The sequence below is a fragment of the Polaribacter sargassicola genome, assembly GCF_021991835.1.
Classification (GTDB): Bacteria; Bacteroidota; Bacteroidia; order Flavobacteriales; family Flavobacteriaceae; genus Polaribacter; species Polaribacter sargassicola.
The window spans coordinates 692,056-749,726 of the sequence record NZ_JAHDAU010000001.1 but is presented as its reverse complement, the minus strand read 5'-3'; the positions used below and the strand labels follow the sequence as shown (position 1 = coordinate 749,726).

The following is a 57,671-nucleotide window of genomic DNA, read 5'->3' as shown; positions in this document are numbered from 1 at the left end:
AATATTTTTAAACGCCCCTAATTGATCATCACTTAAATCTCCATAAGTAATACCATCTCTATTACTATTATTGGCTGGAGTATTATGCCATAAATAAAATCTTTCATCATCTAAGCAAACCGAAGCTTCTTCTAAAAGATCTGCAGATAAAGAACTTCTAAAAGCTACCATTGCTTGTCGCATAGCTTCTATTTCTGAATTTTCAGATTGAGCTTCTTCTCCTGTTGTATTACATGCTTCTGCACTACCACTACCGTCATCTGTATCATCAATATCGTTACTATTAGACACATAACCTTCTGGTTGGTCACAAGCAGAAATGCTTACCTCTATATTACCCAACCCATCTTCATCTGCATCTTGATACCAAGTACTCTCTACGCAATCACTATCTGAATTACCATCTCCACTACAAGAGATAAATATTAGTGAAAAGGTTAAAAATAAAATTTTAAATGTTTTAGTTATCATAAGTATTTTTTTAATTATAAATCTTTAGATACATTTTTATAATTTTACTTGCGTTTATAGTGCATTTTTTTTTAAAACACTGAAAAGTCAATAACTTAAAGAACCTCTATGACAAAGAACATAATTTAGATTAGAATAGCTATGTGAGTTAACACAAAACTTTAAAAGTATATTCCAATTTGGAAGTTTTAATAAGAACCTTTAAGATGGACAAAGGCAAGTGTTTTTTTTAACAATCATAAAAACAGGTTAATCCTACATAGTCATTTACATATAAAGTAACTTAACCTAAATCTACATTTAAAATAGTTAAATCAAGAAAAACGAGATCTTTTACATGCAATTTAACTGCCTAACCGCTGAAGAAAAATTTTAAACAAAAAAAGCACTCTAAAAGAGTGCTTTTAAGTGGTCCCACTTGGGCTCGAACCAAGGACCACCTGATTATGAGTCAGGTGCTCTAACCAACTGAGCTATGGGACCAAAATAATTGGCTGCAAATGTAATACTTTTTTTAGATTTACAAACAAAAAAATGATTTTTTTTAAACTGTTCTATTCATTAACCAGAGTCCAAAATTCTTTAAACCGGTTTTGTTTTCTTCTGAAATATCCATAGAAGCAAGAGTACTAAAGGATTTCTCTGTATATTCTTCTATTTGTTTTTTTATCAATTCTGGTATATCATTAATCTCAAAAATTCTTGTTACCTCTTCTATTTTTATAGAATTATCCTTAAGCTTTTGTTTATAGAAAAATTGTAATTTATTTTTATCGTGTTCATTAGCAACTTCTAAAGCTTTTAGGTATAAGAAAGTCTTTTTGTTTTCTATGATATCACCGCCTATTTGTTTACCAAATGTATCTGGATTACCAAACGTATCTAAATAATCGTCTTGTAACTGAAAAGCCAATCCTAAATTTAATCCAAAATCATAAATTAAATCTGCATTTTCTTCTTCTGTTTCTGCTACAATCGCTCCCATTTTTAAAGCTGCGGCAACTAAAACAGATGTTTTTAAACGAATCATATTAATATATTCATCAATAGAAACATCATTTCTAGTTTCAAAATCTACGTCCAACTGCTGACCATCACAAACTTCTAAAGCAGTTTTTCCAAATAATTTGGCTAGTTTTTGAAAAACAACAGGCTTGTAATTTTCAAAATACTGGTAAGCTAAAATAAGCATTGCATCACCAGAAAGAATACCCGTATTAATATCCCATTTTTCATGTACTGTTGCTTTACCCCTTCTAAGTGGCGCATCATCCATAATATCATCATGTACTAATGTAAAGTTATGAAAAACCTCAACAGCCAAAGCAGCTGGCATTGCTTTTTTATAATCTTTTGCAAAAATATCTGCCGCCATTAACGTTAGCACTGGACGAATTCTTTTACCGCCTAATTGCAAAATATAATCTATAGGTTCGTATAAATTTTTAGGCTCTTTAACCCATTGTTTAGACTCTAGATATGCTAAAAACTCTTGTTGATAATGTAAAATATTCAAATCTGTAATTTTTTGTAAAAATAATGTAAACAAATACTTCTTTTAAATCTTATTGTTAAAAAATCTTTAAAACTTTGGAAACTTTTTTTGTTTCTAAAGTTTCCCTTTGTACATTTGCACCCGAATTATGAGAGAAAAAATTTTAGAAAAAGCGAATGAACTCTTCTTAAACATTGGTTTTAAGAGTGTAACTATGGATGAAATTGCTAGTGCCTCTGGTATTTCTAAGAAAACAATTTATAAATATTATAAAAATAAAACAGAACTTGTTGCTGAAGTAACAGAATTTATGTTTTCTAGAATATGTAATGGAATTAATATGATTTGCGAACTTAAAAAAGATCCTATTGAAGAAATTTTTGATATAAAAAGGCTAATAATGTCTAATTTAAAGGATGAAAAATCTTCGCCTCAATATCAATTACAGAAATATTACCCCAAAATTTACACATCACTTAATAAAAAACAATTTGGAGTGATGAAAGAGTGCGTTATAGAAAACTTAAATGAAGGTATAAAACAAGATTTTTATAGAAAAGATATAGATGTAGAGTTTATAGCACGCATCTATTTCTCTGGAATGCTGTCTATTAAAGACAAAGACCTTTTTCCTTTAAATGATTATTCTATGAACACACTAATGGACAAATATTTACAATATCATTTAAGAGGGATTTGTACCGAAAAAGGATTACAACAATTAGAAAATCAACTAAAACAGAAATAAAAACAATATGAAAAAAACAATTCTAGTCTGCTTAAGTACTTGTTTTTTCTTACTAGCAAATGCGCAAGAAAAAACTATGAACTTATCTCTTAACGAAGCTATTAGCTTTGGTTTAGAGAATAGTTACAACACTAAAGCCTCTAAAAACGACATATTAAGTGCAAAGAAAAAGGTTTGGGAAACCACATCAACAGGTTTACCTCAAATTAGTGGTAGTGTTAGTTTTCAAAATTGGTTAAAACAACAAGTTACACTTGTTGATATTGATGGAGACGGCACAAATGAAGAGTTTATTTTTACTCAAAAACAAAGTTTAGACGCAAGTGTAACTTTATCTCAATTATTATTTGATGGTTCTTACTTGGTGGGTTTACAAGCTTCTAAAACTTATTTAAAAATCTCTGAACAAGCCAATGAAAAAACTAAATTAGCTACTAGAGAAGCTATTATAAATGCTTATGGTAATGTTTTAATTACAGAAAAAAGTATCGTAATTGTAGAAAGCAACATTAAAATTCTTCAAAAAAATCTAAATGATGCTAAAAAAATATATGAAAACGGGTTTAATGAAGAAGAAGATATTGAACAACTAGAAATTACATTAGGTAATTTACAAAGTCAATTAAACAGTGTTAAAAGAATGAAAGTTATTGCTTACAAAATGCTAAACCTTGCTCTTGGTAATTCTATTAGCACAAAACTTGTACTAACAGATACTTTAGATTCTTTAACAAATTTAAATATAGATTTAAACATTATTGCAGAAGAATTTGATGTTGAAGAACATATTGATTTTAAAATTGCAGAAAACGATAGAGAATCTAAACGTTTATTAATGCGATTAGAACAAAGTAAAGCTTTACCAACATTATCTGCTTTTATTAATTATGGTAGTGCCGTTTATACAGAAGACATTACTAGCAGTAATAATAATTGGTACGATTACTCTTTATTAGGTGTTAGCTTAAACATTCCTATTTTTAGTAGTTTTGGTAGAAGTGCTAAAACTGCTCAAGCAAAGATAGCTTTAGAAACTGCAGATATTAGATTAGATGAAATAAAACAAAAACTTAACTTACAGGCAGAAACTGCAAAAAGCGATTATCAACTAAGTATAGAAAATTATAATACTGCAAAGAAAAATGTTAGTTTGGCAGAAAGAATAGAAAAAAAGCAACGTATCAAATTTTTTGAAGGTATTTCTTCTAGTTTCGATTTATTACAAGCACAAAACCAATTATACAGTCAACAACAAACTTACATCCAATCTATGTTAGATGTAATTGCTAAAAAAGCAGCATTAGAAAACGCATTAAATCTACCAATAAAACAATAACCAGACATGAAAAAAATATATTTACTTTTTATAATTACAACCGTATTAATCTCTTGCGGAGGAAAAGAAAATGTTTCTGTAGAAGATTTAGTTACAAACGGAACTTTAAAAGAGTTAACTGAAAAGAAAAAAGAAATTACAGCTAACTTAGAAGAAATAAACCAAAATTTAGAGCAAATTAATGCTGCTATTGCAAAAAAAGATACAGTTAAAAAACTTCCTTTAATTACTACAATTGCAGCAAAAGAAGAAGTTTTTAAACATTATTTAGAATTACAAGGTAATGTAAAAACAAAACAAAATATTTTAATTTACCCAGAAATGGCAGGTATTTTAAAAAGTGTTTATGTTAAAAAAGGACAACATGTTTCTAAAGGACAAGTGTTAGCTACTATAGATGATGGAGGTTTAAGCAACCAAGTAGCACAATTAGAAGCTACTACACAATTAGCAAAAACTACTTTTGAGCGTCAAAAACGTTTATGGGAACAAAAAATTGGTTCAGAAATTCAGTTTTTACAAGCAAAAACAAACTACGAGGCTCAAAACAATTCTTTAAAACAACTTAAAACTCAACAAGGAAAATCTTCTATTAGAGCACCTTTTTCTGGAGTTATAGATGATGTAATTAAAGAACCAGGTACTGTAGTTGCTCCTGGAGTAGGATCTGAAATCTTTAGAATAGTAAATCTTAACAATATGTATATTGAAGCAGAAGTGCCAGAAAGACATATTACTAGTATTCAAAAAGATAAAGAAGTAAAAGTAGAGTTTCCTGTATTAGGTACAACAATTAATAGTTCTGTAAGACAAGTTGGTAGTTTTATCAACCCTAACAACAGATCTTTTAAAATAGAAGTTCCTGTAGAAAACAAAGATGGTAATGTAAAACCAAACTTAACAGCAAAACTTCAAATTAATGATTATACAGATGAAAAAGCAATTTTAATTCCACAAAGTATTATTTCTGAAAATGCTAATGGAGAGCAATTTGTATACATTATTAAAGATAAAAACAGTAGCAATGAAGCTATTGCAGAAAGACACATTATTAAAACAGGAAAAACACAAGGTAACCTTATAGAAATTGTAAGTGATTTTGCTGTAGGTACAGAAATTATTAAAGAAGGTGCACGTAGTGTAAACAATGGCCAAATGGTAAAAGTTATCAATAAATAAAAATAACAGAGATGGCAAAACAAAAAAAACAAGTAGATAAAGAATTTAAACTATCTGCTTGGGCAATACATAATAAAACAACCATTTACGCCTTAATGGCTGTCTTATTTTTCTATGGTATTTCTGCCTATTTAAGCATGGCAAGAGAAGATTTTCCAGAGGTAAAAGAAACTAAAATATATATTAGTACTGCTTACCCTGGTAATACCGCAGAAGATATAGAAAAACTGATTACAGATCCTATAGAAGATCAAGTAAAAACAGTTAGTAATGTTGTAGAAGTTACTTCTACATCTCAAGAAGATTATTCAATTGTTATTGTAGAGTTTGATGAAAATATTTCTGTAGAACTAGCAAAACAAAAGATTAAAGACGAATTATCTACAGAAACTGCCAGTGAAGATTGGCCAACTTTTAACGGAGCAAAAATAGAACCTAATGTGTTCGATTTAAGTTTATCAGAAGAAATAGCAATCTTAAACATTAATATTTCTGGTGATTATCCTGTACATAAACTAAAAGAGTTTGCAGAATATTTACAAGATGATATTGAAGATTTAGCGGAAATTAAAAAGGCAGACATACGTGGTGCTCAAGAAAAAGAAGTAGAAGTTGCTGTAGATATCTATAAAATGATGGCTGCAAAAGTTAGCTTTAATGATATAACTTCTGCAATTAGTAACGGTAATGTAACTATGTCTGCAGGTAATTTTATTACAAGCGGACAAAGAAGAACGGTAAGGATTATCGGCGAAATAGACACGCCTTCAGATTTAGAAAATTTTGTTATAAAATCTGATTACAACGACCCTATTTATTTAAAAGACGTTGCAACAATTTCTTTTAAAGACAAAGACAAAACAACTTTTGCAAGAGAAAGAGGGCAAGAAGTTGTAATGTTAGACGTTAAAAAAAGAGCCGGAAAAAACATGGTTGCTGCATCAGAACAAATACAAGTAATTGTTAATGATGCAATAGAAAACTATTTTCCTAAAGACTTAAAAGTTACTATAACAAATGATCAATCTGACAAAACTATTGGCCAAGTAGATGATTTAGTAAACAACATTATTTTTGGGGTTATCTTAGTTGTAACAGTTTTAATGTTTTTCTTAGGATTTAAAAATGCTGTTTTTGTTGGTTTTGCAATACCAATGTCTATGTTTATGTCTTTAATGATTTTAAACTTATTAGGCTACACCATGAATACCATGATTCTTTTTGGATTAATTATGGGACTGGGAATGTTAGTAGATAACGGAATTGTAGTTGTTGAAAACGTATACCGTTTAATGGATGAAGAAGGCATGAATAGAGTTGATGCTGCAAAAAAAGGAATTAGCGAAATTGCATATCCTATTATTATTTCTACAGCAACAACAGTTGCAGCCTTTATCCCTTTAGGTCTTTGGCCAGGTATTATGGGAGATTTTATGGTATTATTACCAATTACATTATCTACCGTTTTGGGTTCTTCTTTATTAGTTGCCATTTTCTTTAACTCTGTATTAGTTTCTCAATTTATGAGTGTAGAAGATGTAGATATGCCAATTAAAAAAATTGCCATTCTTACAGGAATTATGGCTGTTATAGGAATCATTATTTTATTTGTTGGTGGTTCTTATAGTGCACTTGGTGCATTAATGATTTTTGTAGCTATAATGCTTTGGGTTTACAGATTGTTTTTAAGAGGATGGGCAAATACTTTTCAAAATAAAATTTTACCAATCTTAGAAGGATGGTATGAAAATAGTTTGCGTTTTTCTTTATCAGGTAAAATGCCTTACATAATTGTTTTAGGTACAACTTTACTTTTAATAGCTTCTTTTATGGCTTTTGGCTGGTCTTTAAGTACACAAAGAACAAGTGTTGAGTTTTTTCCTGATAATAAACCAAATCAAATTATTGTTTATATAGAATACCCTGAAGGTACAGACATTCAAAAAACAAACGACATTACAAAGTTGATTGAAAAGAAAGTAGAAGACGTTTTGTATAGTGATGAATATATGGATGGCGACTTTAACTTTATGGTAGAAAGTTTAGTTTCTCAAGTTGGTGAAGGAGCAGGAAACCCTCAAACAGATGGTGGTTCTGCTGCAGAAATGCCACATAAAGGAAAAGTTACCGCTTCTATGAGAGAATATAAATACAGAAGAGGCTTAGATAGCGAGTTAATGCGCCAAAAAGTACAAGCTGCATTAGTTGGTATTTATCCTGGAGTTTTAATTTCTGTAGAAAAAGATGCAAACGGACCTCCTGTTGGATCGCCAATTAATATTGAAATTGAAGGTGATGATTATGCAGAATTGATTCATACAGCACAAAGAATGAGAGATTTTATCAACTCTAAAAACATTTCTGGTATTGATGAATTAAAAATTGATGTTAACAGAGACAAACCAGGAATGGAAGTTTTAGTTGATAGAAAAAAAGCTGGAGAATTAGGCGTTTCTACAGGACAAGTAGGTTCGCAATTAAGATCATCAATCTTTGGTAGTAAAGCTGGAATTTACAAAGAAGATGGAGAAGATTATGATATTTATGTTCGTTTTAACAAAGAAGATAGATATAATACTAGTGCTATTTTTAATCAGAATATAATTTTTAGGGATATATCTTCTGGTCAAATTAAAGAAATTCCGGTTTCTACTGTAGCAACACAAAGCAACAACTCTAGCTTTAGTGCTATTAAGCACAAAGATATTAAGAGAGTTGTAACTGTATATTCTGCTTTAGCACCAGGAGAAACAGATGCAGCTGCCGTTGTTGGTAAAATTCAGAATGAGATGAAAAACTTTAAAGATTTACCAGAAGGAATTAAAATTGATTATACTGGGCAAATAGAAGAACAAAACAAACAAATGTTATTCTTAGTTGGTGCATTCTTTACAGGTTTAGCTCTAATTTTCTTTATTTTAATTTTCCAATTTAACTCTATTTCTAAACCAGGAATTATAATGTTAGCCATTTTCTTAAGTTTTATTGGAGTTTTTGGAGGAATTGTTATTTCTGGAAGTTCTTTTGTTATTATGATGACAATGATGGGTATTATATCTCTTGCTGGTATTGTGGTAAATAATGGTGTTGTATTATTAGATTATGCACAATTACTAATTGATAGAAAAAAGGATGAATTAGATATAGACCACGAAGAACACTTAAATAAAACAGATTTATTTGAAGCTATTGTAAAAGCAGGTGGAGCGCGTTTAAGACCTGTATTATTAACTGCAATTACTACCATTTTAGGTTTAATTCCGTTAGCAATTGGTTTAAACATTAACTTCTTTACATTATTTACTGAATACAATCCTCATATTTATTTTGGTGGAGATAATGTAGTTTTCTGGGGTCCTTTAGCTTGGACTGTAATTTATGGATTATTAATAGCTACTTTTTTAACTTTAATTGTAGTACCTATTTTATTCTATTTAGTAACACTATTTAAAATGTGGTTAAAAAACAAAACCGCTAATAAAGAGTTAGCTTCTTAAAAGAATAGAAAAAATATTTTTATAAAAAAGGGATGAAATTTATATAGTTTCATCCCTTTTTGTATTTTCGAAAATAATGATACAAAAAAAATCTTTTACTGTTGATGAAATTAAACGAAAACTAGAACAGTATTGCGTTTACCAAGATAGGTGCCATAAAGAAGTAGAGCAAAAAATGAGAGAATTCAATTTGATACAAGAGGCTAAAGAATTGATTTTATTAAGTTTGATGCAAGACAATTTTTTAAATGAAGAACGTTTTGCTAAAAGTTTTGCAAGAGGAAAATTTAGAATTAAAAGTTGGGGGAAACAAAGAATTATAAGAGAATTAAAATTTAGAGAAATATCTACCTACAATATAAAAACAGCTCTTAAAGAAATTGATGAACAAGAATACTTAGCGACTATTTACAAAATTACAGAAAACAGAAACGAAGTTCTTAACGAATCAAATATTTTTAAAAGGAAGAAAAAACTGATTGATTTTTTAATGCGTAAAGGTTTTGAAAATGATTTAATTTTTAAAACAGTTAATGATATTGTTACCGAAGAAAAATAAAATTACTTTTATAAATAAGTAAGAAACCTTTATTAAAAACAAAAAGTTAGTAAAAGGCTTAGCCCTGATTGAACGGTTTGTCTGAGCTCTTTTTTTATGCCAAACTTAATATTCTATATTATTACGATAAAAAGTACCTTTTTTTAATAGAAAAGATCTTAAAAAAAAGAAGCATAAAAAAAAGCGAGTAGTGAAAGCAGGAAACGGCTTCTAAAATTAATTTTTAAATTTTTCTAAAAAAGCAGCATCGTTTTTTTTCTTTGCCTCAATTACCTTACTTATATCTGCATTTGGTATAGCTATAGACAAAACATAATGTTTAATTTTCCAGGTATTATCTTTTTTTACTAAAACTCCAGAGCCTCTACAAGTTCCCATTTGAGTGTCTAAAAGCTCATCAAACCACACAAAATTTAAATCTGTATTTGTGTAAATGTTTCTTTCTAGAGCTTTAAAACTCCAAGCTTTTCCTTTATCAAAATATGGCTTGCTGTATGCTTTAAATTCTTTTTTATTCCAGTTTTCTGATGCATCTGTGCCGATAAACACAGAAACTGAATCCATTAAATTAAAATAATTTTCAAAATTTGCTTCTGCTGCAGCTTTGTGCCAATTATCTAATATAATGTTTACTTGTTTTTTTATTGAGTGTTGTGTTTCTGCTTTTTCTTTATGTTGACTAAACCCTAAAAAAAGAATTAGGAACAATAAAACGAATACATAATTTTTCATATCTATTTATTTTTTTTATCGATCTGAAGTAGTTCTTTTTTCTTTCTAAGATCTATAGTTTTTTTAGAAACACTATCAATTTTTGTAGAATCTAAACCTATAAAAACAACATCTATATCTATTGCTTCTTCAAATTCTTTTTTAGATAAAACTGTATTTATTTTAGAATTTACAGAAGAAAAAGCATCTATAGTTTTGTCTACTTGTAAATTAACATCTTTAGCTGTAATTGCAGGTATTAATGTTAAATCTGCTAATCTTAACGTTTCATTGTACAAAACATTTACTCTGGCATCAAAAGAAGGAGTGTTAAAAATAGGTGGTTTTATACTATCTCTTAAATTTAAAACCAATCCTTTTAATTCTAAAGCGTTGCTTAATGCTTCATTTGGTGACACGTACTCAAATTTTTCTATAAACTCTAAGGCTGGTCTAAAATCTTTCCAATCTCCAATTTCTTTTTCAAAAACAGGTTTTACTTTTACTAAACTTTTGTGTTGTTTAGCAATACTCAACTTTGGTTTTTCTTTAGATGTATCTTCGTCGCTTTTATTCTTGCTTGTACAAGAAAACACAGATACAAACAGTACTAAATATATTATTTGTTTCACAAACTATCAATTATAAATGTAAAAGTACACATTTTAACAGCTTTATTAAATCATTTTAAAAAATTGTAATTAACAAAGAGCTTCGTTTTATTTAAATATTAAAACACAAAACACCTTGTATGTAAGTTTATTCTTTTTTTAGCGTCTATTTAGTTGATTAAAAAGTAACAAATGTTACCATACATTTTAATCAATAAAAATATCTTTGTTTAAAATAATTAGAAGATGAAAGAAATAATTGAAAAAAGCCTACAGAATACATATACTTACCAAGAATATAGAAATTTGGTTAGTAAATTATTATCAGAAAATAAATCTACCGGAAATACACAATCAGACTCTTTAACAAACTATAGTTTGTTAAATGATAAAAGAATGAAACGTTTAGATAAAACTATTAAAATTTCTGAAGAAACAATTGCTGAATTTAAATCTATTAACAAACCTCAAACTTGGTTAGTTATAACAGAAAGTTGGTGTGGAGATGCTGCACAAAACTTGCCTGTTATTAATAAAATTGCAGAAATAAATGATGCCATTGATTTAAAGGTTGTAATTAGAGATGAAAATGAAGATTTAATGGGCTTATTTTTAACTAACGGAAGTAAATCTATTCCTAAATTAATTGCCATAGACCAAGATAATGATGTAATTAATACATGGGGGCCAAGACCATCTACAGCTACACAAATGGTTGCAGATTATAAAGCAGAACACGGATCTGTAGATGCCCAATTTAAACAAGACCTACAAGTTTGGTACAATAAAAACAAAGGTAAAAACGTACAAGAAGATTTTATTAAACTCTTAAAAGTAGAAGCTTAATTAAATTAGTTATAATTTTTTAAAACCGTAAATAGAGATTTCTATTTACGGTTTTTCTTTTCTGTATATTTGCATCTAATAATACAACAATAACTATGCTTGTAGATTACACTTCTATACCCGACGATGCAAAAGTTTGGATTTATCCTTCTAGTAGAAAATTTTATGCGAATGAAATTGAAGAATTAGAAAATAAAATAAAAGAATTTATAGAGAATTGGAAATTAGAAGATCAAAATTTTAAAGCATCATATCTATTTTTATATAATAGATTTATAGTTTTTGTTGCCGATGATGCTGAAACTACTTTATCTATGGCAGATATAGATATATCTGTATCTTTTATTTTAAAATTGCAAGAAGAATACAATGTACAACTCTTAGATAAAATGAATGTTTGTTTTAAACAAGGAGAATTTGTACAATATAAAGATCTAAAAGATTTTAAAAAACTATTAAAAAATAAAGCTATTACTGCTAAAACAATTATTTTTGATAACTTAATTACAACTAAATTAGACTTCGAAAATTTCTGGGAAACCCCAATAGAAGATAGTTGGTACAATCGTTTTTTGTAAAATTAACACACTTTGCTCCTGTTTATTTTTTTTAAATTAAAACAACAGAAATCTATAGTAATCTCCATTACTGTAAATCAATCTTTTAAAGATTAAAAAATAATTATAACACACTATTTGTCAATCAAATAAAAAAAACTACATTTGCACTCCTTTTTTAAGGAAAAAAATTAATAGTAATAAACAAAAACTAATAGTGTAATTATGAACACATTAAGTTACAAAACAGTATCAGCAAACAGCGCTACCGTTAATAAGGAGTGGGTTTTAGTTGATGCAGACGGGCAAACGTTGGGTCGTCTAGCTTCTAAAGTAGCAAAACTAATTAGAGGTAAATATAAACCAAACTTTACTCCTCACGTAGATTGTGGAGACAACGTGGTTATTATCAACGCAGAAAAAATTAATTTAACTGGTAACAAATGGAGAGATAAATCTTACATTCGTCACACAGGTTATCCAGGTGGTCAAAGATCGTTAACTGCAACAGAAATGTTTGAGAAAGATCCTACAAGATTAATCGAAAAAGCAGTAAAAGGTATGTTACCAAAAAACACTTTAGGTAGCGCTTTATACAGAAACTTGTATGTATATGCAGGTACAGAGCACAAACAAGCAGGTCAAGAACCTAAAGCTATTAACCTTAACGATTTAAAATAATGGATACAGTTCATAAAATTGGTAGAAGAAAAACTGCTGTTGCTCGTATTTATCTTTCAGAAGGTACAGGTAACATTACAGTAAACGGTAAAGAGTATAAAAACTACTTTTCAACAGGTACTTTACAATATAAAGTACAACAACCTTTAATGTTAACAGATAACTTAGAATCTTACGATATTAAAGTTAATGTTTACGGAGGTGGTGTAACAGGACAAGCAGAAGCTATCCGTTTAGCAATTACTAGAGCTTTAGTTTCTATTAACGAAGAGCACAAACAAGTATTAAAACCAGAAGGTTTATTAACTCGTGACCCTAGAATGGTTGAACGTAAGAAATTCGGTCAGAAGAAAGCACGTAAAAAATTCCAATTCTCGAAACGTTAATATTACACAGAATTTATTCTGTACTTTATTATATCGAGAACTGTTATTATATAATTTAATATTAAACAGTTTAGTATCTAAATATATAAGACTCGTAAGACTACTTATATATTGATTTCAAAAACAGAAAGTAAACACATTTAAAAAAATGGCAAACGTAAACATTCAAGAATTATTAGAAAGTGGAGTACACTTTGGTCACTTAACAAGAAAGTGGAACCCAAATATGGCTCCTTATATTTATACAGAACGTAATGGTGTACACATCATCGATTTGTATAAAACAGCTGCTAAAATAGAAGAAACTTCTGAAGCTTTAAAAAAGATTGCAAACTCTGGACGTAAGATTTTATTTGTAGCTACAAAAAAACAAGCTAAAGATATAGTTGCAGAAAAATCTAAAGCAGTAAACATGCCTTACATTACAGAAAGATGGCCAGGTGGTATGTTAACTAACTTTGTAACTATTAGAAAAGCCGTTAAAAAAATGGCTCAAATTGATAGAATGAAGCAAGATGGTTCTTTTGATGCTTTATCTAAAAGAGAAAAATTACAAATTAACCGTCAAAGAGAAAAATTAGAAAAGAACTTAGGTTCTATTTCTGATATGACTCGTTTACCAGGTGCATTATTTGTAGTTGACATCAAAAAAGAACACATTGCTGTAGCAGAAGCTCAAAAATTAAACATTCCAATTTTTGCAATGGTAGATACTAACTCAGATCCAAGATTAGTAGACTTTGTAATACCAGCAAATGATGATGCTTCTAAATCTATTGATAAAGTTTTATCTTATGTAACTGATGCAATTGCAGAAGGTTTATCAGATAGAAAAGCAGATAAAGAAAAAGTAAAAGACGCTAAAGAAGCTCCTAAAAAAGAGGCTCCTAAAGCAGAGGTTACTGAAGAAACAAAATAATTCTAATCAATAAAAAACAAGTAACATGGAAACAGTAAAGATAAGTGCTGCTGATGTTAAAAAATTAAGAGAAGCTACTGGAGCTGGAATGATGGACTGTAAAAAGGCCTTAGTTGAAGCAGGTGCGGATTTTGATAAAGCAATTGATATTTTACGTAAAAAAGGTCAAAAAATTGCTGCAAAAAGAGCTGATAGAGAATCTACAGAAGGTGTTGCAGTAACAAGAATTAATGACGATAAAACTGCTGGTGTAGCAATCGTTTTAGCTTGTGAAACTGACTTTGTTGGTAAAAACGAATCTTTCGTAGCTTTAGGTGGTCAGTTTGCTGATATCGCTTTAAACTATGAAGACAAAGAATCTTTTTTAGCTGCTGATTTTGGTGGTATGACAGTTGCTGATAAATTAGTTGAACAAACTGGTGTTATTGGTGAAAAGTTAGAAATAACTGCTTTCGAAAAGGTAGAAGCTGCTTATGTTGGTGCTTATACTCACATTGGTAAAATTGCTGCTATCGTTGGTTTATCTGCTGTTGTAGATAATGCAGAATCTTTAGCTAAAGATGTAGCAATGCAAGTAGCATCTATGGGTGCAACTACTTTATCTTACAAAGATTTTGATCCTGCATATGTTGCTGCTGAAACAGAAGCAAGAATTGCTGTTATCGAAAAAGATAATATTGAGTTAGGTAGATTAGGAAAAACATTAAAAAATGTACCTCAGTTTATCTCTATGTCTCAATTAACTGATGAAGTTTTAGCTAAAGCAAATGAAGATGCAAAAGCTGAGTTAGCTGCAGAAGGAAAACCAGAAAAAATCTGGGATAGAATTTTACCAGGAAAAATGGAAAGATTTATTTCTGACAATACAACTTTAGATAGAGAGCAATGTCTTTTAGACCAAGCCTTTATTAAAGATGAAAAGAAAAGCGTTGCCGAATATGTTAAAACTTTTGGTGATGTTGAAGTTTCTACTTTTAAAAGAGTTACTTTAGGATAAACTTTTATTCTTCTTATAATATTTTAAAGCCACCTAATATATAGGTGGCTTTTATTTTTTGTAAATCTTTTTCCTTATTTTTGTTGATATGCCTAAAAATATGAAAAACAAAAATTCTGATTTATATGTTGTTGCTATTGGTGCTTCTGCTGGTGGTTTAGATGCAATACAACAAGTATTTGACAACATACCAGAAGATACAGGAATGGCTTTTGTTGTTATACAACACTTATCTCCAGACTTTAAAAGTCTTATGCCAGAGCTTTTAGCTAAGCATACAAAAATGAAAATTTTTACTGCTGAAGATAAACTAACCATTAAACCAAACTGTATATATTTAAATCAGCGTAATAAAAATCTTCATATTAAAGGGAGAGAATTATACCTTCTAGATAAAGGCCCTAAACATAATTTAAATTTACCAATAGACATATTTTTTCACACATTAGGCGAAGAATACAAAGAAAGGTCTATTGGAGTAATTCTATCTGGTACAGGTTCTGATGGTTCTAGAGGTATTAAAACAATAAAAGAAGGTGGTGGTGTAATTTTTGTACAAGATCCTATTACTGCTCAATTTGATGGAATGCCAAATTCTTCAATTGCAACAGGATTAGTAGATTTTATTTTAAATCCAAAAGAAATTGCAAAAAAATTTAACGGTCTTATTAATCCTCCGCTAATCGTAGATAGAGAATTTAATATTCCTGAATCAAATGAAATTTTAATCACTAAGATTTTACAAGAAGTTCATAAATATTCTGACATAGATTTTAGAGAGTACAAGAAAAATACTCTTTTGCGTAGATTAGAAAAAAGAATGAACATCAATAGCATTGATGAGCTATATAATTACCTCACTTTTTTAAAAAATAACGAAAAAGAAAAAGAAGCTTTAAAGCAAGATTTTTTAATTGGTGTAACTAGGTTTTTTAGAGATACAGAAGCTTTTCAAACATTACAAGACAAAGTAATCCCTGCAATTTGTGCTCGTAAAAAAAGTACAGAAACTATTCGTGTTTGGGTACCTGGATGCTCTTCTGGAGAAGAAGTATATTCTATTGCAATGCTTTTAGATAGCCATATACGTACTTTAAAATTAAACCTCAATTTTAAAATATTTGCTTCAGATATAGATCCAAGAGCAATTACTGCTGCTAGTGCAGGTACTTTTCATGTTAATGTAATAAATGAGTTAGATAGCATCTATTTAGATAAGTACTTTACAAAAATTGGAGATAGATTACAAATTATAAAAAGGATACGAGAAAAAATTGTTTTCTCTAGTCATAACTTAATAAAATCTCCACCTTTTATTAGGATGGATTTAATTTCTTGTAGAAATTTACTTATTTACTTAGACAATAAAGTACAAAAGAAAGTAATGTATAACTTTCAGTTTGCATTAAATAAATTTGGTTTTTTATTTTTAGGAAATAGTGAATCTTTAGGTGAAGCATCAAGGTTTTTTAAAACTATAGATACAAAGTGGAAAATTTTTCAAAATATAGAGGATACAAAACACATTCCTTTACAAGAAAATTCAGCGGGCAGAATTCCATCAATATTATACAATAATCCGCCACAAAAACTAACAAATCCGCCAGTTTATAAGTTTAAAGAGAATCCAGAAAATATCTTCCACAAGTATTTAAGTAAAAAATACAGTCCTTCTTCAATATTTTTTGATAAAAATTATAACATCATTTACATTAAAGGAGATGCTGGTAAAAAATTAGTACATACAGAAGGTATTTTTGAAAACAATCTTTTAAAAATTGTTGGTCAAGACCTTTCTTCTATAATAAGAAATGCTGTAAACAGATTAGAAGAAGAAAAAAAAGACATTATTGTTAAGGATATTCTTAGTCAGACAAAAAACGGTAATTTTTCTTTTGATTTACACCTGCATAAACCTGCAGAAGATGAAGCTTTAAGTGATATCTATTTATTACAATTTGGTGATGAAGAAAAAACTGATGACCAAGTAATTATAGAAAACGTACCAATTGATAAAATTTCTAAACAAAGAATAGAAGAAATTGAAGACGAGCTAAAAGCTACAAAAACAGAATTACAAAATGTAGTTGAAGAATTAGAAACTAGTAATGAAGAACTACAATCTTCTAACGAAGAATTAATGGCTTCTAATGAAGAATTACAAAGTACTAATGAAGAATTACAATCTGTAAATGAAGAATTATACACCGTAAATGCAGAGTTACAAGAAAAAAATAAGCAATTAATAAACCTAAATAATGATGTAACCAACTTATTAGACAATACAGATATTGGTACATTATTCTTAGATAGAGAATTATATATTAGAAAATACACCCCAGCAATACAGAAACATTTTAATTTAAAATATACAGATATAGGCAGACCTATAGAAAGTTTTGCTTCTAATTTTAATGAAGAAATTAGATTATCTATAATAAACAACTCTAAAGATGTACTTTTAAAATTAACACCTATAGAAAAAGAAATTATAGATAACGATGGTAAGTTCTACTTGTCTAGAATTAGTCCTTTTATAACTATTGATAAAAAGATAGATGGAGTAATTATCACTTTTGTAGAAATATCAAAATTAAAAAACACAGAAATACAATTAAAAAACACAGAATTAAGATATCATAATTTATTTGAAAACTTAAACGAAGGTTTTGCGCATGCTAAAATGATTATAGATGATTCTGGCAAACCAATTGATTGGGAATATATAGCAATAAACCCATCTTTTGAAGAGCAAATAAAAATAAAAGAAAAAGATTTAGTAGGTAAACCTTTCTTAGAAAATTATCCTAACACAATTAACGATTCTATAAATTGGATTGAAGTTTATGGAGAAACGGCCTTAACAGGTAAAGAGCAACTTATAGAAACTTACTCTAGTTTATTAGATAAATACTACATTGTTAGAATTTTCTCTCCTAAAAAAGGAGAGTTTGGAGCAACATTTGCAGACATTACAGATATAAAGAAAAAAGAAGAAGCCTTAGCTATAAGCGAAAAAGAACTAAAAAGAATACAAAGTTTAACCCATGTAGGTAGTTGGTATTTTGATTTAATTACAGGAGAAATAACATGGACAGAAGAACTATATAGAACTTTTGGTTTAGCTCCTAATACAACACCTCCAAGTTTTGAAGCACAACAAGCACTTTTTTCTAAAAAAAGCTGGGAAGCATTAAATCAAAAAATTGACAAAACTAGAGAAGAAGGTAGTTCTTATGAAATAGAATTAGAAATAGTTAAAAATAATGAAATTACCAATTGGCTATGGGCAAAAGGTGAAGCTGTAAAAAATGATGAAGGCAAAACAATTGCACTCAGAGGAGCATCTCAAGACATTACAGAATATAAAATTATAGAATCAGAATTAGTAGTAGCTAAACAAAAAGCAGAATATGCAAATATTCATAAAAATTACTTTTTAGCGAATATGAGTCATGAAATTAGAACACCAATAAACGGTATTATCGGTTTTTCTGAACTACTAAGAGATGATAATATTTCTTATGAAGAAAGAGGAAATTATATAGACATTATTGATGGAAACTCTAAGCAACTTTTAAATCTGATTGATGATATTATAGATATTGCTAAAATTGAAGCAAACGAATTAAAAATTTCACCTAAAAACTGTAATATATCAGAATTGATTAAACATATAGAAATTAATTTTAATCAATTAAAAATTACAAAAGACAAACCAGATATAACTATAAAATCTTTTATACCAGAAGAAGCAAAAGACCTTATTATTTTTACAGACACCTACAGGCTTAGACAAGTTATTACTAACCTTTTAAATAACTCTTTAAAATTTTCAGAAAAAGGAGAAATTTCTTTTGGTTTTGATATTAGAGATAATCAATTACATTTCTTCGTAAAAGATCAAGGAATCGGGATTCCTAAAAATAAATTAGAAGAGATTTTTGATCGTTTTAAACAAGTAAACTATAATGACAATGCTAAATACGGAGGAACTGGTTTAGGATTATCTATATGTAAAGGAATAATACATAATCTTGGAGGAGACATTTCTGTTGAATCTACTCTTAACAAAGGAGCAACTTTTAAATTTAACATTCCTCTAAAAACAGTAATTAATAAAAAGAAGAAAGAAGAAAAAAGAAGTATAAAAAATAATGAAAATTCATTCTTAAAAAATAAAACTATTCTAATTGCAGAAGATGATAAAATTGTAAGACTCTTATATTCTTTGTTCTTTAAAGACTCTGGTGCAAATATAATTTTTGCAGTAAATGGTAAATTAGCTTTAGAAGAATATCAAGAAAAGAAAGATTTAATTAATATTGTATTAATGGATATTAGAATGCCAGAAATGAATGGCTTTGATGCTACAAAGAAAATTATTGAAATCAATCCAGATGTAAAAATAATTATGCAAAGTGCATATGCTATGCATGATGAAAAAGAAAAATGTTTTGAACTTGGTTGTAAAGATTATATTACTAAACCTATTTCTAAAAATAATCTATTTAAAGTTTTACAAAAGTGGATTTAATTACCATTAAAAAATAAAAACCTCGCAAAATTGTGAGGTTTTTTTATATATCAAAAAATAGAAACTAAAAAAAAATACGTAATTTTGCACAACTTTTAAAGAAACTATGAAATACAAAAGAATACTTTTAAAATTAAGCGGAGAAGCATTAATGGGGGAAAGACAATACGGAATTGACCCTAAACGTTTATCTGAATACGCAAAAGAAATTAAGCAAGTAGTAGAAAAAGGAATAGAAGTAGCTATTGTAATTGGTGGTGGAAATATTTTTAGAGGTGTTGCTGGAGCTGCAAACGGAATGGATCGTGTACAAGGAGACCATATGGGAATGTTAGCAACTTGTATTAATGGCCTAGCTTTACAAAGTGCCTTAGAAGACGAAGATGTACACACACGTTTACAAACAGCTTTAGAAATTAAAGAAGTAGCAGAACCTTATATTAAAAGAAAAGCAATACGCCATTTAGAAAAAGGTAGAGTTGTAATTTTTGGTGCTGGTACAGGAAACCCTTATTTTACAACAGATACAGCAGCTGTTTTAAGAGCTATAGAAATTGATGCAGATGCAATTTTAAAAGGAACTCGTGTAGATGGTATCTATAATACAGATCCAGAAAAAGATAAAAATGCAATTAAGTTTGAAACAATTACTTTTAAAGACGTTATTAACAAAGGCTTAAAAGTAATGGACATGACTGCATTTACATTAAGTGAAGAAAACAAATTACCAATAATTGTTTTTGATATGAATACAAACGGAAACTTAATAAAATTAGTTTCAGGAGAAAATATTGGTACTGTTGTTGATAATCAATAATCAAAATCTTTTAAAATTTATTAAAGATGAACGAAGAAGTTGAATTTATTTTAGACTCTGCTAAAGAAGCAATGAGTAATGCAATAGCGCATTTAGAAAAAGAATTACGCTCTATTAGAGCTGGTAAAGCTACCCCAGCTATGCTTGCTAACGTAATGGTAGATTATTATGGTTCTCAAACACCATTAAGCCAAGTAGCAAACGTAAGCACACCAGATGCTAGAACTATTAGTATTCAACCTTGGGAAAAAAACATGCTTCAAGAAATTGAAAAAGCAATTCAATTAGCAAACTTAGGTTTTAATCCTATGAACAATGGAGATGTGATTATGATTAATGTACCACCTTTAACAGAAGAAAGAAGAATCGGTTTGGCTAAACAAGCCAAAGCAGAAGCAGAACATGCAAAAGTTGGTGTTAGAAATGCTCGTAAAGACGCAAATAACGACATTAAAAAAACAGATATTTCTGATGATATGAAAAAAATTGCAGAAGCAGACGTTCAAAAACTAACGGATACTTATGTAAAAGAAATAGACGAAAAATTATCTGTAAAAGAAGTAGAGATAATGAAAGTTTAAACAAAATCTAAACAATAAAAAAGAGAGTGTTTATAAACACTCTCTTTTTTATTTATAACAAAATCTAAACTTTACTAATTATTTAAATTTTTATAAATGAATTTCTGGACAAAAGTTGCAGGCTTAATATTAAGAAACAGATATTTAGTTTTATTAAGTATTGCTATTATTACTGGTTTATTAGCTACACAAATGAAATATATGAAGTTTTCATATACAGAAGCTAATTTATTGCCAGAAGACCATGAAGCTAATTTACAATACAATCAATTTTTAGAAATCTTCGGAGAAGAAGGAAATCTAGTTATTTTAGGTGTAAAAGACTCAACTATTTTTACTCCAAAAAAATTTAATGCTTGGAATAACTTAGTTCAAAAATTTGATAGTTTAAAAGAAATAGATTTTACAATATCTATTGCTGATGTTCAAGAATTAAAAGCCGATAGAAAAAACAAAAAATTTATTTTAGAACCTTTATACAGCAAAGAGCCTACAACTAGTAGCGAAGTAAAAGATATAAAAAAACAGCTTTTTGAAAAACTTCCTTTTTACGATAATTTACTTTACAATAAAGAAACAGAAACACTACAAACTGCAATTTATATAAAAAAGGAAATTATAAATACTCCACAACGTAGAGATTTTATATATGAAAAACTAATACCTACAATAACTAAGTTCGAAAAAGATAATAACCTAGATGTTAGAATCTCTGGTATGCCATACATTAGAACTCTAAATGCTCAAAACATTCAAGATGAAATTTTATTATTTGTTTTTGGCGCATTAGGTATAACAGCTTTAATATTTTTCTTCTTTTTCCGTTCTTATAGAGCTACTTTTATAACTCTTTTAGTAGTTACAATTGGTGTTATTTGGGCTTTTGGCTTTATAGGTTTATTTAGATATGAAATTACCGTTTTATCTGCATTAATACCGCCGTTAATTATTGTAATCGGAGTACCGAATGCTGTTTTTTTAATCAACAAATATCAACAAGAAATAAAAAAACATGGTCAACAAGCCAAAGCATTACAAAGAGTAATTTCTAAAATAGGAAATGCTACTTTAATGACTAACATTACAACAGCTTCTGGTTTTGCAACCTTTGTTTTTGTAAAGAGTAGTTTACTGCGTGAGTTCGGTATTTTAGCTTCTGTAAATATTATCAGTATTTTTATTTTAGCTCTTTTAATTATTCCTGTTATTTACAGTTTTATGCCACTTCCAAAAGAAAAGCATTTAAACCATCTTGAAACAAAATGGATTGAAAATGTTGTAAACTGGATGGAAAGCACAGTTAAAAACAACAGAATTTCTATTTATTTTGCTACTGTAATTGTAATTATTGCCGGAATTATAGGTGTTTATCAAATTAAAGTTTCTGGAAGCTTAATTGAAGATATGCCTAAAAGTCTAGATTTTTATAAAGACATTAAGTTTTTTGAGCAAGAGTTTGGTGGTATTATGCCTTTAGAAATATTGGTTGATACAAAAAAAGAAAAAGGAGTCATGAAATTGGCTACTTTAAAGAAGATGGAAAAAATAAATGAAGCTATAGAAACTTTTCCAGAATTATCTAAACCAGTATCTGTAACAAATTTAGTTAAATACTCTAAACAAGCTTATTACAAAGGGAATCCTAAATATTATCAATTACCAACAACACAAGAACAAAGTTACATTTTTGCATATACTAAAAACTCTAATAGCGAAGCTGGTATGCTAAAAAGCTTTGTAGATTCTACGGGTCGTTATGCAAGAATAACCACCTTTATGAAAGATATTGGTACAGATAAAATGGATGTTATTCAGAATAGATTAAAAGCTGTAATTGCTAAAGAGTTTCCGTCAGATAAATACGAAGTTTCTTTAACTGGTAAAGCCTTAGTTTTTATTAAAGGAACTAATTATTTAATTAAAAACTTAGTAATTTCTCTATCACTAGCTATTTTTTTAATCGCAATTTTTATGGCTTGGATGTTTAGATCTCCACAAATGATATTTATATCATTAATTCCAAACATGCTACCTTTATTAATTACTGCAGGTTTAATGGGCTTTTTAGGCATACCAATTAAACCTTCAACAATTTTAGTATTTAGTATTGCATTTGGTATTTCGGTGGATGATACAATTCACTTTTTAGCAAAATACAGACAAGAATTAATTGCTAATAAATGGAAAGTAAAACCATCTGTTTACGCAGCACTTAAAGAAACAGGTGTAAGTATGTTTTACACTTCTATTGTTTTATTTTTTGGCTTTTTAGTTTTTACTTTATCAAGTTTTGGAGGCACAATAGCTTTAGGTGGGTTAGTTTCCGTTACACTTTTATTAGCAATGGTATCTAATCTATTATTATTACCATCTCTATTATTAACTTTCGAGAAAAAAATAGCGAACAAAAAAGTATTTAAAGAACCTAAAATGAAAATTTTTCCTCCAAAAGAGGATTAAATTAAATTATATATTATCAACATATTTTATAAAATCGGATGCTTTAAAACATTCGATTTTTAGTTTAATTAATTTACCTACAATAAATAAAAAAATTAACAATTTAATATTTTTGCAAAGGCTTTTTAAATGATAATGTAAACAAACAACGTAAAATAACGTTGTTTATATTATATCAAAAAAGTATCTTTACTATTTAATTACAACATATATTTATATCAATATTATAAGAATATGATAAACATGAACATTGCAGATCTTTTAAAATCTGAAGGATTATTATTACAAGAAATAGCACTAAAAGGATGGGTAAGAACCTTTAGAAGTAATAGATTTATTGCTTTAAATGACGGTTCTACCATTAATAATATTCAATGTGTTATAGATTTTGAAAACACACCTGAAGAAACATTAAAAAGAATTAATACAGGTGCCGCAATTTCTTTAAAAGGAACTCTAGCCGAAAGCCAAGGACGAGGACAATCTTTAGAAATTCAAGTATCTGAAATAGAAATATTAGGAGACTCTAATCCAGACGAATATCCTATACAACCAAAAAAACACAGTTTTGAGTTTTTACGTGAAAATGCTCATTTAAGGATGAGAACAAACACTTTTAGTGCCGTTATGCGTGTGCGCTCTAAACTTTCTTTTGCAGTTCATCAATATTTTCAAGAAAGAGATTTTAACTACGTAAATACGCCTATAATAACAGGTTCTGATGCAGAAGGAGCAGGAGAAATGTTTAAGGTTACAACTTTTAAAAACAATAATGCTCCATTAACAGAAGATGGTAAAATAGACTATTCTAAAGATTTTTTTGGTAAAGAAACAAACTTAACAGTTTCTGGTCAATTAGAAGCAGAAACTTTTGCAATGTCTTTGGGTAAAGCTTATACATTTGGCCCAACTTTTAGAGCAGAAAACTCTAATACTACACGTCATTTAGCAGAATTTTGGATGATAGAACCAGAAGTTGCTTTTATGGATTTAGACGGTAATATGGATTTAGCCGAAGACTTTATTAAATATGTAATAAATTATGTTTTAGATAAATGTAAAGACGATTTAGCTTTCTTAGACCAACGTTTAACACAAGAAGAAAAAAGTAAACCACAAGCAGAAAGAAGCGAAATGAGTTTACTAAACAAATTAAAATTTGTTGTTGATAATAATTTTAAAAGAGTTTCTTACACAGAAGCTATTGATATCCTTAGAAATTCTAAACCTAATAAAAAGAAAAAATTTCAATTTCCTATTAATGAATGGGGAGCTGATTTACAATCTGAACACGAACGTTATTTAGTTGAAAAACACTTTAAATGTCCGGTAATTTTATTTGACTATCCTGCTAATATTAAAGCATTTTACATGCGTTTAAATGATGATGGAAAAACAGTAAGAGCAATGGATGTATTATTTCCTGGAATTGGAGAAATTGTAGGTGGAAGCCAAAGAGAAGAAAGATACAACGTTTTAGTAGAAAAAATGAAATCGCTAGATATTGAAGAAGAAGAACTTTGGTGGTATTTAGATTTAAGAAAATTTGGTACAGCTGTACATTCTGGATTTGGATTAGGTTTTGAAAGATTAGTTCAGTTTACAACAGGTATGGGTAACATTAGAGATGTAATTCCTTTTCCTAGAACACCACAAAATGCAGAATTTTAATTAGATTATTGTATATTTAGATGTATGTTAAAACAAAGTTTACAATATAAACTCTTACAAAAATTATCTCCACAACAAATTCAGTTGATGAAGTTAATTCAATTGCCTACACAAGCATTTGAAGAACGTCTAAAACAAGAAATTGAAGAAAACCCTGCGTTAGATACCGGTAAAGAAGAATCAGATTCATTTGATGAGGATTTATCAAATGAATTTGATGACACTGGTAACGAAAAAATTGAAGCAGAAGATATAAATATTGATGAGTATTTAAGTGATGATGAAATTCCAAACTATAAAACTCAAGCCAATAATTATTCTGCAGATGACGAAGAAAAAAACGTACCATATGCTGCAGGCACAAGTTTTCATCAATCATTAAAAAACCAATTAAATACTTACTCTTTTAATGATGAAGAAAAAGCTATTGCAGAATTTTTAGTTGGTAGCATAGATGATAGTGGTTATATAAGAAGAGATATTTTAGACCTTGTTGATGATTTAGCTTTTACTGCAAATATTTTTACTACAGAAGAAAAAGTAATTTCTATATTAAAAAGAGTAATACACACTTTAGAACCTATAGGTGTTGGTGCAAGAGATTTAAAAGAGTGTTTAATTATTCAATTAAAAACAAAGAGTAAAACTAAAATTAGAAGTTTAGCTATTCAAATTTTAGATGAAGCTTTTGATCATTTTGTAAAAAAACATTACAAAAAAATACAAGAAAAGTTTCATATTTCAGAAGAGGAATTAAAAGAAGTTAATACAGAAATTTCAAAATTAAACCCTAAACCAGGTAGTTCCTATGCTGGTAACAATAAAATAGCAGAACAAATAGTACCAGATTTTAGCATAAAGTTAATTGATGGGGAATTAGATTTAACTTTAAATTCTAGAAATGCACCAGAACTTCATATTTCTAGAGAGTATAACAATATGCTTAAAGGTTATCAAGAATCTAGTACAAAAAGTAAATCTCAAAAAGATGCAGTATTTTTTATAAAACAAAAGTTAGATGCCGCTAAATGGTTTATAGACGCCATTAAACAACGTCAGCAAACACTTTTAATAACAATGAATACTATAATGCATTACCAGTATGAATATTTTTTAACTGGTGATGAAAGAAAGTTAAAACCAATGATTTTAAAGGATATTGCCGATAAAATTAACATGGATGTTTCTACGGTATCTAGAGTAGCTAATAGTAAATATGTGTCTACACCTTACGGAACTAAACTGATAAAAGAATTCTTTTCAGAATCAATGAAAAATGATCAAGGAGAAGATGTTTCCACCAGAGAAATAAAGAAAATATTAGAAACTGTTATTACAGAAGAAAATAAGAAAAAACCTTTAACAGATGAAAAATTAGCAAATATTTTAAAAGAAAAAGGATATCCTATTGCTAGAAGAACAATTGCTAAATACAGAGAACAGTTAGATTTACCTGTAGCAAGATTAAGAAAAGAAATTTAATGAATTTCTATAAGTTTATATCTATAATACTGCATCCAATTTTAGTACCTACAATTGGCGTATTTTTATACTTTTTATTGATAAAAAACAATTTTAAAAGTGATCAAAAAATAACAGTTATTGCATTAATATTTGGTACAACTTATTTTATACCATTAATAATTTTAATATTATTTAAAAGGATAAAACTTATTAAAAGCTTTAAAGCAGAAACCATTAAAGAAAGAAAAATTCCTATTTTTTTAATGATTTTATTATTCTATTTATTAGGGAACACTCTAATTAACATAGTAAATCTATCTGATTTAGGACTGTTATTTTTCTCAACTACATTAGGTTTAGTAATCGTTTACCTCCTATTTATTTTTAATCTTAAAACTAGTTTACACTTATTATCATTAGGTATATCTACAGGCTTCTTTTTTGTATTAAACTTAATTTACAATCAAAACTTTACTATTATTATCATTGTTTCAATAATACTCTCTGGCCTTTTAGCAAGCTCTAGACTCTATTTAAAAGCACATACACCTACAGAAGTATATACGGGGTACATAATAGGATTTTTATGCCCTATTGCCACATTTTATTTGTTACAATAAATAAAATATTAAACCAAATTTTAAAATTTTGGTATTAATTTTTTCTCCTTCAATATAACTATTATCAAAAACAGGAGTTAATCCGTAGTAAACATTAATATTAAATTCATCATATCCTGCAGAGATTGTTAACCCGTATTGTAATTTATTATAGCTATTAATATTTGAATATTCAAAAGACACATCATCTTCATCTACGAACTCAAATTTATTAGAAAAATTATATAAGAATTTAATGCCTGCATAAATTCTCCAAAAATCATACTTATTAATTGAAGATGTTCTCCACCTTAACTCAATAGGAAACTCTAAATTAGATGATTTAAAGAAGTTTTTACTAATAGAGCTATCATCACTAAAAATGTCAATATCATTTATTCTTTCCACCTTTAATTGATGATTAAAAAAGTTATAACCATAACCAAAACCGGCAGCAACAGAAACATTACCCTGCTTATTTAAAATTACATCTTTAATAAACCCAAAAGAAAGACCATAAGAAAAATTACTTTTAGATATAGCAGAAGGCTGATCTATAAGTTGAGAATAGGAAATAGATAAATAAACTTGATCATCTGCATACCTGCTCCCTATTTCTAATGAATCCTTTTGTGCAAAGCATAATTTTACGACAAAAAGAAATATAAAAAAAACAAAAAATCTTCTCATATTTTTTTAATTTTTAATGAATATAAAAACACCTATTTTTAAATAAAAAAGGGCAACTCTGTGAGTTACCCTTTTTTTATAAAAAAATGATTTAAAGATATTTTTTATTCTACTCCTTTAGATGCAGAATAACTTACCTTAAGAGCATTTACATCTCTTAACTTTAATCTTATATCAGTAATAGTACCAACACTAGATTCTCTATCAGCTTTAATAGAAGTAGTCATAAATGGTATTTCTGCTTCAGATACTTTAGTTCTAGCATTTATAATAAATGCTGGCACATCATCTGCAGTTGAAATTTTGTCATTTAATTGAATTCTATTATAACTAGTACCATACTTAGCTTCTTTTGCTTTACCAACATAAATAGTAGTAACTAAACTTTTATGTTCTAATTTTTTCACTTCTGATGCAGAAGGTAGTCTTGGTGCATCAATCAGTAAAGAAGTTTCTCTCATAGTAGTAGTTACCATGAAGAAAAACAACAACATAAACACAATGTCTGGTAAGGCAGCAGTATTAACTGCCGGCATTCCTTTTTTCTTCTTTCTAAATTTAGACATATTGTTATTTTTTAAAATTAATTTGTTGGTTCTGCATCCGAAATAATCTGAGGATAACTAGTCTTAATAAAGTCTACTTTTTTCTTCAAACTTTCGTTATTAGAATTATCTTTATAAGCCTCTTCTAACTCCGCAAAAGGGATTTGGAATTTCTCTAAAGATAATCTATTTCTTAACTCTGCATAGGCTCTTAACAATTCGTTTTGCACTGTTAAGTATGTACCATACTCCGTTAATCTGTCACTCTGTACTGAGATAATTGCTTTATTTGGGTGATCTGAAGAAGCTTCACTTCTTTCACCACGACAATAATCACAAGGACCACTAGCAACTCCATTTTCAACTTTACCTACACCTCCACCATTATCGATAAATGCGATAGCAGCTTCTTTAAGGTCTTTAATTTCCATTCTTTCGCCTTCAACTAAAAGCTCATTATTTCTATTAATGTTAACTTCAAAAATGTTTTTTTCTTTAATAACAGGCGGTACATAATCTGCTGGTGGTTTTTCAGACAGTTTTTTTGAAACTCCTGAGTCCACATTCATGGTTGTTGTTACTAAGAAAAAGATTAACAGCAAGAAGGCAATATCTGCCATAGAACCTGCATTAATTTCGGGATTCTCTCTTCTTGCCATATTGTTATGATTTTATTAATCCTTTTACTAAATCTAATACAAAGAACGCTCCTGCTACCAATAACAATACAATGCTATAGTAAATTCCTGTTCCTACCCATTGGTTAGAAGATGCTCCTTCTTCTCCTCCTTCTAATATCTTACCAGCAGAATCTATTACAGCATTACTATCTGCTAAGAAATAAGCAAAAACTAATACCACACCTAAAACGGCTACACCTAATAATGTTTTCTTTAAGTTATCTGGGTTTGTAAACAAACCAATTAAAGAAAGAATTAAAGTAGATCCTACAGCAAAGTAAAACAATATAGTAGAAAAAGTAACTATACTACCTACAGAGCTATTTAATGCTTCTGTATCATCTACATCAGTCATAAAAATTCTGATGAAGAGAAGGGCTCCAATTATAGCTATAACAGCTATAACTATACTTAAAATTTTTGATAAATTACTCTTCATAATATATCTTATTTTTTATATTTCACTAATAAATCTATCAATTGGATAGATGCATCTTCCATATTGTTTACAATACTATCAATTTTAGAAACGATGTAATTATAAAAGATTTGTAAAATAATTGCAACAATTAAACCAAATACTGTTGTTAATAAGGCTACTTTAATACCTACGGCAACTACACCTGGAGAAATATCATTTGCAACAGCAATCATATCAAAGGCTTGAATCATACCAATTACAGTACCCATAAACCCAAGCATTGGTGCTAAAGCAATAAATAAAGATAACCAAGAAGTATTTTTCTCTAATAATCCCATTTGAACTCCACCATAAGAAACTACTGCTTTTTCAGCTGCTTCTACTCCTTCATCTACTCTATCTAAACCTTGGTAAAAAATTGATGCAACTGGTCCTTTAGAGTTTCTACAAACTTCTTTAGCTGCTTCTATACCACCAGAACTTAAAGCCTCATCTACATTAGCTACTAATTTCTTAGTATTAGTTGTTGCCATGTTTAAATAAATAATTCTTTCAATTGCTATTGCTAAACCTAAAATTAAGGCTACCAATACAATTCCCATAAATTCTGGACCACCCTCGATAAAACGTTGTTTTAATTCTTGGTGGAAAGTTTTTGATTCAGCTGCTTCTTGTGCGAAAGTTGATTGAATAGCTCCAAAAAACATTAATCCTGTTACGGATAGGACATTTACTACTTTTTTCATCTTTGTTATAATTAATTTTTAATAGTTAACGGGTTAAAGGTATTAATTTTCATCTCAAAAAAATAATATCAACTAAAATTTAACTAAATCTTTTTTGTAAGATTAACTCTCTATTATAGTTTTGAGAGTGCCAAGTAACAAAAAAATATTGAGCATTTAAAAAAAAAATCAATCTATTTAGCAGATAATAGTTTAATTTATTCATTTACATATTTAAAAATGATATTTATCAGTTAATTCACCTCTTAAAGATGTTTCAAAAAGTTGCTTAAACTCTTTAGCTGATAATTTTTTATTTAAAAGATACATCAATTTAGCTAAAGCAGATTCCGTTGTGATATCAACACCGTTTAAAACGCCTATTTCTTTAAGTAATAAACTAGTGTCATAATGTCCCATTATTACCCTTCCGCTTTTGCATTGTGTAACGTTTACTATTTTAATACCTTTTTTAATTGCAGTCTTTAACAGCTCTATAAAACCATCTGAATTTGGCGCATTACCAGATCCATAAGTTTCTAAAACAACTCCTTTTAAATTTGGTGTATTTAAAATATGCTCAATAACTTTTATAGATATTCCTGGAAAAAGCTTTAAAACCACTACGTTGTCATCTAATTGTTTTCTAACAATTAATTTATCTTTCTTGTTTTTTATTTTTAACAGTAAATGCTCTTTAAATTTTAAATGAACACCACTTTCTGCCAGTGAAGGAAAATTAAAAGAAGTAAAAGCTTCAAATTGCTCGGCACTTATTTTTGTTGTTCTATTTGCTCTGTATAATTTATATTCAAAATACAAACAAACTTCTGTAATTATTGGACTTCCATTTTTATTTGCACTTGCAATTTCTATAGACGTAATTAAATTCTCTTTTGCATCTGTTCTTAAATCTCCTATTGGCAATTGAGATCCTGTAAAAATAATTGGTTTTTGTAAATTTTCTAACATAAAACTAATGGCAGAAGACGTGTAAGACATCGTATCAGAACCTGTTAAAACCACAAAACCATCATAATTATTATAGTTATTTTCTATAATATCTACTATATCAACATAATAATCTGTATTCATGTTAGATGAATCTATCGGTTCATTAAAACAGATACTTTCTATTGTACAATTCAACTGTTTTAATTCTGGTATTTTATCTATTATCTGACTAAAATCAAAAGCTATTAAAGCATTTGTTTCATAGTCTTTTATCATACCAATTGTACCACCTGTGTAAATTAATAATATGTTGGGTTTATTTGCCATTTTGTCATTTTTATACTCCAAACAATAAATTGGAATACTTTATGTTGTAAATTTATCAAACAAAAAACGATACACAATTTTAAACACTATAAATTATGATGGGATTTTATATTTTAATTGGTGCAATTTCTGTAGTAAGTTGGCTAATTAGTAATAAGTTAAAAAGTAAATTTAAAGAATATTCTAAATTATCTTTAAGAAACGGAATGAGTGGTGCAGAGATTGCACAAAAAATGTTAGCAGATAATGGTATTTTTGATGTAAAAGTAATTTCTACACCAGGTAGATTAACTGACCATTACAATCCTACTGATAAAACTGTAAACTTAAGTGAATCTGTTTACAGCCAAAGAAATGCTGCTGCGGCAGCTGTAGCTGCACATGAAGTTGGGCACGCTGTGCAACATGCAAAAGCTTATAGTTATCTTACAATGCGCTCTAAATTAGTACCGGTTGTAAGTGTTACTTCTAAATTCTCACAATGGTTAGTTATTGGTGGAATTATTTTAGGGGCTGCTTCTGGTTCTACAGGAATTGGATTATACATTGCTATAGCTGGTTTAATTTTTATGGGTTTTGCTACACTTTTTAGTTTTATAACATTACCTGTAGAATATGATGCAAGTAATAGGGCTTTAGCATGGTTACAAAACAAAAATATGGTCTCTCAACAAGAATTAGCAGGTGCAAAAGACGCTTTAAAATGGGCTGCAAGAACTTATTTAGTTGCTGCTCTAGGTTCTTTAGCTTCTCTATTATATTGGGGTTTCCAAATTTTAGGAGGAAGAGATTAATTACATTAAAATATATTTTATAAAGCTTCGATTTATTTCGAAGCTTTTTTTGTGCAGGAAACTTTTTGATGGTTTTATGCGTCTTGTTTAAATAGTAAATAGAATTTGTTTATCGGGTTTTTAACCCAATTCATCAGAATTGCATTTTAAATCTGTAACAAAACAGACACTTTTACAGTGTAAATAAAAAAATCAACCAAGACAATAAAAAACCAACCTTATGAAAGTTTTAAAAATTACTATCCTTTTTTTCTTCGGAATTTTATCTACTTTTTCTCAACACAAAATATCAGGTAAAATTGTTGATGAGCAAAACCAACCATTACCTTTTGCAAATATTATTTTATTAAAAACCGGAGAAAAAGAAAATCCAAAAGGTGTTGTTTCTGATGATGAAGGTATTTATACTTTAGAAAATATTTCTACGGGGAAATACAAATTAGAAATATCAATGTTAGGTTTCGAAACTCAAATAATAAAAGAATTTGATTTAAATTCTAATAAAGTATTTAATATTACACTTAAAGAAGAAAGTCAGCTTTTAAACGAAGTTGTAGTAAAAAGCAAAAGACCTGTAATTAAACAAACTGCAGAAAAATTAATTGTAGATTTAGAAAAATCTGAAATGATAAACACTAATTTACAAGATGTTATGCGTAAAATACCTGGAGTTTTAGTTACTGATAATGGAATTTCTATTGCTGGTAACAGCGGCGTAAGAATTTTAATTAACGGAAAAACGACAGATTACATGGATATTGAAACGTTATTAAGAGATTTTCCTGCCGATAATATTGCCAAAATTGAATTGGTAGAACAACCTGGCGCAGAATATGAAGCTTCTGGTTCTGGTGCAATTATAAACATCATCTTAAAGAAAAACGTACGTTTAGGTACGCATGGTAGTACAAATGTTTGGGTTGGTGAAGATGAAGGTGTAGAATACGGAGCTGGCTTTTCTATTGCTAGCTACAAAAACAAACTAAATTGGCAAACCAACGTAAATTACTCTCAACCAACTTGGAGAGATGATTTATTTTTAGACAGAACTGTAGAAGACGAAACATATAACCAAGAGACTAGAGAACCATACAACCCTACAAATTTTAACTTTGGTGGTAGTATAGATTATTATATAAATGATAAGCATTCTTTTGGTATTGGAGGACAAATAAGCACAAGAACATCCGATAGAATTACAAGTAGTAAAACTATTATTTCTGATGCAACAACTACCAATACATTATTTTCTCAGAACACTTTTGATAGAGAAAGAAAAAACTTTAACATCAACCCATATTACGAATTTAAAACAGAAACAGATAAATTAGTATTAGATTTTAATTATGTAGATTACACCAATGATAATACCAATATTTTGTCTGAAATAGACGGAAGCACCATTAATTTTTCTGATAAAAAGTACATACAAGAAGGTACTTATTCTATAAAAACCTATAAAGCAGATTATTCTAAAACAATTTCTGACAATTTAAAAATTAGTGCAGGTACTAGATATGCAAACGTAACTACAGACAACGATTTACAATCTTTTACGCATGATGTAAATAATAATTTTCAGTTTGATGAAGATTTAAGTAGTCAGTTTTTAATTGATGAAAACATTTTTGCTTTGTATTCTAAAATAAACGCAACTGCAGGTAAATGGTCTTTTTCTGGTGGTTTACGTTATGAAAATAGTAATACAGATGGTACTTCTATTTTTATGAATGATGGAGATCAAATAGTAGAAGTTAAAAAAAGACCTATTAAAAAATTATTCCCTAGCGCTTCTGTAAGTAGAAAATTAACAGAAGTTTTAGGCGCAAGTTTGTCTTATAGTTATAGAATACAAAGACCTTCTTATAGCAGTTTAAATTCTTTTGAAACTTATTTAGATCCTTATTCTGCAGGAAAAGGAAACCCAAATTTAACACCTGCTTACACCAATAATTACCAATTTAATTTAACATATGAAGGGCAACCTTTTTTTACAATTGGTTATAGCAAAACAGAAGATGTACTTTTTCAATTAATAAAACAAGACAACGAAACTGCACAAATAAGACAACAAGATGTAAATGTAGAAAATAATGCTAACTGGAATTTTAGATTATTTGCACCTTTAAATGTTGCTAAAGGTTTAGAGGGTTATACGGGTATTATTGTTACAAATACAGATTACCAATCTTCTACTTACGGAATAGATTTAAACAAATGGAATTTAATTTGGTTTATACAAGCTAGTTACCAATTACCTTGGGATGTTAATTTAGAATTGAGTGGAAATTACGGAACAGGTGCTTTAGAAGGTCAAATTGATGTAGATTGGTTGGCTGGTTTAGATTTTTCTTTTGGTAAAAAGTTTTTAGACGATAAACTAAAAGTAAATCTTGGTTTTAATAAAATGCTAAACAGAGGTTTTGTAGGTAAAATAGATTATGGTAATGGTGTTGCTGCTGTAGAAAGTAACAGTTCTAGACAAAATATACAATTAAGGCTAGTATATAGTTTTGGATCTAAATTTGGTAAGAAAAAAGCAAGTAGAAATACTAATAATGATGAAGAAAACAGAATTAACGATAGTAATTAATATCTTCGTTATATTATGATTACAAAACTTAACAAATCTGACTACATAATTCTGGGTATTTTCTATCTAATTAGCGCAACTTTAAATGTGTTTGATTATTTAGATCAAGATGCAACTTTATTTGAGTACTTGGTAGATATACCAATGTTTGTAATTACCTCTTTTTTAGGAGTTGTAGTATATACTTATTTTATTATTCCTAATTTTTTAATAAAAACAAAAAACTATTTTCTTTTTGCTTTTTTTGGCCTGCTTACTATTACAATAATTGGTATTACAGAAAAAGTTGTTGGTTTTGCTACAGGAGGTAATTCTTGGGATAAATTTCCAACTCTAGGAAATTTAATTTTATATGCAATTTTTAATGGTGCTGATTCCGTTGGATTAATTTTAGGAATAATAATCACCAAGAAATTTTACGAAAGTCAAACTCAAATTTCAAAAATAAAAGAAGAACAAAAAGAAAATGAACTAAAATTATTACGTTCTCAAATAGATCCTCATTTTTTGTTTAACAATCTAAATACTTTAGATTCTTTAATTGATGCAAACCCTATTAAAGCAAAAGAATACGTTAATAAATTATCTTTAATTTACAGATATTTAATTAAAACTAAAGATGCAGAAGTTATGGAACTTGCAAATGAAATAGAATTTGCAAAAAACTACATCTTTTTAATACAAACTAGATTTGCTGATGATTATGAGTTTGTAATAGAAGAAAACATTTCTTTAATTGATAAATTTATACCCACTGGTTCTTTATTAACTTTATTAGAAAATGTTGTAAAACACAATAAATCTGATGGAACAAATGCTATTAAAACCACATTAACAATTAACGATGGTTGGTTGATAATTGCCAACTCTAAATCAAAAATAAAATCAACTAATGAATCTTTTGGTACGGGTTTAGAGAATTTAAAATCTCGATACAAATTACTTTCGGATGAAAAAATTCAAGTTCATAATATGGATGCTAAGTTTGAAATTTTTATTCCGATAATAACTTTAAGTGAATAATACTATTTTTTGGAGCGCAGTCGAGAGGTTTTATCTAAGTTTCGACTGCACTCAACCTGACAAAAATTAAATTAACTATGAAAATATTAATTTTAGAAGACGAAATTCCTGCATATCAAAAACTAACAAAATGTTTAGATACTTTTTTTGATATAAAAATTTCCCAAGATTGGGCACGTTCTATTACTGATGGAAAAAAACTATTGGTAGAAAATTCGTACGATTTTATTTTGTCTGATATTCAATTGTTAGACGGCTTATCTTTCGATTTATTTAATAGTATCGATGTTAAAGCTCCTATTATTTTCTGTTCTGCACACGATGATTATTTGTTTCAAGCTTTTAACACTAACGGGATTGCATACATTTTAAAGCCTTATTCTCAAAACGATTTTGACAAAGCCATTTTAAAATACCAAGCATTGTTTAAAAAAGGTAATTACAACACTTTAAACAACCATACAATTGATGCTTTAAAATCGGCTTTACAAGAAGAAAACAACAATTACAAAAAACGATTTGTAATAAAAAAAGCAACCGGAATTCAATTATTAAATGCAATTGATATTGCTTTAATTACAGCTTCTGGAGATTTCTGTTTGGTAAACGACAAAGACGGAAAAAGACATTCGATTTCTCAGAATTTAGGTTCTATTCATCAGCAATTAAATCCTAAAAAGTTCTTTAAAATTAACAGAAGTGAAATTGTAAATATCGATTTTATAGAAAATATAGAAAGTCATTTTAAAAATAGGCTATTGATTTCTATTAAAAACCACAAAGAAAAAGTAATGACAAGCTCTTCTACCACTTCTGATTTTAGAAAATGGTTAGAAAACTAAATGTTAGATAATAATCAAAAAGTTGGCAAACAAGTTTAGCCCTGATTGAAATGGCATCCTTTTTATGTCAGTTCGAGTAAATTTTGAGGAACGAAAAATTTGTATCGAGAACAAAAAAAAAGATATAATGGAAAGCAGGAAATAGCTACAAATAAAAAAACCTTCTTAATTACTTAGGAAGGTTTTTTAAATTATTATTTTGATTTAATTAATCATTTAACTTTAAAACAGCCATAAATGCTTCTTGTGGAATTTCTACATTACCAACTTGACGCATTCTTTTCTTTCCTTTTTTCTGCTTTTCTAAAAGTTTACGTTTACGAGAAATATCTCCTCCATAACATTTTGCAGTAACATCTTTTCGCAATGCTTTGGTAGTTTCACGCGCAATAATTTTTGCACCAATTGCCGCCTGAATAGGAATATCAAACTGTTGACGAGGAATTAAAGTCTTTAATTTTTCAACAATTTTTTTACCAATTGTATATGCATTATCTGCATGTAAAAGTGCAGAAAGTGCGTCTACAGGTTGTGCATTTAAAAGAATATCTACTCTTACTAATTTAGACGTTTTCATCCCTATTGGATGATAATCAAAAGATGCATATCCTTTAGAAACAGTTTTTAAACGATCGTAAAAATCAAAAACAATTTCTGCCAAAGGCATTTCAAAAATTAACTCTACTCTTTGTGTAGTTAAATAAGTCTGGTTAACAATTTGCCCACGTTTTTCTATACACAAACTCATTACTTGCCCAACAAAATCTGACTTTGTAATGATTGAAGCTTTAATAAAAGGCTCTTCTACTCTATCTAATCTTGATGGATCTGGTAAATCTGTTGGATTATTTAATATAATAATTTCATCAGGATTTTTCTTAGTAAATGCGTGATAAGAAACGTTGGGTACAGTTGTAATAACCGTCATATTAAACTCACGCTCTAAACGTTCTTGAATAATTTCCATGTGTAACATTCCTAAAAATCCACAACGAAAACCAAAACCTAAAGCAGCAGAACTTTCTGGTTGAAACACTAAAGAAGCATCATTTAATTGCAGTTTTTCCATAGAATAACGCAACTCTTCATAATCTTCTGTATCAACAGGATAAATACCAGCAAACACCATTGGTTTTACATCTTCAAAACCATCTATAATTTCTGTTGTTGGTTTGTGTGCATCTGTAATTGTATCTCCTACTTTTACTTCTTTTGCTGTTTTAATTCCTGTAATTAAATAACCAACATCACCGGTTTTAACTGATTTTTTTACAACTTGATTTAGTTTTAAAGTACCTACTTCATCTGCAAAATAGTTTCTACCTGTAGCCATGAATTTAATTTCTTGGCCTTTTTTAATTTCACCATTAATAACTCTAAAATAAGTTTCTATACCTCTATAAGAGTTGTATACAGAATCGAAAATCAAGGCTTGTAATGGCGCTTCCGGATCGCCTTTTGGCGCAGGAATTCTATCTATTATGGCTGCTAAAATATTGTCTACACCAAAACCTGTTTTACCACTTGCGTGGATAACTTCTTCTGGGTCGCAACCTAATAAATCTACAATATCATCTGTAACTTCTTCTGGATTTGCTGATGGTAAATCTACTTTATTTAAAACCGGAATTATCTCTAAATCGTTCTCTAAAGCCAAGTATAAGTTAGAAATTGTTTGCGCTTGTATACTTTGTGCAGCATCTACAATTAACAAAGCACCTTCACAAGCTGCAATAGATCTAGAAACTTCGTAAGAAAAATCTACGTGCCCGGGAGTGTCAATTAAATTTAAAATAAACGGCTCTCCATTATGAATGTAATCCATTTGAATTGCGTGCGATTTTATGGTAATACCACGTTCTCGCTCTAAATCCATATTATCTAATAACTGGTTTTGCTTTTCACGTTCAGTTACAGAGCCTGTATAATCTAACAATCTATCTGCTAATGTACTTTTACCATGGTCTATATGAGCAATGATGCAAAAGTTTCTAATGTTCTTCATACTTCGTTTTCTAACTTCTTTCAACAGGCAAAGATATGTTATTTACCAACCTTGTCAAATAAAAAAAGTACAATGAAACTCATTGTACTTTTAAATAAAAAATATTCTTTTTATAAATCTCTTTCTAACTCTGCAATTGCTACCTTAAATTCTTCCCAACTAATAGTTTCATCACTAGATTTATCGTAACCTTTTAATAATTCATTAGCTACAAAACCATTTAAAAACCCACTTATTTCTGCAGATCTTAGCAATTTTTTTATTTCTGTTTTTCGTAACCTTCCATCTTTATCAGAATCAAAAAATTGAAATGCTTCTTCTGGTGAATCAAATTGATTTGTAATTAAAATTCTAATTTTTCTTAAAACATTTTCTTTTGCACTCATTCTATTTCTTTAATTTTAGTTAATCTCTGCCTTAAGGTAGTAAATAATTTTAATATTTACTTAAAATTTATCTAAAGAATTTTAAGTAAAGTGGTTTTTAAACCAAGTCTAAATAACAGTTATTCTTAATAATTAGATTTACATCTATTTTTTTATTTATTGATGAAAAAACATTTGTTTTTACCATCATCATAAAAACACTAAATTTGCAAAAAATTAAATCATTTTGATTAAAATTGGCAACATAGAATTACCAGATTTTCCATTATTACTTGCTCCGATGGAAGACGTTTCAGACCCTCCTTTTAGAGCTTTATGTAAAGAAAACGGTGCTGATGTAGTATATACAGAATTTATTTCATCTGAAGGTTTAATTAGAGACGCTGCAAAAAGTGTTATGAAATTAGACATCTATGAAAAAGAACGCCCTGTTGGTATTCAGATTTTTGGCGCAAATTTAGAATCGATGTTAAAAACGGTTGAGATTGTAGAAAAATCTAAACCAGATATTATAGATATTAACTTTGGTTGCCCTGTTAAAAAAGTAGTTTCTAAAGGTGCAGGAGCAGGAATTTTAAAAGACATAGATTTAATGGTTTCTCTTACAGAAGCCATGGTTAAACATACAAATTTACCTATAACGGTTAAAACTCGTTTAGGTTGGGACCACGATTCTATTAGAATTGTAGAAGTTGCAGAACGTCTACAAGATGTTGGTTGTGCAGCTATTTCTATACATGGTAGAACACGCGCCCAAATGTATAAAGGAGAAGCTGATTGGAAACCAATTGCAGATGTAAAAAACAACCAAAGAATGCATATTCCTGTTTTTGGTAATGGTGATGTAACATCTCCAGAAAAAGCTATGGAAATGAGAGATTCTTATGGTTTAGATGGCTGTATGATTGGTAGGGCTGCCATTGGATATCCTTGGTTTTTTAACGAAGTAAAACATTTTTTTAAAACCGGGAAACATTTAACCAAACCAACTATTGCAGAAAGAACACAAGTTGCAAGAAGACATTTACAAATGTCTATTGATTGGAAAGGACCTGTTTTAGGGGTTTTTGAAACAAGAAGACATTACACAAATTATTTTAAGGGAATTCCACATTTTAAAGAATACAGAATGAAAATGGTAACTTCTGATGATGCTAAAGATGTTTTTGATGTTTTTGATGAGGTAGAGGCAAAATTTGGAAACACAATTATACCAGAATATAAATAGATTATTTTTCTATAAACTCTTTAGATATTCTACTACTTGCTATTTTTGAAGCTATTAAACCTAAAAAGGTAATTGTAAGAATTACGATAAATAAATTAGAAAATCTAAAATCTACAGGATAAGGTAAATTTTGAGTGATCATAAAAAAACCAAACTTTTTTTGTGCAAAAACTAAAATACATCCTAAAGTTAAACCTACTAACATACCTAAAAAAGTTAGTAAAAAACCTTGTATTTCAAATATCTTTTTAATTTCCTTAATTGTTGCCCCAATACTTAAAAGTGTTTTTAAGTTTGATTTTTTATCAATAATCATCATTATAATTGCACCAATAACATTAAACAATGCAATGATAACTATTAGTGTAAAAATTAAGTAAGAAACAATATTCTCGGTATTAATTACCTTATAAAATACTTCGTTTAATTGTTCTTTAGTTTGTACTTTAAAACCAACTCCTAATTCGTTTTTAAGTTCTTCTGCAAGCTTATCAACATTAGTGTCTTTTGTAATTTTTAACTCTATACTAGTTATTTGATTTTCCTTAAACTTTAGAAGTTGTTTTGCATCACCTATAGAAACATAAACATATTTATTTTCAAATTCCTCTGTTCCAGAATACAAACCTACAACTTGAACATCTATTTTATAAAATGCATTATTGGGATTTATAAAACCCACGCCAGGCTTAGGTACTAAAATAGATAAAGGTGAACCAAAATTTAAAACTCCTAAAGATAATTTTCTAGAAATTCCGTTACCAACAACAGCTGTATTAGAGTATTCATCATCAATCCAATTACCTACACTTAAAATAGAATCTACATGTGTAATAGATGTATAATTATCTTCTACACCTTTTATATAAGCAATTTCATTTTTATCATTATATTCAAGAAAAACACGTTCTTCTATTACTTTAGAAAACGTTTTTATAGAATTATTGTTCTGTAGTGTTTGATAAATACGATCGTCTAACAGAAATGACTTGCCTTTTATTGAAGATATTTTTATATCTGGATCAGAGTTTTCTAATAAACTATAACTAAATGTTCTTAATCCAGAAAAGCCAGATAGAATAATAAATAGCGCTAAAGAACCTACAATAACTCCAAAAGATGCAATTATAGTAATAATATTAATTGCATTATTGCTTGTTTTAGAAAATAGATATCTTTTTGCTATGTAGAAAGAAAAACTCAAATAGGAATATTATTTTATTTCTTTTGACGTCTTGGCAAGACCTCTGGATTCATAATAGGATTCTCATCTTTACCTTTTAAAGATTTATCAATCTTTTCAATATAATCTAGAGTGTCATCACCATAGAATAACAATTCTGGCATTCTACGCAATTGATTTTTGGTTCTAGCAGCCATTTCATGACGAATAATAACTGTGTTAGATTGAATTCCTTTTATTAATTCATCTCTTTTCTCAGATGGAAAAACACTTAAGTATACTTTAGCAACACCTAAATCTGAAGTTACATGAACCTTAGAAACAGATATAATTATTCCTTTCATTCCATCTTGTGCTGCTTTTTGCAGTACATCTGCCAAGTCTTTTTGTAAAACTCCTGCAATTTTACGCTGTCTATTAGTTTCTTCCATATTGCAAATTTACAATTTTTAAATAATAGTCTTTTTATGTTAAAAAAGAAAAACCTCAAAGTAATTAAATATACTTTGAGGTTCTATATAATTTATTTTTTAATAACTCAATCGGCTAAAATAATTGCTTTATTGTCATTTAATTCTAATGTACCTGAATTAATTTTTAATGTTAAAATTTTATCATCAGAAACATCTGGCACTAATTTACCTTTTAAATCATTTAGATCTATATTAGTTTGAGAATGTATATGAACTTTTATTGTTCCTTCTTTTAAGTTAGAAACAACTGGTGCGTGATTATTTAGCATTTGAAACTCTCCATTAACCCCAGGAACTGATAAAGTATCAATTTCTGATGAAAATAATATAGCTTCTGGTGTTACAATTTCTAAATACATATTTTTAAATTATTAAGCTTCTGCTAACATTTTTTCTCCTGCATCTATAGCATCTTGTATAGATCCTCTTAAGTTAAATGCTGCTTCTGGATATTTATCTAACTCTCCATTAATAATCATATTAAATCCTTTAATAGTGTCTTTAATATCAACTAAAACACCAGGAATACCTGTAAACTGTTCAGCTACGTGGAAAGGTTGAGATAAGAAACGTTGTACACGTCTAGCTCTATGAACTACTAATTTATCTTCTTCAGATAATTCTTCCATACCTAAAATTGCGATAATATCTTGTAATTCTTTATAACGTTGTAAAATTTCTTTTACTGCTGTTGCTGTATTATAGTGTTCATCACCTAAAATTTCTGCAGATAAAATTCTTGAAGTAGAATCTAAAGGATCTACCGCAGGATAAATACCTAACTCTGCAATTTTACGAGACAATACTGTTGTTGCATCTAAGTGAGCAAAAGTTGTTGCTGGTGCTGGATCTGTTAAATCATCTGCAGGTACATATACAGCTTGTACAGATGTAATAGAACCTTTTTTAGTTGATGTAATACGCTCTTGCATTGCCCCCATTTCTGTTGCTAATGTTGGCTGATAACCTACCGCAGAAGGCATACGTCCTAAAAGTGCTGACACTTCTGAACCTGCTTGTGTAAAACGGAAAATATTATCTACAAAGAAAAGTACATCTTTACCTTGAGAATCTCCTGCACCGTCTCTAAAATATTCTGCAATTGTTAAACCAGATAAAGCAACACGTGCACGTGCTCCAGGTGGCTCATTCATTTGACCAAAAACAAATGTTGCTTTTGATTCTCTCATTCCTGGTTTATCTACTTTAGATAAATCCCATCCTCCTTCTTCCATAGAGTGCATAAAATCATCACCATATTTGATAATTCCAGACTCTAACATCTCACGTAATAAATCATTTCCTTCACGAGTTCTTTCACCTACTCCTGCAAAAACTGATAAACCACCATGTCCTTTTGCTATATTATTAATTAACTCTTGAATTAATACAGTTTTACCTACTCCGGCTCCACCGAATAATCCAATTTTACCTCCTTTTGCATAAGGCTCAATTAAATCAATTACTTTTATACCTGTAAATAATACTTCAGTAGAAACAGATAAATCTTCAAACTTAGGTGCAGAACGGTGTATAGGTAATCCGTCTTCACCAACTTTACTTAAATCTCCTAAACCATCAATGGCATCTCCTGTTACATTAAATAAACGTCCGTAGATATCATTACCTATTGGCATTTGTATTGGAGTTCCTGTAGCGATAACTTCTGTACCTCTACTTAACCCATCTGTAGCATCCATAGAGATAGTTCTTACAGTATCCTCACCAATATGTTGCTGTACTTCTAATACTAAAATTGAACCATCAGCTTTTTTAATTTCTAAAGAATCGTAGATCTTAGGAAGCTCATTCTCAGTATTAAATTCCACATCAATCACTGGACCAATAATTTGAGAAACTTTACCTTTTATTGTAGACATTATTTATCTAATTAAAGTTATTATTAATTTATGAGACTTCACTCTCATTTTCAGAATGCAAAGGTACTTTTTTTGTTTTTAATTAAAAAGAACTTTTCTTTTTTTTAATTAAAAAAAAGAAAATTAATAGCACAAAAAAAACTCTGCTCAAATTGAGCAGAGTTTTTTGTCTTTAAAGTAAGTAACTACTATTTATCAGTTAATTTAATAACTACTCTTCTGTTTAATTTTCTACCTGCTCTAGTTTTGTTAGTTGCTACAGGTTCTTTCTCTCCATAACCTTTAGTTTCTAATCTATCAGCATCAAATCCTTTTTTAACTAAATAAGCTTTTACAGATTCTGTTCTTCTTTCAGATAAGTATAAGTTATATGCATCACTTGCTCTACTATCTGTATGTCCTTCTATTACAAAAATTACATTTTTAGTAGGTGTAATTAAGTCATAAACTACATCTAAAATTTTTGCTGATTCTTTAGAGATATTAGCTCTATCAGTTGCAAATAAAACATTGTTTTTAGCTAATGCTTCTCTTAATTCTTTATAATCTTCTGGACATCCATTGTTATCTTTTAAACCAGCAACTTGTGGACAGTTATCATCTTTATCTAAAACACCATCTCCGTCTGTATCAGGACAACCTTTATTTTCTTTAGTTCCTTTTGCTTCTGGACATAAATCGTCTTTATCAACTACACCGTCTCCGTCTGTATCAGGACAACCATTGTTTGCTTTTGTTCCTTTTGCTTCTGGACATGCATCATCTTTATCTGCAATTCCATCTCCATCTGTATCAGGACATCCGTTCATTATTGCTAAACCAGGAACTTCTGGACATGCATCTTCTGAATCAATTACTCCATCTCCGTCTGAATCTGGACAACCATTAAACTCTGCTAAACCAGGAATTTCTGGACATGCATCATATTTATCATAAACTCCGTCTCCATCTGTATCATTTCCTCCAAATTTAACTACTAAACTTACAGAGTGCTTAAATACATCAAAACCAGAATTTTTAAAATTATGAGAATATCCTGTTTGGAAATTTAAACCTAAATTATCATTAAACCAAGTATTAAATCCTAAATTCCCCATATACATGAAGTCAGATTTACCGCTTAATGAGTTTCTAAAAGCTGGTTGCTCATGATCAAGATCTTGATATCCTAAACCTACAGATACATAAGGATCAAACCAACCTGTTTCTCCAAATAAATAATTTAAATCATATTTAGCTAAGGCGTCAATAGCAATAAATAATGCATCTGCATCATCTTTTACCTCAACAGTACTTAATTTATTAACAGCTCCTGCAAGTTGCACACCAAAACCATTACTTAGATATCTATCTACAGTAATTCTAGAAATAGAAGGTAATGTGTTACCACCCCATTCAGACGTGTTAAAGTAATCATCCATAATGTCTCCAAAGCCCTTATCATAAACTCTAACATCCACGGTATTAATACCAAAACCTACTACCCATGGGTTATTCTTATCTTGCGCGCTTACATTACTAACTGTTACCAACATAAACAAAGCTACTATAGCTAATTTTAATTGTCTCATTATCAAGTTTTTAAATTAAAAGTCATTTTATTTAATACGCAAAAGTAACCCCTTAAAACGTATCTACAAAGACAAATCTACAAAATATTAAAAAAAAACAATAAATAAATTACACAAAAAATTAGTAAATTAATGATTAAAACAAGCAGTAACTCTCTAATATTTTTTATCTGTACATTATTTAAATATATGTACTATTAGATTTTTACAACTGTTATTTTTTGATCAACATAAATTAGTAACTTTTCGCAAACAATTAAACCCATAGAATTTAAAACTCTTTCGTACTTTAATAATTGTTGATGATGCTCTTTTGATTGAACACCTGTTTTATAATCAATTACAACTACATTACTACTTTCGGTAAAAACCAATCGATCTGGAATCATTATTTGATTATCAAGATCAACTATTTCTCTCTCATTAAAGACAACGACATTATCAGAAAAATATTTTATCAATTTTGGATGATTTACAATTTCTAATATTGTGTCTTTAATATAAATTGATTGTTCTTTATTTAAAACCCCTTGCTGACAATACCCTAAAATAACATCGTCTACATCTTTAATTGTTAATATTTTAGCTAAAATTTCATGAAAAAGATTACCAAAATTAATTGCCTCTCCTTGCTGCGTATCCCACAATTTAGAAGAACTCGCCAATAAATTTATGTTATGATCTCTCCATTGTGTAGAAATAAATTTTTCATGAATTTCTGTAATCGATTTTTTCTCTTTAAGCAAACTTATTCTTTTATCTACACCAAATGAATATTCTGAAACATCTTCTTTCCATAAACCTTTTTGTTTTAAATAATTTATAAAAACACCAGAATAAAATTTTAAATCTTCATCTTTATTTTTACCAACTAACTTCTTATCTGTAATTACATGCAATTGTTCTACCGCTCTCGTTAAAGCAACATATAATAAATTAAAATTATCTAATTCTAATTCTTCTCTCTGTTGATTATAGATTTCTAAACCTCTTTCACTTACCAGACTTAAATTTTTACTATAATCAACAAACAGCTCATTAAAACCAACATAAGAATCTGGCAACTGATTTAACCAAGCTTTAGGTTTTATTTGGTTATAAATATCTACATCACAAGGAAAAATAACTACAGGAAACTCTAAACCTTTAGACTTATGAATCGTCATAACTTGAACCGAATTAGAACTTTCTGAAGCAACAATACTTAACTTATCTTTTTTAAGCTCCCAAAATTCTAAAAAATCACTTAAATCCACTCCTTTTCTTTGTTGCTCTAAAACAACATCTAAAAAAAACTGAACATAAGCATCTGAAGAATTAACAATTTTAAACTCTCTTATAATGTATTCTATTTTTTCGTAAAACGGCAAAAGGTGAAATGCAAAAACATCAAATGTTATGTTGTATGTTTTTAAATAGTCTAGAATTTCTTGAATATTTGATTTTGCCAAACTATTAAGAAAAGAATGCTTAGAAACCGTAATTTTTAAATGTTGATATAAGAAACATAGAATTTCGAAACGAGAATCCTCATCACTTGGGTTTTGTAAAACATTTAAAAAATTAATAATAAAAATAACTTTTGCATTATTTTGAAGTAATAATGTTTCTGATGAAACAATATTAATTCCGTTATCAGACAAATAATTGGCAATAGCAATTCCGTCTGATCTTTTTCTTGTTAAGACACATATTTCACCTAAAGAAAACTCTTCTTTTAACTGATTAATTTTATCTAAAACCTTTTTTGGATATCTTATTTTTCTCTCTTCTTTATCTTTATTTTCTTCTAAAAAAGTAAGTGAAACAAAACCTCCTTTTTTAGCATTTTCTAGTTGTTTATTCCCTTCTATAAAAAGATATTGATACGATTCATTTTCAAGAAAATTAGCTACATGCTGAAAAAAAGAGTTATTAAAATTAATAACCTCTGCATAACTTCTAAAATTTGTTTCTAAGTTTTTAACCTCTTTTTCTATTGGAAAAGGGTTTACAACATTAGAACCTAGATTAATAAATTGCTCAGCTTTTCCACCTCTCCATCTATAAATAGCTTGTTTTCCATCACCAACTAACAACAATTTACTATCTTCTTGAGCCAAAGCATTACCTATTAACGGAATTAAATTTTGCCATTGCAACACAGAAGTATCTTGCATTTCATCAATAAAATAATATTGAAAACGTTGCCCTATTCTTTCATAAATAAAAGGCGCAGGTTGGTCTTTTATATTGTCTGATATAAGTTGATTAAACTCTACATTTAATCGGATATTATTATCTTCTTTTATATTATCTAACTCTGCGTTAATGTTATTTAAAACCGCAAGCGGAACAATACTTTTTAACGCAATTCTATTTAAAATATATAAAGGATATTTAGCATCAAACAGTTGTTTAGATTGATAATAATAAGCATGAAATTGATTTTTTAAATCATCTAGCACATCTTTTAATTGAGGCGATGTTTTACTTCCGTATAAATTTTTAGAATTTTCTATATTATTAAACAAACGTCCTTCATATTTTATATCTCCACTTTTTAAAAAGCGTAAATCAATAAATTTCTGAAAGTGTTTTGGATAATCTCCGTAACTAAAATCGGTTACCGAAAGATCATTGTTTTTAATAAAATTTAAAACTTCATTTCCTAAATCTTTAAATTCTTTTTCAATTTCTATGTTTATTTTTTGAAGCTTATTTTTTAAAACTATAAAGTCTTCTCCTTTTTTTTCTGATAGACCCCTAAAATGTTTTACATCGTCTTCATTTAATAAAATTTTTGCAAACTCACTTAAATCTCTAGAAATATCCCAAGATTTATCATCATCTATTTTTTCTAAAGAATAGTCTATTAAAAGATTTGTTAGTTTTTTATCTGTTCCTATTTTAGAAATTAAAACATCTACAGCTTCATTTAAAAGAGAAACAGCATCCATTTCTACTTCAAAATTTAACAACAAACCTAAATCAAAAGCAAAACTTTTAATTATTTTATGCGTAAAGCTATCAATAGTTGTTATAGAAAAAGCTGAATAATTTTGTAAAACAGCATCTAAAATCTTTTTACTCTTTAACTGAATTGTAGATTTATCAACATCAATTTCATCAATAATTATTTTAAATAAATCATTTTCTTTTCCTTCTGCAAAATCTTCTAAATTTTCTAACACACGTTCTTTCATTTCGCCTGCAGCTTTATTGGTAAACGTAATAGCCAATATTTTTTGAAAAGAAAAAATATCATTAGAACTTAATAGAACTTTTAAATATTCTTTTACCAGTGTAAAAGTTTTTCCACTACCTGCAGAAGCATTATAAACTTGAAATGTTGATGTGTTTTGCACAATTTTATTTTATTGCAAATTAAGGTTTTTAAAAGCAAAAGACAAGATACCTAAATCAGTTTTTAGCAAAAAAGAAAACGGCAACAAGTTTAAAAACTAACTTGTTGCCGCTTATTGTTTTATTGCAATGATAACTCTAACCTAAACCAACATCTAAAGACATCATTACAATAAAACCTCCTATAAAACCAAGTGTAGCAATATCTGTATAATTATCTCTTTGTGTTTCTGGCACTACTTCTTCAATTACCACAAAAATCATTGCACCTGCAGCAAACGCCAAAGCATAAGGCAAAATTGGAGTAAAAAATGAAACCGCCAAAGCCCCTAAAACAGCAGCAACTGGCTCTACAATTGCAGATAACTGCCCGTACCAAAAACTTTTAAACCTACTTACACCTTGTCTTCTTAGTGGCATTGCAACCGCAAATCCTTCTGGAAAATTCTGAATCCCAATACCTATTGCTAAAGAAATAGCTGCAATTATCATTTCTGTTTGCTCAACACCTACTAAAGTTGATGCCGCTCCAAAAAGTACACCTACAGCCAAACCTTCTGGAATGTTGTGCAAAGTAATTGCCAAAACCAACAAAGTTGTCTTATGCCATTCTGTTTTTACACCTTCTACTTCACTATCTTTAAAATTAATATGTAAGTGAGGTAAAATTTTATCCATACCAAAAAGAGATAAAGCCCCTAAAGCAAAACCAACCACCGAAGGTAGAACTTTCTTAAAACCTTCTCCAGGGCTATTTTCTATTGCCGGCGCTAATAAACTCCAAAAACTTGCAGCAACCATAACTCCACCGGTAAAACCTAACATTCCATCTAAAACCGCCCTATTCATTTTCTTAAAGAAGAAAACCAAAGCAGCTCCTAAAGCTGTTAATCCCCATGTAAAAAGCGATGCGTATAATGCTGCTAAAATTGGATGTTCTTTTCCGAATGCAACTAACTGATCAAAAATGCTCATGATTTTTTTATGTATAAATTGTTTGCTATTTTATTTGAGATAGACATTTTTTTATCATTAATAATTATTGATAAAGAATCATCAAACTCTTCTTTTTCTAATACTGTAATTTGTTTTCCTAAAGTAATTCCTTTTTTATCTAAAAACTGTAAAAATTCTGAAGAAGAATCGTCTACACCAATACAAATACCTTTTTCATTTTTTGATAAGGTAGACAATAAACTTTTCTCTACAATTTTTAAATCGCCTTCTTTATTTGGTATTGGGTCTCCGTGAGGATCATGCGTAGGAAAACCTAAAAAAGCATCTATTTGATCTACTAATTTTTCTGATTTTATGTGCTCTAATTGTTCTGCTACATCATGTACTTCATCCCAAGAAAAGTTTAGTTTATCAACTAAAAAAACCTCCCAAAGCCTATGTTTTCTAACAATATTGGCTGCAATTTTAGTTCCTAAATCTGTTAACTTAACTCCCTTGTACTTCTTGTAAACAACAACTTCTTTTTCTGATAATTTTTTAATCATATCAGTTACCGAAGAAGCCTTTGTCTCTAATCTTTCTGCAATAGAATTTGTACTAATTCCTTTGTTAGAAATTAAGCTTAAATGATAAATTGCCTTTAAATAATTTTCTTCTGATTGACTAAACATCTCTATAATTATAATGCAAATATATAAAATTTTGATTTAAGTAATAATATTTTTAGTCTAACCTAAAAATATTTTTATATTTGTAAAAAATTATAACTAGATGAAACTAAAATACTTTATTATACTAATAACATTTATGAGCTTTAGTTCTATTTTATCACAAGAAAATTCTATTTCTGGTAAAATTTCTAGCGATTCTAAAGTATTACCTTTTGCAAATATTTATCTGCAAAAAACTAAAATCGGAAGCACTTCTAACGAGAATGGTTTTTATCAACTAAAAAATATTCCTACCGGAAACTACACCCTAATTATCAGCTCTGTTGGCTACAAAACAAAATCTATTAGAATATCTATTGATGAAAATCAAAATATTACAAAAAACTTTTCTTTACAAGAAGATAGTTTAGATGAAATTGTTATTTCTGGCACTTTAAAACCGGTTACAAAATCTAACAGTCCTGTACCTGTAGAAGTTTATAGTGAAACATTTTTCAAGAAAAACCCGACTCCTTCAGTTTTTGAATCTCTACAAAATGTAAACGGAGTTAGACCTCAATTAAATTGTAATGTTTGTAATACTGGAGATATTCATATAAACGGACTAGAAGGCCCGTACACTTTTGTTTTAATTGATGGAATGCCAATTGTTAGTGGACTTTCTACTGTTTATGGCTTAACCGGTATTCCGCAAGCTTTAATAGAAAGAGTAGAAGTTGTAAAAGGACCTGCATCTACTTTATACGGCTCTGAAGCTGTGGGTGGAATTATAAATATCATCACAAAAAAACCAACAAACTCACCTGCTTTAGCAACTGATGTTTTTACAAGTTCTTGGGGAGAAGTAAATACTGACATTGGTTTACGTTATAAATTATCTGAAAAAACACAAGGATTATTGGGTGTAAATTATTTTAATTACCAAAACAGAATTGACAACAATAATGATGGTTTTACAGACTTAACTCTTCAAAATAGAATATCAATCTTTAATAAAGTAAATATAGAAAGAGAAAGCAATAAAACATTTACAATTGCAGGTAGATATGTTTATGAAGATCGTTGGGGTGGAGAAATGGATTGGGAACGCGAATTTAGAGGAACAGATATTATTTACGGAGAAAGCATTTACACCAATAGATGGGAAACTTTTGGAACCTATCAATTACCAACATCAGAAAATATTAATTTTCAGTTTAGTGCAAACGGTCATTATCAAGATTCTTTTTATGGAACTGATGCTTATGATGCAAAACAATTAATAGGTTTTGGTCAGTTAGTTTACAACAAGAAAATTAAAGAAGTTAACGATTTTACTCTGGGTTTTGCCTACAGATATACTTATTATGATGATAATACTTTTGCCACTTTTGAAGAGGATGGAGTTACAAACAAAGCCTCTGTAACTCATTTGCCCGGAATTTTTATTCAGGATGAAATCAGTTTAAATAAACAAAACAAATTACTTTTAGGAGCAAGATGGGATTATAATAGCTTACACGGAAATATTTTTTCTCCAAGGATAAATTATAAATGGAATTCTAAAGACAACTCTAATATTTTTAGGTTAAGTGCTGGTAACGGATTTAGAGTGGCTAATGTTTTTACAGAAGATCACGCCGCATTAACTGGTGCAAGAGAAGTTGAGTTTGATGGAGAATTAGACCCAGAAACTTCTTGGAATGTTAATGCTAATTTTGTAAAAAAAATAAATACAGAAAATACTTTTATTACATTAGATGCTAGTGCTTTTTATACTTATTTTAACAATAGAATATTACCAGATTACGAAACAGATTCTAACAAAATAATTTATGCTAATTTAGATGGATATTCTGTTTCTAAAGGAGTTTCTTTAAATACAGACATTACATTTACAAACGGGTTAGCGGTAAATTTTGGCGCAACACTAATGGATGTTTCAATAACCGAAAACGATATAAAAACGAGACAATTATTAACAGAAAGTTTTAGCGGCGTTTGGTCTATTTCTTATAAATTTGATAATCACTTTACCATTGATTATACAGGAAACTTATACGGACCAATGAGACTACCTTTGTTAGGAGAAAATGATGTTAGAGATGAAAACTCTCCTTGGTACAGCATACAAAACATACAACTAACTAAAAGATTTAATAACAATTGGGAAATCTATGGTGGTGTAAAAAACTTATTAAACTTTACGCCTCCGGCGAATAGTATTAATAGTGCCGATAATCCTTTTGATATAGGTGTAGACACAGAAGCAAATCCAGAATTAGCTTTTGACCCAAGTTATGTATACGCATCTAACCAAGGAATTAGAGCTTTTTTAGGTTTACGTTACACAATTTTTTAATTTAAATTAATGAGAGAATATATTGCCTTTATTACTTTATTTATTTGCTTAACTACTCAATCTCAAGAAAAAAAAGAGGAACTCAAGATTTATTCTTTTCTTGAAATTGAAAAATTAAATAAACAAAGCCCCAAACCAATTGTAGTTTTTATTTATACAGATTGGTGCAAATATTGTTTTGCAATGAAAAAAAACACATTTAGCAATAAAGATGTAATAAAGGCTTTAAACAATAAGTTCTATTTTGTTTTACTAAATGCAGAAAGTAAAAAAGATATAAATTTCTTAAATCATACCTTTAAATACAAACCAACAGGTAATAATACTGGTGTACATCAATTAGCCGATGAGTTAGCCGGTGTTAAAAACAGAATTATTTATCCTACAACAACTATTTTAAATTCTAATTTTGAAATAGATTTACAAAAAAGTGGCTATCTAAATAGTAAAAGAATGCTATCTATTCTAAAAAGAATATAAAGCTACTAGTTCCAATTTCTTCTACGTTTTTCACCACTTTTTAATGCTGAGCTTAAATTAAAACTATAAACCAAACCTAACATTCCTTGTAAATGAGAATCCATAGAGTCATACTTAGAGCCAATATTTTTATACACTAATCTACTAGTTAAACCTACTCTATTAGAAAGCCAATATGTACCACCAGCTAAAAAATTTAAACTAATAACATCTTGAGTGTTTTCTACACTGTCTGCACCTTTTACATAACCATATCCAATACCTATGTAAGGAAAGACATTTAAGATATCTTTATAAAGATTATATTTCAAAGAAATATCAAACGCACTATATTCAAACACGTTATGACTTCCTAAAGGATTTGCTAGTTCTGTAGTATATACTAAGTCTGCTACAAAATTATTTCCTACTTTTCTACTTAATAAGAAACTAGAGAATTGAGAATTATACCTCTCAGAAAGTTTATTGTTCTCGTTAAATTCACCAAAATACTCTAAAGAAACACCAATACCTATATTCCAATTCCCTTCATTATTTTGAGCATTTAAATTATAAATCGATACCCAAAAAACTAAACACAGTAGTGCTCTAAATCCTTTTTTTAACATTTGCAATTTTATTTTAAAACTTTTTCAGCTGCAAATATATTAAGTTTCATTACAAAACAAAGCTCCATACTCATTATATCTTATTAAAATAAGTATTTTTGTTGAAAAATCTTTAAATTGAGCAAGCAGAACATAGTAAACCAATATCAAAAATCTGCAAATATAGAAAAGCTAATTAAGGCTCTTCAAAAAGACAAAAACAACATACAAATAACTAACTTAGTTAACTCTTCTTTGTCTTTTGTTATTTCAGAAACTTTTAAAAAAGTAAACAAACCTTATCTTTTAATTTTTAATGATAAAGAAGAGGCCGCCTATCATTTAAATGATTTAGAACAACTTTTAGGAGACAAAAACGTTCTTTTCTACCCTGGATCCTATAGAAGACCTTATCATATTGAAGAAACGGACAATGCCAATATTTTATTACGATCAGAAGTATTAAACAGGATAAACTCTAGAACAAAACCGGCAGTTATTGTTACTTATCCCACTGCTTTGTTTGAGAAAGTAGTAACAAAGAAAGAACTTGACAAAAGCACATTAAAGATTAATATAGGAGAAAATTTATCTTTAGATTTTGTAAACGAAGTTTTGTTTGAATATAAATTTAAACGTGTAGATTTTGTTACTGAGCCTGGAGACTTCTCTGTAAGAGGCGGAATTATAGATGTATTTTCTTTTTCTAATGATGAACCTTTTAGAATAGAATTTTTTGGTGATGAAATTGATAGTATTAGAACTTTTGATGTAGAAACACAACTATCTAAAGAGAAGCTAAAAAAAGTTTCTATAATGCCTAATGTAGAAAACAAAACTCTACAAGAAAACAGAGAGAGTTTCTTAAAATATATCTCTTCTAAAACCATTATTTTTACAAAAAACATTAACGTAATTACCAGTAATTTAGATAAGTTTTACCAAAAAGCAGAAGAGGCTTTTAAAAATCTATCTAAAGAAATTAATCACGCAAAACCATCAGAATTATTTTGCGATGGTACTTTTATAAAAGATCAATTACAAGATTTTTCTTTAGTTAATTTTGGCAATTCTATTACCAATAAAAACATAGAAATAGAATTTAACACCAAACCTCAACCTTCTTTTAACAAACAATTTAATTTATTAATTGCAGATTTAAATGAACATCACATTGCTGGTTTTACCAATTATATTTTTTGCGCTAACGAGCAACAAGCAAAACGTTTTCATGACATTTTTGATGATGCAGAAGAAGAAGTACATTACGAAACTGTAATTTTTCCGCTATACAAAGGCTTTGTAGATGTAGAGCAAATGTTGGTTTGTTATACAGACCACGAAATTTTTGAACGTTATCATAAATTCCGATTAAAAAATGGTTACGCTAAAAAACAAGCTATTACCTTACAAGAAATTAACAAATTAGAAATTGGTGATTATGTAACACACATGGATCATGGAATTGGAAAGTTTGGCGGTCTCCAAAAAATAGATGTTCAAGGTAAAAAACAAGAAGCAATAAAATTAGTTTACGGAGAAAGAGATGTTTTATACGTAAGTATTCATTCGCTTCACAAAATATCTAAATTTAACGGCAAAGACGGCAAAGCACCTAAAATATACAAATTAGGTTCTGGTGCTTGGAAAAAAGTAAAACAAAAAACCAAAGCAAGAGTTAAACATATTGCTTATAATTTAATTCAATTATACGCCAAAAGAAAACTACAAAAAGGTTTTGCTTACGGGCCAGATACACATATTCAGCATGAGCTAGAAGGTAGTTTTATGTATGAAGACACACCAGATCAATTTACTGCTACGCAGGATGTAAAATTAGATATGGAAAAAGAACAACCCATGGACAGATTGGTTTGTGGTGATGTTGGTTTTGGTAAAACAGAAGTTGCTGTAAGAGCTGCTTTTAAAGCAGTAGATAACGGTAAACAAGTTGCAGTTTTGGTACCTACAACAATTTTAGCTTTTCAACATTACAAAACATTTTCAGAAAGATTAAAAGATTTTCCTGTTAAAATAGATTACTTAAACAGGTTTAGAACTGCAAAACAAAAAACAGCAGCTATTGATGGTGTAAATAATGGTGAGGTTGATATCATCATCGGTACACATCAACTAACAAATAAACGTATACAGTTTAAAAATTTAGGTTTATTAATTATAGATGAAGAACAAAAATTTGGTGTTGCTGTAAAAGACAAGTTAAAAACCTTAAAAGAAAATGTAGATACACTAACGTTAACCGCAACCCCAATCCCTAGAACCTTACAATTTAGTTTAATGGCCGCTAGAGATTTATCGGTTATAAAAACACCACCACCAAACAGACATCCTATAGAAAGTAATGTTATCCGTTTTTCTGAAGAAACCTTAAGAGATGCCATTTCCTATGAAATTTCTAGAGGAGGACAAGTTTTCTTTATACATAACAGAATAGAAAACATAAAAGAAGTTGCTGGTTTACTACAAAGGCTCGTTCCATCAGCAAAAATTGGTATTGGTCACGGACAAATGGAAGGCAAAAAACTAGAAGAATTAATGCTAGCTTTTATGGCTGGTGATTTTGATGTTTTGGTTTCTACTACAATTATAGAAAGTGGTTTAGATGTGCCTAATGCTAATACAATTTTTATTAATAATGCTAATAATTTTGGATTGTCTGATTTACATCAAATGCGAGGTAGAGTTGGGCGCTCTAACAAAAAAGCCTTTTGTTATTTTATAACTCCGCCTTATCATATGATGACTGATGATGCTAGAAAACGTATAGAAGCATTGGTTTTATTTTCTGATTTAGGAAGCGGAATTAACATTGCCATGAAAGATTTAGAAATTCGTGGAGCTGGAGATTTATTAGGTGGAGAACAAAGTGGTTTTATAAATGATATTGGTTTTGATACTTACCAAAAAATATTACAAGAAGCTATTGAAGAGTTAAAAGAAAATGAATTTAAAGAACTATATCCTACTGATAACTCTAAACCAAAAGAATTTGTAAAAGAAGTACAAATAGATACAGACTTTGAAATTCTTTTTCCGGATGATTATATAAATTCTATTACAGAAAGATTATCTTTATACTCGAAATTGGGTGATTTAACAAAAGAAAGTGAATTGCAAAATTTTGAAAGTGAAATTGTAGACAGATTTGGAGAATTTCCAACGCAAGTTGAAGATTTATTAAACTCTGTACGTATAAAATGGCTAGCAAAAGAACTTGGTTTAGAAAAGATTATTCTAAAACAGAAACGTATGATTGGTTATTTTGTTTCTAATCAACAAAGTGATTTTTACCAAACTGATGCTTTTTCTAGAATGTTAAAATACGTTCAACTAAATAGCAAAAGTTGCGTTATGAAAGAGAAAGAAACAAAAAACGGCTTACGTTTATTAATAACTTTTATTAGAATTGATTCGGTTAAGACAGCATTAGATATTTTACAAAAAGTGTAATGGAAAATACGCACGCAAAAAATTTATCATTTCTACTTTTAGGAACCCTTTTTGTTAGTACATCTGGTGTTTTAGGTAGATATATTGCTTTACCGGCAGAGGCAATTATTTTTTGCAGAGCATGCCTTGCCTCTTTTTTTATGTATGTTTTTTGTCGTTTTAAAAAAATAGATCTAAAAATAAAATCTAAAAAAGATTTTTATTCTTTTATCATTAGTGGTTTTTTTATGGCCTCTCATTGGGTTACCTACTTTATGGCTTTAAAATTATCTAATGTAGCTTTAGGCATGTTATCTATGTATACATTTCCTGTAATTACTGCTTTTTTAGAACCCTTTTTCTCTAAACAAAAAATAAATCCTGTACATATATTTTTA

Annotated in this window: 48 protein-coding genes and 1 tRNA gene (2 of these 49 only partly in view); 27 read left to right on the top strand and 22 right to left on the bottom strand. The window is 28.8% G+C overall.

The features are described from left to right. From KI686_RS03285 to KI686_RS03275, 3 genes are all read right to left on the bottom strand, one after another. A protein-coding gene (locus KI686_RS03285; RefSeq protein ID WP_237587827.1) for a DUF3500 domain-containing protein crosses the window boundary here: on the bottom strand, positions 1–471 show its 5' portion. It extends 930 nt beyond the left edge of the window; the window shows 471 of its 1,401 coding nt (coding positions 1–471); its start codon is at positions 469–471; the stop codon falls past the left edge of the window. A gap of 409 nt (positions 472–880) precedes the next feature. Continuing rightward, positions 881–954, bottom strand: a tRNA-Ile gene (locus KI686_RS03280). Positions 955–1,015: 61 nt separating this feature from the next. Next, positions 1,016–1,987, bottom strand: coding sequence for a polyprenyl synthetase family protein (locus tag KI686_RS03275; protein ID WP_237587826.1), 972 nt, complete (start codon positions 1,985–1,987; stop codon positions 1,016–1,018). 127 nt (positions 1,988–2,114) lie between these two features. Here KI686_RS03275 and KI686_RS03270 point away from each other — a divergent pair, with 127 nt between their 5' ends. From KI686_RS03270 to KI686_RS03250, 5 genes are all read left to right on the top strand, one after another. Further along, the gene (locus KI686_RS03270; RefSeq protein ID WP_237587825.1) at positions 2,115–2,714 is read left to right on the top strand and encodes a TetR/AcrR family transcriptional regulator; all 600 of its coding nucleotides are present in this window, start codon (positions 2,115–2,117) and stop codon (positions 2,712–2,714) included. 7 nt (positions 2,715–2,721) lie between these two features. Next, positions 2,722–4,050 carry a TolC family protein gene (locus tag KI686_RS03265; protein WP_237587824.1) on the top strand — a complete coding sequence of 443 codons (1,329 nt, stop codon included), beginning with the start codon at positions 2,722–2,724 and terminating at the stop codon, positions 4,048–4,050. Between the two features lie 6 nt (positions 4,051–4,056). Next, positions 4,057–5,229 carry an efflux RND transporter periplasmic adaptor subunit gene (locus tag KI686_RS03260; RefSeq protein WP_237587823.1) on the top strand — a complete coding sequence of 391 codons (1,173 nt, stop codon included), beginning with the start codon at positions 4,057–4,059 and terminating at the stop codon, positions 5,227–5,229. Between the two features lie 11 nt (positions 5,230–5,240). Next, the gene (locus KI686_RS03255; RefSeq protein ID WP_237587822.1) at positions 5,241–8,726 is read left to right on the top strand and encodes an efflux RND transporter permease subunit; all 3,486 of its coding nucleotides are present in this window, start codon (positions 5,241–5,243) and stop codon (positions 8,724–8,726) included. A 76-nt stretch (positions 8,727–8,802) separates the two neighbouring features. Further along, entirely contained in the window at positions 8,803–9,285 is a 483-nt protein-coding gene (locus tag KI686_RS03250; protein WP_237587821.1) for a regulatory protein RecX, read from the top strand. Positions 9,286–9,501: 216 nt separating this feature from the next. Here KI686_RS03250 and KI686_RS03245 read toward each other — a convergent pair whose 3' ends face one another. Both KI686_RS03245 and KI686_RS03240 read right to left on the bottom strand, forming a co-directional pair. Next, entirely contained in the window at positions 9,502–10,017 is a 516-nt protein-coding gene (locus KI686_RS03245) for a nuclear transport factor 2 family protein (protein WP_237587820.1), read from the bottom strand. A gap of 2 nt (positions 10,018–10,019) precedes the next feature. Then, positions 10,020–10,628, bottom strand: coding sequence for a hypothetical protein (locus KI686_RS03240; RefSeq protein WP_237587819.1), 609 nt, complete (start codon positions 10,626–10,628; stop codon positions 10,020–10,022). A gap of 225 nt (positions 10,629–10,853) precedes the next feature. Between KI686_RS03240 and KI686_RS03235 the strand changes: the two genes are divergently transcribed. From KI686_RS03235 to KI686_RS03175, 13 genes are all read left to right on the top strand, one after another. After that, positions 10,854–11,453: a thioredoxin family protein gene (locus KI686_RS03235; RefSeq protein WP_237587818.1), complete on the top strand. Its 600-nt coding sequence runs from the start codon at positions 10,854–10,856 to the stop codon at positions 11,451–11,453. Positions 11,454–11,548: 95 nt separating this feature from the next. Continuing rightward, positions 11,549–12,031 (top strand): ABC transporter ATPase, encoded by a 483-nt coding sequence (locus KI686_RS03230; protein WP_237587817.1) that lies wholly within the window; start codon positions 11,549–11,551, stop codon positions 12,029–12,031. A 204-nt stretch (positions 12,032–12,235) separates the two neighbouring features. After that, positions 12,236–12,691, top strand: coding sequence for a 50S ribosomal protein L13 (gene rplM, locus KI686_RS03225; protein WP_077811389.1), 456 nt, complete (start codon positions 12,236–12,238; stop codon positions 12,689–12,691). Then, on the top strand, positions 12,691–13,077 hold the full coding sequence (gene rpsI, locus KI686_RS03220) for a 30S ribosomal protein S9 (protein WP_237587816.1): 387 nt from the start codon (positions 12,691–12,693) through the stop codon (positions 13,075–13,077). The genes rplM and rpsI overlap by 1 nt, the downstream gene beginning before the upstream one ends. Positions 13,078–13,225: 148 nt before the next feature. Next, a complete protein-coding gene (rpsB, locus tag KI686_RS03215) occupies positions 13,226–13,996 on the top strand; it encodes a 30S ribosomal protein S2 (RefSeq protein ID WP_237587815.1) in 771 nt (256 codons plus the stop codon). A 25-nt stretch (positions 13,997–14,021) separates the two neighbouring features. After that, positions 14,022–14,993, top strand: a complete 972-nt coding sequence (tsf, locus tag KI686_RS03210) for a translation elongation factor Ts (protein ID WP_237587814.1) — start codon at positions 14,022–14,024, stop codon at positions 14,991–14,993. A gap of 100 nt (positions 14,994–15,093) precedes the next feature. Beyond that, positions 15,094–19,530, top strand: coding sequence for a chemotaxis protein CheB (locus KI686_RS03205; protein ID WP_237587813.1), 4,437 nt, complete (start codon positions 15,094–15,096; stop codon positions 19,528–19,530). Between the two features lie 106 nt (positions 19,531–19,636). Continuing rightward, positions 19,637–20,347: a UMP kinase gene (gene pyrH, locus KI686_RS03200; protein ID WP_237587812.1), complete on the top strand. Its 711-nt coding sequence runs from the start codon at positions 19,637–19,639 to the stop codon at positions 20,345–20,347. Positions 20,348–20,373: 26 nt separating this feature from the next. Next, positions 20,374–20,928: a ribosome recycling factor gene (gene frr, locus KI686_RS03195; RefSeq protein ID WP_237587811.1), complete on the top strand. Its 555-nt coding sequence runs from the start codon at positions 20,374–20,376 to the stop codon at positions 20,926–20,928. Between the two features lie 96 nt (positions 20,929–21,024). Beyond that, on the top strand, positions 21,025–23,388 hold the full coding sequence (locus tag KI686_RS03190; protein WP_237587810.1) for an efflux RND transporter permease subunit: 2,364 nt from the start codon (positions 21,025–21,027) through the stop codon (positions 23,386–23,388). A 234-nt stretch (positions 23,389–23,622) separates the two neighbouring features. After that, positions 23,623–25,059 (top strand): asparagine--tRNA ligase, encoded by a 1,437-nt coding sequence (asnS, locus tag KI686_RS03185; RefSeq protein WP_237587809.1) that lies wholly within the window; start codon positions 23,623–23,625, stop codon positions 25,057–25,059. Positions 25,060–25,083: 24 nt separating this feature from the next. Further along, complete coding sequence (rpoN, locus tag KI686_RS03180) at positions 25,084–26,541, top strand: RNA polymerase factor sigma-54 (protein WP_237587808.1); 1,458 nt, start codon at positions 25,084–25,086, stop codon at positions 26,539–26,541. Continuing rightward, positions 26,541–27,143: a hypothetical protein gene (locus KI686_RS03175; RefSeq protein ID WP_237587807.1), complete on the top strand. Its 603-nt coding sequence runs from the start codon at positions 26,541–26,543 to the stop codon at positions 27,141–27,143. The genes rpoN and KI686_RS03175 overlap by 1 nt, the downstream gene beginning before the upstream one ends. Here the strand turns inward: KI686_RS03175 and KI686_RS03170 are convergent. The 6 genes from KI686_RS03170 to KI686_RS03145 all read right to left on the bottom strand — a co-directional run bounded on the left by KI686_RS03170 (position 27,135) and on the right by KI686_RS03145 (position 31,464). After that, on the bottom strand, positions 27,135–27,812 hold the full coding sequence (locus tag KI686_RS03170; RefSeq protein ID WP_237587806.1) for a porin family protein: 678 nt from the start codon (positions 27,810–27,812) through the stop codon (positions 27,135–27,137). The two genes, KI686_RS03175 and KI686_RS03170, sit on opposite strands and share 9 nt — an antisense overlap. Before the next feature lie 104 nt (positions 27,813–27,916). Next, positions 27,917–28,378: an ExbD/TolR family protein gene (locus KI686_RS03165; protein ID WP_237587805.1), complete on the bottom strand. Its 462-nt coding sequence runs from the start codon at positions 28,376–28,378 to the stop codon at positions 27,917–27,919. A gap of 17 nt (positions 28,379–28,395) precedes the next feature. Beyond that, complete coding sequence (locus KI686_RS03160) at positions 28,396–29,016, bottom strand: ExbD/TolR family protein (RefSeq protein ID WP_237587804.1); 621 nt, start codon at positions 29,014–29,016, stop codon at positions 28,396–28,398. Between the two features lie 4 nt (positions 29,017–29,020). Beyond that, positions 29,021–29,476 carry a hypothetical protein gene (locus KI686_RS03155; RefSeq protein WP_237587803.1) on the bottom strand — a complete coding sequence of 152 codons (456 nt, stop codon included), beginning with the start codon at positions 29,474–29,476 and terminating at the stop codon, positions 29,021–29,023. Positions 29,477–29,484: 8 nt separating this feature from the next. After that, positions 29,485–30,204: a MotA/TolQ/ExbB proton channel family protein gene (locus KI686_RS03150; RefSeq protein WP_237587802.1), complete on the bottom strand. Its 720-nt coding sequence runs from the start codon at positions 30,202–30,204 to the stop codon at positions 29,485–29,487. A 213-nt stretch (positions 30,205–30,417) separates the two neighbouring features. Further along, entirely contained in the window at positions 30,418–31,464 is a 1,047-nt protein-coding gene (locus KI686_RS03145; RefSeq protein ID WP_237587801.1) for an asparaginase, read from the bottom strand. Between the two features lie 95 nt (positions 31,465–31,559). On the opposite strand from KI686_RS03145, the gene KI686_RS03140 reads away from it, so the two are divergent. From KI686_RS03140 to KI686_RS03125, 4 genes are all read left to right on the top strand, one after another. Next, positions 31,560–32,258: a zinc metallopeptidase gene (locus KI686_RS03140; protein ID WP_237587800.1), complete on the top strand. Its 699-nt coding sequence runs from the start codon at positions 31,560–31,562 to the stop codon at positions 32,256–32,258. A 220-nt stretch (positions 32,259–32,478) separates the two neighbouring features. Continuing rightward, positions 32,479–34,851 carry a TonB-dependent receptor gene (locus KI686_RS03135; RefSeq protein WP_237587799.1) on the top strand — a complete coding sequence of 791 codons (2,373 nt, stop codon included), beginning with the start codon at positions 32,479–32,481 and terminating at the stop codon, positions 34,849–34,851. A 15-nt stretch (positions 34,852–34,866) separates the two neighbouring features. Then, positions 34,867–35,874: a sensor histidine kinase gene (locus KI686_RS03130; RefSeq protein ID WP_237587798.1), complete on the top strand. Its 1,008-nt coding sequence runs from the start codon at positions 34,867–34,869 to the stop codon at positions 35,872–35,874. Between the two features lie 77 nt (positions 35,875–35,951). After that, on the top strand, positions 35,952–36,716 hold the full coding sequence (locus KI686_RS03125) for a LytR/AlgR family response regulator transcription factor (protein ID WP_237587797.1): 765 nt from the start codon (positions 35,952–35,954) through the stop codon (positions 36,714–36,716). Positions 36,717–36,924: 208 nt separating this feature from the next. Here the strand turns inward: KI686_RS03125 and lepA are convergent, their stop codons facing one another. Beyond that, the gene (lepA, locus tag KI686_RS03120) at positions 36,925–38,721 is read right to left on the bottom strand and encodes a translation elongation factor 4 (protein ID WP_237587796.1); all 1,797 of its coding nucleotides are present in this window, start codon (positions 38,719–38,721) and stop codon (positions 36,925–36,927) included. Between the two features lie 110 nt (positions 38,722–38,831). After that, the gene (locus tag KI686_RS03115; protein WP_237587795.1) at positions 38,832–39,107 is read right to left on the bottom strand and encodes an EF-hand domain-containing protein; all 276 of its coding nucleotides are present in this window, start codon (positions 39,105–39,107) and stop codon (positions 38,832–38,834) included. 226 nt (positions 39,108–39,333) lie between these two features. Between KI686_RS03115 and dusB the strand changes: the two genes are divergently transcribed. Further along, on the top strand, positions 39,334–40,335 hold the full coding sequence (gene dusB / locus KI686_RS03110; protein ID WP_237587794.1) for a tRNA dihydrouridine synthase DusB: 1,002 nt from the start codon (positions 39,334–39,336) through the stop codon (positions 40,333–40,335). A gap of 1 nt (position 40,336) precedes the next feature. Here dusB and KI686_RS03105 read toward each other — a convergent pair whose 3' ends face one another. The 8 genes from KI686_RS03105 to KI686_RS03070 all read right to left on the bottom strand — a co-directional run bounded on the left by KI686_RS03105 (position 40,337) and on the right by KI686_RS03070 (position 50,415). Next, a complete protein-coding gene (locus KI686_RS03105; protein ID WP_237587793.1) occupies positions 40,337–41,539 on the bottom strand; it encodes an ABC transporter permease in 1,203 nt (400 codons plus the stop codon). A gap of 14 nt (positions 41,540–41,553) precedes the next feature. Further along, positions 41,554–41,949, bottom strand: a complete 396-nt coding sequence (gene rbfA, locus KI686_RS03100) for a 30S ribosome-binding factor RbfA (RefSeq protein WP_237587792.1) — start codon at positions 41,947–41,949, stop codon at positions 41,554–41,556. Positions 41,950–42,056: 107 nt separating this feature from the next. Then, positions 42,057–42,350 carry a FoF1 ATP synthase subunit delta/epsilon gene (locus KI686_RS03095; protein WP_237587791.1) on the bottom strand — a complete coding sequence of 98 codons (294 nt, stop codon included), beginning with the start codon at positions 42,348–42,350 and terminating at the stop codon, positions 42,057–42,059. 12 nt (positions 42,351–42,362) lie between these two features. Continuing rightward, complete coding sequence (atpD, locus tag KI686_RS03090) at positions 42,363–43,871, bottom strand: F0F1 ATP synthase subunit beta (protein ID WP_237587790.1); 1,509 nt, start codon at positions 43,869–43,871, stop codon at positions 42,363–42,365. A 188-nt stretch (positions 43,872–44,059) separates the two neighbouring features. Beyond that, complete coding sequence (locus KI686_RS03085) at positions 44,060–45,442, bottom strand: OmpA family protein (RefSeq protein WP_237587789.1); 1,383 nt, start codon at positions 45,440–45,442, stop codon at positions 44,060–44,062. Between the two features lie 197 nt (positions 45,443–45,639). Then, positions 45,640–48,789 carry a UvrD-helicase domain-containing protein gene (locus tag KI686_RS16875; RefSeq protein ID WP_237587788.1) on the bottom strand — a complete coding sequence of 1,050 codons (3,150 nt, stop codon included), beginning with the start codon at positions 48,787–48,789 and terminating at the stop codon, positions 45,640–45,642. 136 nt (positions 48,790–48,925) lie between these two features. After that, positions 48,926–49,762: a ZIP family metal transporter gene (locus KI686_RS03075; protein WP_237587787.1), complete on the bottom strand. Its 837-nt coding sequence runs from the start codon at positions 49,760–49,762 to the stop codon at positions 48,926–48,928. Then, complete coding sequence (locus KI686_RS03070; protein ID WP_237587786.1) at positions 49,759–50,415, bottom strand: metal-dependent transcriptional regulator; 657 nt, start codon at positions 50,413–50,415, stop codon at positions 49,759–49,761. Before KI686_RS03070 ends, KI686_RS03075 begins: the two co-directional genes overlap by 4 nt. Before the next feature lie 100 nt (positions 50,416–50,515). On the opposite strand from KI686_RS03070, the gene KI686_RS03065 reads away from it, so the two are divergent. Further along, positions 50,516–52,756, top strand: a complete 2,241-nt coding sequence (locus tag KI686_RS03065; protein WP_237587785.1) for a TonB-dependent receptor — start codon at positions 50,516–50,518, stop codon at positions 52,754–52,756. A 9-nt stretch (positions 52,757–52,765) separates the two neighbouring features. After that, entirely contained in the window at positions 52,766–53,236 is a 471-nt protein-coding gene (locus KI686_RS03060) for a thioredoxin family protein (protein ID WP_237587784.1), read from the top strand. Positions 53,237–53,241: 5 nt separating this feature from the next. Here the strand turns inward: KI686_RS03060 and KI686_RS03055 are convergent, their stop codons facing one another. Further along, positions 53,242–53,844 carry a hypothetical protein gene (locus tag KI686_RS03055; protein WP_237587783.1) on the bottom strand — a complete coding sequence of 201 codons (603 nt, stop codon included), beginning with the start codon at positions 53,842–53,844 and terminating at the stop codon, positions 53,242–53,244. 117 nt (positions 53,845–53,961) lie between these two features. Between KI686_RS03055 and mfd the strand changes: the two genes are divergently transcribed. Beyond that, positions 53,962–57,294 carry a transcription-repair coupling factor gene (gene mfd / locus KI686_RS03050; protein ID WP_237587782.1) on the top strand — a complete coding sequence of 1,111 codons (3,333 nt, stop codon included), beginning with the start codon at positions 53,962–53,964 and terminating at the stop codon, positions 57,292–57,294. Next, positions 57,294–57,671, top strand: partial view of a DMT family transporter gene (locus KI686_RS03045; RefSeq protein WP_237587781.1) — the beginning only. Its footprint extends 480 nt past the window's final position; 378 of the gene's 858 nt are visible here — the first part of the coding sequence; it begins with the start codon at positions 57,294–57,296; its stop codon lies off the right edge, out of view. Before mfd ends, KI686_RS03045 begins: the two co-directional genes overlap by 1 nt.

What these genes read in the sequence shown, in the direction of transcription:
- KI686_RS03255 (WP_237587822.1), top strand. Translation starts at nt 5,241, where the DNA reads ATGGCAAAACAAAAAAAACAAGTAGATAAAGAATTTAAACTATCTGCT.
- KI686_RS03170 (WP_237587806.1), bottom strand. Translation starts at nt 27,812, where the DNA reads ATGAGAAGATTTTTTGTTTTTTTTATATTTCTTTTTGTCGTAAAATTA.
- atpD (WP_237587790.1), bottom strand. Translation starts at nt 43,871, where the DNA reads ATGTCTACAATAAAAGGTAAAGTTTCTCAAATTATTGGTCCAGTGATT.
- tsf (WP_237587814.1), top strand. Translation starts at nt 14,022, where the DNA reads ATGGAAACAGTAAAGATAAGTGCTGCTGATGTTAAAAAATTAAGAGAA.
- KI686_RS03155 (WP_237587803.1), bottom strand. Translation starts at nt 29,476, where the DNA reads ATGAAGAGTAATTTATCAAAAATTTTAAGTATAGTTATAGCTGTTATA.
- KI686_RS03250 (WP_237587821.1), top strand. Translation starts at nt 8,803, where the DNA reads ATGATACAAAAAAAATCTTTTACTGTTGATGAAATTAAACGAAAACTA.
- rpsB (WP_237587815.1), top strand. Translation starts at nt 13,226, where the DNA reads ATGGCAAACGTAAACATTCAAGAATTATTAGAAAGTGGAGTACACTTT.
- KI686_RS03130 (WP_237587798.1), top strand. Translation starts at nt 34,867, where the DNA reads ATGATTACAAAACTTAACAAATCTGACTACATAATTCTGGGTATTTTC.
- frr (WP_237587811.1), top strand. Translation starts at nt 20,374, where the DNA reads ATGAACGAAGAAGTTGAATTTATTTTAGACTCTGCTAAAGAAGCAATG.
- KI686_RS03150 (WP_237587802.1), bottom strand. Translation starts at nt 30,204, where the DNA reads ATGAAAAAAGTAGTAAATGTCCTATCCGTAACAGGATTAATGTTTTTT.
- KI686_RS03160 (WP_237587804.1), bottom strand. Translation starts at nt 29,016, where the DNA reads ATGGCAAGAAGAGAGAATCCCGAAATTAATGCAGGTTCTATGGCAGAT.
- rpsI (WP_237587816.1), top strand. Translation starts at nt 12,691, where the DNA reads ATGGATACAGTTCATAAAATTGGTAGAAGAAAAACTGCTGTTGCTCGT.
- KI686_RS03205 (WP_237587813.1), top strand. Translation starts at nt 15,094, where the DNA reads ATGAAAAACAAAAATTCTGATTTATATGTTGTTGCTATTGGTGCTTCT.
- KI686_RS03075 (WP_237587787.1), bottom strand. Translation starts at nt 49,762, where the DNA reads ATGAGCATTTTTGATCAGTTAGTTGCATTCGGAAAAGAACATCCAATT.
- KI686_RS03270 (WP_237587825.1), top strand. Translation starts at nt 2,115, where the DNA reads ATGAGAGAAAAAATTTTAGAAAAAGCGAATGAACTCTTCTTAAACATT.
- KI686_RS03230 (WP_237587817.1), top strand. Translation starts at nt 11,549, where the DNA reads ATGCTTGTAGATTACACTTCTATACCCGACGATGCAAAAGTTTGGATT.
- KI686_RS03145 (WP_237587801.1), bottom strand. Translation starts at nt 31,464, where the DNA reads ATGGCAAATAAACCCAACATATTATTAATTTACACAGGTGGTACAATT.
- rpoN (WP_237587808.1), top strand. Translation starts at nt 25,084, where the DNA reads ATGTTAAAACAAAGTTTACAATATAAACTCTTACAAAAATTATCTCCA.
- rplM (WP_077811389.1), top strand. Translation starts at nt 12,236, where the DNA reads ATGAACACATTAAGTTACAAAACAGTATCAGCAAACAGCGCTACCGTT.
- KI686_RS03165 (WP_237587805.1), bottom strand. Translation starts at nt 28,378, where the DNA reads ATGTCTAAATTTAGAAAGAAGAAAAAAGGAATGCCGGCAGTTAATACT.
- KI686_RS03085 (WP_237587789.1), bottom strand. Translation starts at nt 45,442, where the DNA reads ATGAGACAATTAAAATTAGCTATAGTAGCTTTGTTTATGTTGGTAACA.
- lepA (WP_237587796.1), bottom strand. Translation starts at nt 38,721, where the DNA reads ATGAAGAACATTAGAAACTTTTGCATCATTGCTCATATAGACCATGGT.
- KI686_RS03095 (WP_237587791.1), bottom strand. Translation starts at nt 42,350, where the DNA reads ATGTATTTAGAAATTGTAACACCAGAAGCTATATTATTTTCATCAGAA.
- KI686_RS03235 (WP_237587818.1), top strand. Translation starts at nt 10,854, where the DNA reads ATGAAAGAAATAATTGAAAAAAGCCTACAGAATACATATACTTACCAA.
- KI686_RS03190 (WP_237587810.1), top strand. Translation starts at nt 21,025, where the DNA reads ATGAATTTCTGGACAAAAGTTGCAGGCTTAATATTAAGAAACAGATAT.
- pyrH (WP_237587812.1), top strand. Translation starts at nt 19,637, where the DNA reads ATGAAATACAAAAGAATACTTTTAAAATTAAGCGGAGAAGCATTAATG.
- KI686_RS03055 (WP_237587783.1), bottom strand. Translation starts at nt 53,844, where the DNA reads ATGTTAAAAAAAGGATTTAGAGCACTACTGTGTTTAGTTTTTTGGGTA.
- KI686_RS03265 (WP_237587824.1), top strand. Translation starts at nt 2,722, where the DNA reads ATGAAAAAAACAATTCTAGTCTGCTTAAGTACTTGTTTTTTCTTACTA.
- KI686_RS03125 (WP_237587797.1), top strand. Translation starts at nt 35,952, where the DNA reads ATGAAAATATTAATTTTAGAAGACGAAATTCCTGCATATCAAAAACTA.
- KI686_RS03140 (WP_237587800.1), top strand. Translation starts at nt 31,560, where the DNA reads ATGATGGGATTTTATATTTTAATTGGTGCAATTTCTGTAGTAAGTTGG.
- KI686_RS03260 (WP_237587823.1), top strand. Translation starts at nt 4,057, where the DNA reads ATGAAAAAAATATATTTACTTTTTATAATTACAACCGTATTAATCTCT.
- asnS (WP_237587809.1), top strand. Translation starts at nt 23,623, where the DNA reads ATGATAAACATGAACATTGCAGATCTTTTAAAATCTGAAGGATTATTA.
- KI686_RS03135 (WP_237587799.1), top strand. Translation starts at nt 32,479, where the DNA reads ATGAAAGTTTTAAAAATTACTATCCTTTTTTTCTTCGGAATTTTATCT.
- KI686_RS03065 (WP_237587785.1), top strand. Translation starts at nt 50,516, where the DNA reads ATGAAACTAAAATACTTTATTATACTAATAACATTTATGAGCTTTAGT.
- rbfA (WP_237587792.1), bottom strand. Translation starts at nt 41,949, where the DNA reads ATGGAAGAAACTAATAGACAGCGTAAAATTGCAGGAGTTTTACAAAAA.
- KI686_RS03115 (WP_237587795.1), bottom strand. Translation starts at nt 39,107, where the DNA reads ATGAGTGCAAAAGAAAATGTTTTAAGAAAAATTAGAATTTTAATTACA.
- KI686_RS03060 (WP_237587784.1), top strand. Translation starts at nt 52,766, where the DNA reads ATGAGAGAATATATTGCCTTTATTACTTTATTTATTTGCTTAACTACT.
- KI686_RS03070 (WP_237587786.1), bottom strand. Translation starts at nt 50,415, where the DNA reads ATGTTTAGTCAATCAGAAGAAAATTATTTAAAGGCAATTTATCATTTA.
- KI686_RS03245 (WP_237587820.1), bottom strand. Translation starts at nt 10,017, where the DNA reads ATGAAAAATTATGTATTCGTTTTATTGTTCCTAATTCTTTTTTTAGGG.
- KI686_RS03175 (WP_237587807.1), top strand. Translation starts at nt 26,541, where the DNA reads ATGAATTTCTATAAGTTTATATCTATAATACTGCATCCAATTTTAGTA.